Source organism: Micromonospora sp. NPDC003241, assembly GCF_053589795.1.
The window spans coordinates 1-44,308 of record NZ_JBSFSO010000053.1 but is presented as its reverse complement, the minus strand read 5'-3'; the positions used below and the strand labels follow the sequence as shown (position 1 = coordinate 44,308).

At 72.3% G+C, this 44,308-nt stretch carries 37 protein-coding genes, 1 tRNA gene, 1 rRNA gene, 1 pseudogene and 1 riboswitch; of the genes and pseudogenes, 3 read left to right on the top strand and 37 right to left on the bottom strand.

Translation table 11 applies throughout. The features are described 5' to 3' along the window. Positions 1 to 488 precede the first annotated feature (488 nt). Complete coding sequence (locus tag ACWDVW_RS28655) at positions 489 to 2,273, top strand: N-acetylglutaminylglutamine amidotransferase (protein WP_449954941.1); 1,785 nt, start codon at positions 489 to 491, stop codon at positions 2,271 to 2,273. Between the two features lie 18 nt (positions 2,274 to 2,291). Here ACWDVW_RS28655 and ACWDVW_RS28650 read toward each other — a convergent pair whose 3' ends face one another. The 21 genes from ACWDVW_RS28650 to ald all read right to left on the bottom strand — a co-directional run bounded on the left by ACWDVW_RS28650 (position 2,292) and on the right by ald (position 23,560). Continuing rightward, on the bottom strand, positions 2,292 to 3,428 hold the full coding sequence (locus ACWDVW_RS28650; RefSeq protein ID WP_449954938.1) for a carboxylate-amine ligase: 1,137 nt from the start codon (positions 3,426 to 3,428) through the stop codon (positions 2,292 to 2,294). Positions 3,429 to 3,565: 137 nt separating this feature from the next. Beyond that, on the bottom strand, positions 3,566 to 4,591 hold the full coding sequence (locus tag ACWDVW_RS28645; RefSeq protein ID WP_449954934.1) for a CPBP family intramembrane glutamic endopeptidase: 1,026 nt from the start codon (positions 4,589 to 4,591) through the stop codon (positions 3,566 to 3,568). A 133-nt stretch (positions 4,592 to 4,724) separates the two neighbouring features. Next, positions 4,725 to 5,654: a GIY-YIG nuclease family protein gene (locus ACWDVW_RS28640; protein ID WP_449954931.1), complete on the bottom strand. Its 930-nt coding sequence runs from the start codon at positions 5,652 to 5,654 to the stop codon at positions 4,725 to 4,727. 146 nt (positions 5,655 to 5,800) lie between these two features. Further along, positions 5,801 to 6,901, bottom strand: coding sequence for a Gfo/Idh/MocA family protein (locus ACWDVW_RS28635; protein ID WP_449954928.1), 1,101 nt, complete (start codon positions 6,899 to 6,901; stop codon positions 5,801 to 5,803). Next, on the bottom strand, positions 6,841 to 7,581 hold the full coding sequence (locus tag ACWDVW_RS28630) for a ThuA domain-containing protein (protein WP_449954925.1): 741 nt from the start codon (positions 7,579 to 7,581) through the stop codon (positions 6,841 to 6,843). Before ACWDVW_RS28630 ends, ACWDVW_RS28635 begins: the two co-directional genes overlap by 61 nt. Positions 7,582 to 7,675: 94 nt before the next feature. After that, on the bottom strand, positions 7,676 to 8,374 hold the full coding sequence (locus ACWDVW_RS28625) for a CbiX/SirB N-terminal domain-containing protein (RefSeq protein ID WP_449954922.1): 699 nt from the start codon (positions 8,372 to 8,374) through the stop codon (positions 7,676 to 7,678). Next, positions 8,371 to 9,132, bottom strand: coding sequence for an ABC transporter ATP-binding protein (locus ACWDVW_RS28620; RefSeq protein WP_449954919.1), 762 nt, complete (start codon positions 9,130 to 9,132; stop codon positions 8,371 to 8,373). The genes ACWDVW_RS28625 and ACWDVW_RS28620 overlap by 4 nt, the downstream gene beginning before the upstream one ends. After that, the gene (locus ACWDVW_RS28615; RefSeq protein WP_449954955.1) at positions 9,132 to 10,136 is read right to left on the bottom strand and encodes an iron chelate uptake ABC transporter family permease subunit; all 1,005 of its coding nucleotides are present in this window, start codon (positions 10,134 to 10,136) and stop codon (positions 9,132 to 9,134) included. Before ACWDVW_RS28615 ends, ACWDVW_RS28620 begins: the two co-directional genes overlap by 1 nt. Positions 10,137 to 10,192: 56 nt before the next feature. Continuing rightward, complete coding sequence (locus ACWDVW_RS28610) at positions 10,193 to 11,176, bottom strand: ABC transporter substrate-binding protein (RefSeq protein ID WP_449954916.1); 984 nt, start codon at positions 11,174 to 11,176, stop codon at positions 10,193 to 10,195. 31 nt (positions 11,177 to 11,207) lie between these two features. After that, positions 11,208 to 11,400, bottom strand: a riboswitch (cobalamin riboswitch). A 502-nt stretch (positions 11,401 to 11,902) separates the two neighbouring features. Beyond that, a complete protein-coding gene (locus ACWDVW_RS28605) occupies positions 11,903 to 12,439 on the bottom strand; it encodes an alpha/beta hydrolase (protein WP_449954914.1) in 537 nt (178 codons plus the stop codon). A 967-nt stretch (positions 12,440 to 13,406) separates the two neighbouring features. Further along, positions 13,407 to 13,919, bottom strand: a complete 513-nt coding sequence (locus tag ACWDVW_RS28600) for a hypothetical protein (protein ID WP_449954952.1) — start codon at positions 13,917 to 13,919, stop codon at positions 13,407 to 13,409. Positions 13,920 to 14,302: 383 nt separating this feature from the next. Continuing rightward, positions 14,303 to 14,905: a DUF3885 domain-containing protein gene (locus ACWDVW_RS28595; RefSeq protein WP_449954911.1), complete on the bottom strand. Its 603-nt coding sequence runs from the start codon at positions 14,903 to 14,905 to the stop codon at positions 14,303 to 14,305. Positions 14,906 to 14,991: 86 nt separating this feature from the next. Continuing rightward, positions 14,992 to 15,065: transfer RNA gene (locus ACWDVW_RS28590), tRNA-Pro, on the bottom strand. 134 nt (positions 15,066 to 15,199) lie between these two features. Continuing rightward, on the bottom strand, positions 15,200 to 16,609 hold the full coding sequence (gene der / locus ACWDVW_RS28585; RefSeq protein WP_449954908.1) for a ribosome biogenesis GTPase Der: 1,410 nt from the start codon (positions 16,607 to 16,609) through the stop codon (positions 15,200 to 15,202). A 91-nt stretch (positions 16,610 to 16,700) separates the two neighbouring features. Next, the gene (gene cmk, locus ACWDVW_RS28580; RefSeq protein ID WP_449954905.1) at positions 16,701 to 17,381 is read right to left on the bottom strand and encodes a (d)CMP kinase; all 681 of its coding nucleotides are present in this window, start codon (positions 17,379 to 17,381) and stop codon (positions 16,701 to 16,703) included. A 156-nt stretch (positions 17,382 to 17,537) separates the two neighbouring features. Next, positions 17,538 to 18,308, bottom strand: coding sequence for a pseudouridine synthase (locus ACWDVW_RS28575; RefSeq protein ID WP_350700406.1), 771 nt, complete (start codon positions 18,306 to 18,308; stop codon positions 17,538 to 17,540). Further along, positions 18,295 to 19,143: an SMC-Scp complex subunit ScpB gene (gene scpB, locus ACWDVW_RS28570; RefSeq protein WP_449954902.1), complete on the bottom strand. Its 849-nt coding sequence runs from the start codon at positions 19,141 to 19,143 to the stop codon at positions 18,295 to 18,297. The genes ACWDVW_RS28575 and scpB overlap by 14 nt, the downstream gene beginning before the upstream one ends. Further along, entirely contained in the window at positions 19,140 to 20,225 is a 1,086-nt protein-coding gene (locus ACWDVW_RS28565) for a segregation and condensation protein A (RefSeq protein WP_449954899.1), read from the bottom strand. The genes scpB and ACWDVW_RS28565 overlap by 4 nt, the downstream gene beginning before the upstream one ends. 44 nt (positions 20,226 to 20,269) lie before the next feature. Further along, on the bottom strand, positions 20,270 to 21,193 hold the full coding sequence (locus ACWDVW_RS28560; protein ID WP_449954896.1) for a ParA family protein: 924 nt from the start codon (positions 21,191 to 21,193) through the stop codon (positions 20,270 to 20,272). 251 nt (positions 21,194 to 21,444) lie between these two features. Then, positions 21,445 to 22,434 (bottom strand): tyrosine recombinase, encoded by a 990-nt coding sequence (locus ACWDVW_RS28555; protein WP_449954950.1) that lies wholly within the window; start codon positions 22,432 to 22,434, stop codon positions 21,445 to 21,447. A 10-nt stretch (positions 22,435 to 22,444) separates the two neighbouring features. Further along, positions 22,445 to 23,560, bottom strand: coding sequence for an alanine dehydrogenase (gene ald, locus ACWDVW_RS28550; RefSeq protein ID WP_350700401.1), 1,116 nt, complete (start codon positions 23,558 to 23,560; stop codon positions 22,445 to 22,447). A gap of 215 nt (positions 23,561 to 23,775) precedes the next feature. On the opposite strand from ald, the gene ACWDVW_RS28545 reads away from it, so the two are divergent. Continuing rightward, the gene (locus tag ACWDVW_RS28545) at positions 23,776 to 24,108 is read left to right on the top strand and encodes a TM2 domain-containing protein (protein WP_449954947.1); all 333 of its coding nucleotides are present in this window, start codon (positions 23,776 to 23,778) and stop codon (positions 24,106 to 24,108) included. Between the two features lie 60 nt (positions 24,109 to 24,168). Here the strand turns inward: ACWDVW_RS28545 and ACWDVW_RS28540 are convergent, their stop codons facing one another. The 13 genes from ACWDVW_RS28540 to ACWDVW_RS28480 form a co-directional block, all read right to left on the bottom strand. Beyond that, on the bottom strand, positions 24,169 to 24,786 hold the full coding sequence (locus ACWDVW_RS28540) for an NUDIX domain-containing protein (protein ID WP_449954893.1): 618 nt from the start codon (positions 24,784 to 24,786) through the stop codon (positions 24,169 to 24,171). Next, entirely contained in the window at positions 24,783 to 26,516 is a 1,734-nt protein-coding gene (locus ACWDVW_RS28535) for a CTP synthase (protein ID WP_396752522.1), read from the bottom strand. The genes ACWDVW_RS28540 and ACWDVW_RS28535 overlap by 4 nt, the downstream gene beginning before the upstream one ends. Before the next feature lie 138 nt (positions 26,517 to 26,654). After that, positions 26,655 to 28,964, bottom strand: a complete 2,310-nt coding sequence (locus tag ACWDVW_RS28530) for a hypothetical protein (protein WP_449954890.1) — start codon at positions 28,962 to 28,964, stop codon at positions 26,655 to 26,657. After that, positions 28,964 to 30,127: a glycosyltransferase family 4 protein gene (locus ACWDVW_RS28525; RefSeq protein ID WP_449954887.1), complete on the bottom strand. Its 1,164-nt coding sequence runs from the start codon at positions 30,125 to 30,127 to the stop codon at positions 28,964 to 28,966. Before ACWDVW_RS28525 ends, ACWDVW_RS28530 begins: the two co-directional genes overlap by 1 nt. A 108-nt stretch (positions 30,128 to 30,235) precedes the next feature. After that, positions 30,236 to 31,888: a murein biosynthesis integral membrane protein MurJ gene (murJ, locus tag ACWDVW_RS28520; protein ID WP_449954885.1), complete on the bottom strand. Its 1,653-nt coding sequence runs from the start codon at positions 31,886 to 31,888 to the stop codon at positions 30,236 to 30,238. Position 31,889: 1 nt separating this feature from the next. Continuing rightward, the gene (locus ACWDVW_RS28515) at positions 31,890 to 32,756 is read right to left on the bottom strand and encodes a hypothetical protein (RefSeq protein WP_449954944.1); all 867 of its coding nucleotides are present in this window, start codon (positions 32,754 to 32,756) and stop codon (positions 31,890 to 31,892) included. 90 nt (positions 32,757 to 32,846) lie between these two features. Then, a complete protein-coding gene (locus ACWDVW_RS28510) occupies positions 32,847 to 33,788 on the bottom strand; it encodes a copper transporter (RefSeq protein WP_396752516.1) in 942 nt (313 codons plus the stop codon). A 27-nt stretch (positions 33,789 to 33,815) separates the two neighbouring features. Beyond that, positions 33,816 to 34,994 (bottom strand): putative cytokinetic ring protein SteA, encoded by a 1,179-nt coding sequence (gene steA, locus ACWDVW_RS28505; RefSeq protein ID WP_131054654.1) that lies wholly within the window; start codon positions 34,992 to 34,994, stop codon positions 33,816 to 33,818. Between the two features lie 119 nt (positions 34,995 to 35,113). Further along, positions 35,114 to 36,871 (bottom strand): DNA repair protein RecN, encoded by a 1,758-nt coding sequence (gene recN / locus ACWDVW_RS28500; RefSeq protein WP_449954882.1) that lies wholly within the window; start codon positions 36,869 to 36,871, stop codon positions 35,114 to 35,116. Positions 36,872 to 36,928: 57 nt separating this feature from the next. Beyond that, positions 36,929 to 37,813 (bottom strand): NAD kinase, encoded by an 885-nt coding sequence (locus ACWDVW_RS28495; protein WP_449954879.1) that lies wholly within the window; start codon positions 37,811 to 37,813, stop codon positions 36,929 to 36,931. Between the two features lie 82 nt (positions 37,814 to 37,895). Next, positions 37,896 to 38,756, bottom strand: a complete 861-nt coding sequence (locus ACWDVW_RS28490) for a TlyA family RNA methyltransferase (protein ID WP_449954876.1) — start codon at positions 38,754 to 38,756, stop codon at positions 37,896 to 37,898. Between the two features lie 15 nt (positions 38,757 to 38,771). After that, positions 38,772 to 38,996 (bottom strand): hypothetical protein, encoded by a 225-nt coding sequence (locus ACWDVW_RS28485; RefSeq protein ID WP_449954873.1) that lies wholly within the window; start codon positions 38,994 to 38,996, stop codon positions 38,772 to 38,774. Between the two features lie 103 nt (positions 38,997 to 39,099). Further along, positions 39,100 to 39,726: a phasin family protein gene (locus tag ACWDVW_RS28480; RefSeq protein ID WP_449954870.1), complete on the bottom strand. Its 627-nt coding sequence runs from the start codon at positions 39,724 to 39,726 to the stop codon at positions 39,100 to 39,102. 113 nt (positions 39,727 to 39,839) lie between these two features. Between ACWDVW_RS28480 and ACWDVW_RS28475 the strand changes: the two genes are divergently transcribed. Further along, positions 39,840 to 40,178, top strand: a complete 339-nt coding sequence (locus ACWDVW_RS28475) for an SCP2 sterol-binding domain-containing protein (protein ID WP_449954867.1) — start codon at positions 39,840 to 39,842, stop codon at positions 40,176 to 40,178. Positions 40,179 to 40,219: 41 nt separating this feature from the next. Here the strand turns inward: ACWDVW_RS28475 and ACWDVW_RS28470 are convergent, their stop codons facing one another. The 3 genes and pseudogenes from ACWDVW_RS28470 to rrf all read right to left on the bottom strand — a co-directional run. After that, positions 40,220 to 41,239: an HAD-IIA family hydrolase gene (locus ACWDVW_RS28470; protein ID WP_449954864.1), complete on the bottom strand. Its 1,020-nt coding sequence runs from the start codon at positions 41,237 to 41,239 to the stop codon at positions 40,220 to 40,222. Positions 41,240 to 41,484: 245 nt separating this feature from the next. Then, positions 41,485 to 42,330: pseudogene (locus ACWDVW_RS28465) on the bottom strand (tetratricopeptide repeat protein); the annotation flags it as partial. A 1,881-nt stretch (positions 42,331 to 44,211) separates the two neighbouring features. Continuing rightward, positions 44,212 to 44,308, bottom strand: a 5S ribosomal RNA gene (rrf, locus tag ACWDVW_RS28460); the annotation flags it as partial.

The window sequence follows — 44,308 nt, the reverse complement described above, 5'->3', positions numbered from 1 at the left end:
TGTGCTATTCACTTCCGCCCCAACGCCCAGTGGGGGTCGTTGCTTCCCCATCGGGGGGGGGTGGTTTTTTTTGTTGTCGCTGGAGCGACAACAAATCTCCCCACCTGACCCAGCACGCCGCAACGCTTCGCCGAGGCTCGGCAGCAGGTTGCGTTGGCACTACTCCCGGTGGCGGGCACAGCCACATGACGCGGCCCCGGCCGCACACCGCAGGCACGGCAGCCCGGTGGTGGGCACGGCCACACGACAAGCGGGCACGGCCAGACGACGACAGGCACGACCGCTCGGTGCGGGCGCGGCCACGGCAGCGGGCACGGCCGCACGACAGCCGGCGGGGTCGCATGGTGGCGGTTTCGGCCGCTGACCAGCGGGTATGCGGGCCGCCCACGCGACTCGGCGGCACCTCGCGGCGTACCGCCACGACCTGCCACCGAAGACAGGAGTCGTCCCGGTGCCGACCTCTCCCGCAGGAACCAGGACCCACTGACGTGTGCGGCATCGGCGGAGAGGCACGGTTCGACGGCGCGACGCCGGACTCCGACGCGGTGGCCCGGATGAGTGCGGCGATGCGGTCCCGAGGGCCGGACGGCGACGGGCTGTGGAGCGACGACTGGGTGGCCCTCGGGCACCGACGGCTCACCATCATCGACCTCTCCGACGCCGGTGCCCAACCGATGGTCCGCGAGGACCTCGGGCTGGCACTGGTCTTCAACGGCTGCGTCTACAACTATCCTGAGCTGCGCGAAAAGCTCCGCGCCGCCGGGCACCACTTTCACTCCACAAGCGACACCGAGGTCATCCTCGTCGCGTACGCGCACTGGGGTGAGGCGTTCGTCGACCACCTGGTCGGCATGTTCGCCATCGGCCTGGTCGACCGGACACGGCGGCGGCTGGTCCTGGCCCGCGACCGCCTCGGCATCAAACCGCTCTATCTCACCGAGGCGCCGGGACGGCTACGGTTCGCCTCGACCCTGCCCGCGCTGCTGCGCGGAGGCGACGTCGACACCGCCATCGACCCGGTGGCCCTGCACCACTACCTCTCCTGGCACTCCATCGTCCCGGCACCTCGCACGGTGCTACGCGGCGTCCGCAAACTGCCACCGGCGACGCTGCGGGTCATCGAGGCGGACGGGCGCAGCCGCGAACGCGTCTACTGGCAGCCCGAGTACGCCCGCGACCCCGCCCACGCCGGCATGGACGCCCGGGACTGGCAGGCGGCCCTCGGCGGGGCGCTGCGCACCGCCGTACGTCGACGGCTGGTGGCCGACGTACCGGTCGGGGTGCTGCTCTCCGGCGGACTGGACTCCAGCCTCATCGTGGCGCTGCTCGCCGAGGCCGGGCAGGAGCAGTTGCGGACCTTCAGCATCGGGTTCGACAGCCGTGGCGGCGAGTCCGGCGACGAGTTCGGCTTCTCCGACCTGGTCGCCCGCACCTTCGACACCGACCACCAGCGGATCCGGCTCGCCGACGACGACCTGGTCCCGGCGGTACGCGCCACCGTCGCCGCGATGACCGAGCCGATGGGCAGCCACGACGTGGTCGCCTTCCACCTGCTGTCAGAGCAGGTGGCCCGGCACGTCAAGGTGGCCCAGTCGGGGCAGGGCGCCGACGAGGTGTTCGCCGGGTACGGCTACCACCAGCCGCTCGCCGAGGTGCCGCGCGACGGGGCCGTGGAGACGTTCGCGTCGGCGTTCTTCGACCGCGACCACGCCGAACTGTGTCGGGTGGTCTCCCCCGCGTACGCCTGCGACCACGACGCCAGCCGCGACCTGCTCCTCGCCGAGCTGGCCGCGCCCGGTGCGCAGACCGCGCTGGACGCCGTCCTGCGGTTGGACACCCACCGGATGCTGCCCGACGACCCGGTCAAGCGGGTCGACAGCATGAGCATGGCGTGGGGACTGGAGGTCCGCACCCCGTTCCTGGACCAGGACCTGGTGGCGCTGGCGTCGGCGTGCCCGCCGGAGCACAAGGTGGCCCAGGGCGGCAAGGGCGTGCTCAAGGAGGTCGCCCGAGAGGTGCTGCCCGCCGACGTGATCGACCGGCCCAAGGGCTACTTCCCGGTCCCCGCGCTGCGCAACGTGGACGGCGCGGTGCGGGACATGGTCGTCGACGCCCTGCGGGACCCGGCCGCCCGGCAGCGGGGCCTGTTCCGACCGGAGTACGTCGCGCACCTGCTCGACGACCCCGACGCCTCGCAGGCGGCGGCCGGCAGCAACAAACTCTGGCAGCTCGGTCTGCTCGAACTCTGGCTACAGACCCACGAGCTTCGCTGACCGGCGCGCCGGACCCCGTCAGCCGGTGGTGGTCTGGGCGGCGAGGTGGTGCAGCAACGCGGGGATGTCGCCGCCGGTGTCACCGAGCAGGTGCCGCTGCCGGGCGGCGCCCGTGCCGGTGCGACGCAGACGGTCGAGCTGTCGGCGCACGTAGTCGAGGTCGCCGTGGCCGGCCAACGCGGGGCTGACCGTGGTCAGCAGGTCGCCGACCAGGTCCCAGGCGGGCCGGGATCGGGTGGTACGCAGGTCGAGGAGGTCACCGTCGAGACCGTGGTGGGCGGCCCGCCAGTGGGCGGCGGCGACCAGGCAGCTACGCAGGCGGGGTGCGGGTGTGCCGTGCCGGATGTCGTCGACCATGGTGGCGACCAGGGCACGGACCAGCGCCGCGTGCAGCACGGTGTCGTCCACGCTCGGACAGACGTCACCGACCCGGATCTCGATCGTCGGGTAGTTCGCCGAGGGACGGGCGTACCAGTAGACCATCGCGGGATCGAGCATGATCCCGGCTTCCACGAGGTCGGCGACGGTGGCGTCGTACTCGGCGGCGGAGGCGAAGTAGGGGGTGGGCCCGAGGCTCGGCCAGCGTTCCAACTGCATGGAACGCCAGCTCGCGTGCCCGGTGTCGGACCCGTCGTGCAGGGGTGAATTGACCGTGGTGGCGTGGACGACCGGAAGCCACACCCGTAGGTGGTTGCCGACCTGGACGGCCAGTTCCCGGTCGGGCAGACCCACGTGCACGTGACAGCCGCAGACGGCGGGATCGTGCGCGACCGGGCCGAACCGGCGGGACATCGCGTGGTAGCGCGGTTCCTCCGGTACCGACCGGTGCTCCTCCCGCACCGGGGTGGCGCCCAGGGCGACCAGGCTGGCGCCGGCCGCGCGGGCGGCGTCGGCGGCGGCGCGGCGCAGCGTCAGCAGGTGCTCCCGCAGCTCGGTCAGCTCGGTGCAGACCGGGGTGACCATCTCCACCATGCTGTGCCGGAACTCCTGCCGGCTCTGCCGACGGGCGTCAGCGGGCAACGCGGCCCGCACCTGCTCGGCCACCGGCAGGCTCTCCCCGGTCGCCGGGTCCAGCAGCAGGAACTCCTCCTCGACCCCCAACGTCAGGGGCGGGGCCACCGCGAACTCCGGCGCCGACACCCCGTGGTCACCCATCCTCGACGTCCCATCCGCCGTTGGCGGCGATGCTCGCCGCCCGGGACCCCGCTTTCCCGGGCACGACACCGGCAAACGACGTCCCGCCACCCTGCGCCACCCCGACACCGCTGGCACAGTCCTCGTTCGGCCGCGGGTCAGGCCGCGCAACACGGCACCGGCGCGACACTCGGCGCGACCGCGACCACCGCGAGGTAGGCACCGAAGATCCAGAGCGGGATGCTGACGAGGTCGAACGCGGCGTCGTTGCCGACCGTTGCGCCGCCGGTGCCGTTCTCGACGCGGCGGCGACGGGCCAGCCACAGCACCACTCCGCCGTACAGCCCGGTCACGCACATGCTGATCATCGCGGCCCTTGCCGACACGTCGGCCTGCTGCGCCTCCAGCGTGCCGGTGACGACCGCCAACCCGATCCCGGCCACGTTGTTCACCACGTGCAACGCGATGGCGGCCTCCAGCCCACCGGTCCGGATCGTCACGACCGCCGTCACCGCGCCGAAGAACACCAGGTCGGCCATGCCCCAGCCGGTCCCCCAGCCGTGGGCCAGCCCGAACAGCACCGACGACACCGCGATCCCCGGCCAGGGCGACCGGATCCAGGACCCGAACGCCTGGATCAGCCAGCCCCGGAACAGGTACTCCTCACCGGCCGCCTGCAACGGCACCAGCAGCACCACGACGGCCAGGCCGGCGGCGACCCGCTCCCACCCGGCCCCGTTGCTCTGCGGGCCCTCACCGGGCAGCAGACTCAGCGCCCCGAGATGAACCACCAAAGCCGGTACGGCGATCAGGAGACACGTCGCCAGCCACCGCCATCGCAACCGGCCCACCACCGACGACACCGTCCCGGCCGGGCGACGCTGCACCCACCGGGCGGCCAGCAACGTCAGCGGAATCAGCAGCCCCAGCGCGACCATGCTGAGGGCCAACTCGCCCTCCGGACCGCCGTCCAGCAGGAAGTCCTCCGGGCCGTCCAAAAGCCACACCACGAAGCTGGCGGCCCCGAACCCGCCCATCAGCACCACCGGCAACCCCACCATGATCAGCACGGTGCCGAGCAGGGGCCGCCACCAGCGGTGCCGGTCGGTACGGGCGAGCCGGTGATACGGGACCGGGGCGAGCGCCGGAGTGGGGCTGTCCGACTCGGAGAGCGTGATCGTCATGCGCTACAGCCTGTCCGGACGCGCCCTCCGGATCGTCTGTCGTCTGCATGAACCCCGACTGCGACTTTCGTAGGAATTCGCGCCCGTGCCAGGTCCGTCGTGCCACCGACAGGGGCTACGGGTACGGCCCCGCTCAGGCGGTCAGCACGTGCTCCACAAGGTCCGGACAGTGGGTCTTCCAGTTGAGCGCCGACCCCTTCCGCATGAGATCCAGGTTGAGCCGGCGGGCCGCCCGGACGACCTGTGGTCGGGCCAATGCGTCGCAGGCGGCAGGCACCGACGTGAACCGCAACCCGAGTACGCCGGGACGGATCCGATAGTGCGCTCGGGCGGCCCGCATCGACCGCAGCCGCCACCGGGTACGCAGGTCCGACCGCGCCACCGTCTCGTCGACGTTCACGCAGATCTCCAGGTCCTGCGGGAAGCGCCTGTCGTGGCAGACGTAGAGCGTCTCCAGTGCGTACACGGAGAGGGTCAGCAGACGCGGATAGCTGCCCGCACCGGTGGACGGCAGCGCACTCAGCGACCAGTAGCTCAACTCCGTCAACTCCGGAGCGGGCATCGTCCGCCGGAGATAGGTGCCGACCAACCGGGCCAGCTCGGCGGTGAAGCGCGGGTCGGCACGCAGCCGGTCGAACCGGAGGCGGGTACGGCGGCGCAGGACCGGATCGTCCGGCCGGTCGTCGAGGCGTACCCGGTGGGGCTGGTCGTCGCTCAGCCAGGATCGCTGCCGCTCGGGAGGTATCAGAGCGTCCAGGTCGCTGACGCCGGTCCGCCCGGTGGTGTGCACGACGTTGCGCAGATGCACACCGGCACCCTCACGGGCACGGATCTGTCGACGCTCCACATCGTCCAGTCGGTCGTGCGGCACCCGCTGGAAGGCGATCTCGACGATGTCGGGCCAGGTCTTCCGGTGCGCGCCGAACCTCGACACCACGTCGACGGCCTGCCCCACATACCGCTCGCCGTCGGCGAAGGTCAGCTCGTACACCCCGCACCGGCCGGCGGCCCTCGATACCAGGTGCGCGATCGAGTTGAGCCCCTCTACCCTCAGCCGGTCCACCGATTCATCCACGCGGAACGATAACAAGGCTGGAATCCATCGCCGCCGCGTCCGTCGCCGTCGCGCTGGCCACCGCCCCCCGCCGCCTCGGCGGCAACCTCTCGCTGCTGGCCCCTGCGTCACCTGATCGCAGGGCTGAGATCAGGCTACCGGGACCACTCCTGCGCCGGGGTCAACGGGACGGGCGCGGGGCGTGCCACCGTCGTCGTCAGCTCGACTCGCCGGCCCTCGGCGGCCGACCGGAGCAGGGCCGTCATGACGTCCAGGACGTGCAGCGCCACCGCACCGCTGGCCCGGGGCGGACGCGCCTCGTCGGCCCCGACGAGGTCGATCAGGCCGACCCCTCGGGAGGCGGCGACGTAACCGGCCCCCGGTTCGAGAACGCGCCACCCGGGACCGCCGAGCGCCAGATGCCGGACCTCGCCGTCGAAGTTGTTCGGATCGGGTACGGCGAGGGTGCCGCTCTCCCCCTGCACCTCGATCGGCGCGGCCGTCGTCGCGACACCATCGAAACTGGTGGTGAGGGTGGACAGGGCGCCGTCCGCGTGTTCCAGCACCCCGCTCACGTGGGTCGGCACCTCGACCGGGATGCGCTGCCCGACACGGGGGCCCGAGCCGATGGTCCGGGTATCCCGCAGCCGACTCGCCGCCCCGATCACCGCACGTACCGGCCCGAGCAGGTGGACCAGCGCCGAGACGTAGTACGGCCCCATGTCCAGCAACGGGCCTCCGCCCGGGGCGTAGTAGAAGTCGGGGTCGGGATGCCACCGCTCGTGACCCGGGGTGACCATGACGGCCGACGCGGACAGCGGGCGGCCGATCAAGCCACCGTCGATCGCCGCGCGAGCGGTCTGCGTACCGGTGCCGAGCACGGTGTCCGGCGCGCAACCCACGCGGACGCCGGCCGACGCCGCCCGGTCGATGAGTGACCGGGCCTCCGGAAACGTGACGGTGAGCGGCTTCTCGACGTAGACGTTCCTGCCGGCGTCGATCGCCGCGCCCGAGATCTCGGCGTGCGCCGCCGGGATCGTCAGGTTCAGCACCGTCGCCACCTCGGGGTGGTGGAGCAGCCGCTGGACACTCACCGCCTCGGCCCCGGGAACCGTCGCGGCGGCAGCGGCGGCCCGGGCCGCGTCCAGGTCGGCCACCGCGACGACGCGGACCCGGGGATGCTGGGCGAGCGTGTTCAGGTACGCGCGGGAGATGACCCCGAGACCGACGATGCCGACGCCGTGCGGGTCGCCCACAGCATTCCCCTCTCGATGACGGTACGGACGCTCGGGTGCTCCAGCACGTCGAGGCTGTGTCCCGGAGTCGTCACGACGATCCGCCCGGCTCCCCAGGTGCGGGTCCAGATCGCCGGCGAGGTGACCGGCCGGTGCCACGGATGCCACGCCCGAGTCGGGTGGGTGGTGGTGGCCAGGACGTCGATCAGGTCGTCGTGCAGCACCCAGTACTGCTCGGTGACCAGGTCGAAGTCCTCGATCCCGGCGGTGATCGGATGCTCCCGGCCGAGGTCGGTGATCGTGACCGAGTGCGGCAGGAAGCTGTCCTTCTCTCCGCCGCTCCGGTCACACGGCTCGATTCCGGGGTGGACGGCGAACTGGCCGCCCACCAGGTGCAGGTAGTCCGAGGAGGCCCGGAACGAGTCGACGATGCCGCCGTGCCAGCCCGTGAACCCCGTACCGTCGACGACCGCCGCCGCCAGACCCGCCACCTGCTCCCCGGTGATCTGCGACATCGTCACGCACTGCACGATCAGGTCGGTGGCGGCCAGTTCGTCGGCGTCGGCGTAGACCTCCGTCGACTCCTCCACCCGTACCGCGTATCCGCTGCGTTCGAGGAACGGGACGAAAAGCTCCGTCGCCTCGACCGGCCGGTGCCCCTCCCACCCGCCCCGGACCACGAGGGCTCTCCGCCGCACCACACCCGCTCCTCCCCCGACCCGTCGCCCCGGACCACTTCGCCCGGGCCGACGCCCGCACCGTGACGACCATCGATAACCGTACCGGGCTACGCCGTCACGAGTCGCGTGGACGTCTGCCGTCGACCGGTGTGCCGTCGCGCAGGTGGGTGTCGGCGATGAGGACGGCCAGGTCCGCGTCGACGTGTTCGTACCAGGTGTCGTCGGGATACACGACGACGAGCGGGCCGAGGTTGCAGGGGAACAGGCAGCCGGTCGCGGTGACCAGGACGTCGTCGTCGCCGAGGCCGTTCGCCTTGAGGCGGCTACCGAGGGCGGCGGCGACCTGACTGGCGCCGTACGCGGTGCAGCGCGGCCCACGGCACACCAGCACGTGGCGGCGGTGTCGGGTGATCTGCGACCAGGCCGGGCTGCGGAACGGTCCGGGGTTGCCGTCGAGCGTGGTGTGTTCGCCGGTGACGGCGTCGCTGACCGCCGTGACCAGCGCCGGCTGTTGCGCCAGCGGCGGGGCGAGCAGGACGCGTACCTGCCGGTCCCGGGTGGCGCGCCAGTGGGCGACCGCGCGGCGCAGCCAGGTGTCGAGGTACCGGTCGGGCGGTAGGTGCACGGCCACGAGCAGGACTTCGCCATGCTCCGGGACGGCGTCGAGGGCGGTGTGCAGAGACGGCTCGGCGCCGTCGAGGAAACAGGCCCGCACCGGTACGCCCATGGCCTCGGCGACCGTCGCGGCGAGGCGGTGGATCGCGTCGTGGCCGCCGTGGTGGGTCGCCCCACGCGAGACGAGCAGGACGTTCATGCCGCCGGTGCCCGGTAGGTGATGAGCGGGCGTCCATCGTGCACGGTGACGTCGGCGTCCACGGCGTACACGTCGGCGAGCAGCGCGGGCGTCAGCACGTCTGCAGGCGGTCCGGAGGCGACGACCCGGCCGTGGTGCAGCACCACCACGAGGTCACAGAACATGGCGGCCAGGTTGAGGTCGTGCAGTGCGGCGAGAGTGGTGACGGCGCTGCGACGGACCAGGCCCAGCAGTTGGAGCTGGTGGCCGATGTCGAGGTGGTTGGTGGGCTCGTCGAGCAGCAGCAGTTGCGGTTCCTGGGCCAGGGCCCGGGCGAGCTGGACCCGTTGGCGTTCCCCGCCGGAGAGCGTCTGCCAGCGGCGGTGGGCGTACCCGGTCATGTCGACGCGGTCGAGCGCGTCGGCGGCGGCGGCCCGGTCGGTGTCGGTGTCCGACCAGCGGGAACGGCGGTGCGGAGTACGGCCGAGCAACACCACGTCGAGGGCGGTCAGATCGAGGTCGGTCTCGGCGTACTGGGCGAGCAGGGCCATCCGCCGCGCCACGGTGGCACGCGGCAGCCCGGCCACGTCGTCGCCCGCGACGGTCACGGTCCCGGATCGGGGGGTGATCAACCCGGCGACGACCCGCAGCAGGGTGGTCTTGCCGGACCCGTTGGGGCCGAGCAGTCCGACCAGGGTGCCGCGCGGCGCCGAGCAGGTGACGCCGTCGAGGAGTCGCGCGGCCGGCACCGACCACGAGACGTCGTGGATGTCCAGCATCAGGTGTTCCGGTCCCCTCGGCGCAGCAGTAGCACGAACGCGGGCACCCCGAGTAGGGCGGTCAGCACGCCCACCGGTAGCTCACGGGGGTCGAACAGGGTCCTGGCCGCGGTGTCCACCCAGATCAGGAAGATCGCTCCGGCGAGGACGACGACCGGCAGCAGCCTGCGGTGGTCGGGTCCGGTGAACCGCCGCACGGCGTGCGGCAGGATCAGGCCGACGAACCCGATCGCGCCGCTTATCGAGACCAGCACGGCGGTCAGCAGCGCCGTGGTGACCAGCAGCAGCCACCGGACCCGCCGGACGTCCACGCCGAGGGCGGCGGCGGCCTCCTCACCGAACGCGAACGCGTTGAGCGCGCGGGCAAACCGGAGGATCACGGCGAACCCCACCGCGAGCAGCGGCGTCGCCCACGCCAGTGCGGTCCAGCCGACGCGGGCGAGCGAGCCGGACAGCCAGAAGGTGATGGTCTGGGTCGCGTGCGGGTGGGCCGCCCAGATGATCACGAACGTCGTCAACGCGGCGCACAGCTGCGCGACGGCGACCCCGGCCAGCACCACCCGGGTCGGTCGCAGCACCGCACGCCGACCGGCGGCGGCGACCACGACGGCGAACGCGGCGAGCGCCCCCACGAACGCGCCCCCGGTGAGCGCCGCGGCACCCGCGCCGAGGCCCAGGACCAGGACGGCCACGGCACCCAGCGACGCCCCCGAGGAGACACCCAACAGGTACGGGTCGGCGAGCGGATTGCGGGTGACGGTCTGCATGACCGCCCCGCAGGCGGCGAGGCCGGCCCCGACCACGGCGGCGCCCAGCACCCTCGGCAGCCGCAGTTCCCACACGATGTGGTCGCGTAGCAGCGGCACGTCGGCGCTCGTCAGGCCGAGATGATTGGTGATCACCAGCCACACGGTGCCCAGCGACAGATCTGCCGGCCCCACCGTCACGGCCGCCGCCACCGACAACACCAGGCCGACCGCGAGTACGACCACCACGGCCACCATGCGCACCGCTCGGACCGGCTTCGCCGGAGTCTGCGCCGGCCGGGTGGTGACGGTGGTCAGCTGCTCGCCCCGCCGACGCCCCGGGCCAGTGCCTCCACGGCGAGTACGTTCCGCACACCGGCCGAGGTGGAGGAGAAAGCCAGGGTGACGTACCGCTTGCCCTTGACGGCGGGCAGGTCCTTGAGCGCCGGGTGCTTCTCGAGGAACGCCTGCTTGTCGGCGGCGGTGTCCCAGCTCGCGTCGACGAGCACGATGACGTCCGGGTTGCGCTCGACGACCGCCTCCCAGTTGGTGTCGGCCCAACTGCCGGTCAGGTCGTCGAAGATGTTGGTGACCCCGGCCGCAGACATGATCATGGCTGGGCCGCCGCAGCAGGCGCCGGCGCTGGGCGCGTCGTTGCCGCCGTCCCACCACAGCACCCGCGTACCCTTCGCATCCGCCGACACGTCCGCGATGCGCTGCTTCTGGTCGGCGATCAGCGTCTCGGCCCGCTCCGCGACGCCGAAGATCGCGGCGATCTCCCGGATCTCGGCGAACACGTCGTCGATCGCCAGCTTCGCCGGTCGCGTCTCCTTCGGACAACCGGCGGCGGAGACGTACGTGCCCACGCCGAGCTTCTGCCACTCGGCACGGTCACCGGCCCCCTCGTCGCCGAACGCGCTCGCGAAGGAGCCGTAGACGAAGTCGGGCTCAAGTTCGAGCAACTTCTCCTTCGACGGGTACTCCTTGGCCAACACCGGCACCTTCGCGTACGCGGCGGCGTACTCGGGCAGCACCTGGTCGTCGAGGTAGGCGGTGCCGGCCATCCGGTCCTCCAGGCCGAGCGCCAGCATGATCTCGGTGGCGGGCTGGTTCATCGTGACCGCCCGCGCCGGAGGGCTCGGGACCGTGACCGGTATGCCGCAGTTGGTGACCGATACAGGCCCGGCGGCGGACGCCGTGGCAGCCGGATCACTGTCGCCGGTCGTGGCGCAGCCACCCACCAGGACGAGTACGACGGAGAGCGGCGCGGCAACGCGCCAGGACGCAGGGAACCGCATAGCGGGACCACCTTCCAGCACCTCGTGGACGGGTCGTACAGGTGCCGTGGCCGGTCTCCTGGCTGACGGGTGGTGCGCTGGCGACCGGCCTTCCCAGGCATACGCCCAGTGACCTTGCGGTGGCCTCCAGCATCCCGATCACAGTGGCGAGGGCCGCACCGGTCTCACACCGGCTTCCCGAGCACCACGGCGAAGTCACCCTAACCAAAGCAGGCAGCACCGTCAGTGGCCTAGATCATGGCGAGAGTCCACGTCGGCCCAGTGTGCCCGCTCACCCGAGGTGCCGTCGGACCAGCCAGACGCAGCACGCTCCTGCTGTTCTGCACTGCCGTAACGGCCCCGATCGCGGCAGACGAAGCACATAGACGCACTGCCTCCGCAGACGCCTAGCGCACTTGACTGGGGGTCAAGGGGTCGTCGGTTCGAATCCGGCCGTCCCGACGCAGGTCAGAAGGCTGACCCGGATATCGGGTCGGCCCTTTTCGGCGTTCTGGGGACCACACCGGTCAAGTGCGCCACTCGGTAGCCCTCCTTGACCGCTGATCAAGTCTCAAGTGTCCAGCCGGGATGACTTCCGAATCATTTGCTCTGGATCAAGGCGGCCCGGGCCAAGGTCGTTCGGTTGGTGAGGCGCTCCACCTTGTCCCCGTCCGGGGATGCTGGACGGCCTGGCGACTGCTCGACGAGGAGATCCGCTTCTAGGTACCGGTAGCCGTACAGCTACGGCTAGCTTGGCCAGCCGATCGAATCGAGGAACTCCTCGACGGCGACTACGACCCGGCCGAGGACTGCGATCGATTCGGTAAGCGGGCCGGGTACGTACATGCCGTGATCCGCACCCTCCACCTCCAGCACGTGGGGTGACAGCCGGCGGGCCAGGTCGCTGTCCCAAACTTTGTCGGCAGTGCCACCCACGAGCAGGAAGGGCGCGTTCGAAAGGCGCAACGCATCAGCGACCCATGGCAGGGTGAGCAAGGGCGTGAGCCACACGGCGGGCAAAGCTCTTTCGGCGGCAATCTTTGCCGCATTCGTGCCGAGCGACTTGCCGATCAGCAGTGGGCGGCCGCGGAGAGTGTCGATCAGTGGAGTGATCTCAGCAGTGACCCAGCCCTCGATTTCCGGCTGATCGAACTTCGGAAACTCCTGGGACCACGAGTACCGATGCACCGTTGCGCCTCGCTGTTCCGCTACATCGCCGGCATACATCAGCAGGGGAGCACTCGGTCCGAACCTACCGCCGGGAATCACGACAGCGTCAGTCACGCGGACGACCATACCTAGTGCTTTGACCACGAAGGTTCGCGGTGTTGGGGTCAGGCTGCCTGATCATGCGGATCGTGTTTATGACGTGTGTGGACGTGCGGCGAATCGTCCTGGGGGTCAAGGGGTGTCGTCGGTTCGAATCCGGCCGTCCCGACGCAGGTCACAGGTGCACATTCGATTGATGGATGCGCCCTTCCTGGTGTTCTGGGACCAAGATCAGTCAAGTTGGCTGCATCTAGCACTCCTTGACCGGTGGTCAAGTCTCAAACGTCCAGCCGGAATGCCTGCCGAATAGTTCGCACGCTGGATCAAGGCGGCGCCGGCCCGGCCCGCCAGCGAACCTCCGGCCGGCCGCACTTGGGACGACCAAGCCCTTGACGAACTCGGGGCTCCGCCCCGAACTCCGGCCCGACTGCCCGACTGCCCAACGGGGAAACTAGGACCGTTAACGTCTACCCGCCAGACCGTTCCTTCCGGAGGTACTGTCGGATTTCCGCCCCGAGGGCGCTCGCCGCGGCCAGCGTGAAGAGGCTCCGCACCACCAAGCCCACTCCGAATGATCCCCGGCTCAGGTGATCGTCGACATTGGCGGCGCCGAAGAGCATCAGTCCGGCGCGCATCAGCGTCTCGCGCCGATGACGACGGGCAGGGGCACCTTCCACCCCTACCTCGGGATCTCGCCGGACGTCCGTTCATCCATAGCGGTCAGGGTAGACCCACGCCCCTGACTGCGACGAGAGGCGACGAGGCATGGCACGGTCCCCGGCGAGAACGTCCCCCTCCCATGAAGGACCCGAACACCGACCTCGTGGCGAGATCGCCGAGAGTGTCAGCGTCCGGAAGCTAGGCGGGAACCACACGGTGTGCGCGATGGTGGTCGGCATGCCGTCGACTAACGGCCTGATCTTGGGGATAGCGAGCGTGACGTGCGTGGACGGTGCGTCCTGGGGGTCAAGGGGCGGCCTTGTTAGTCGTTGCACACCGTGTCGGCGTACCGGGCGAACTCCTCAGGCGTGTGAAGCGCGGCGACGTAGCCGCCGGGCTCCCCGCCCTTCCATCGCTTGGTGAGGATTACGGCGGAGCCCGTCTGGCCGCGCAGTTCGCCGATCCGGAACGGAAAGTCCTCCACGGCGCCACCGTCCTTGTTCCAGGCGCGCAGGTCGTAGATCTGGGTGTCGTCTAAGGTGGGCGGTGCCAGCTTCGTCTGCCATCCGGCCGCTGGGTCGAGCAGCACGACTTCCTCTGTGGTGCGGGCGCTATGGCCGGGATCCCGCTCTAGCTCGATTACCTTGTCGGTGACCCCACCGTCGTCTCTGCCGACGTAGAGAGTAATCGCGTCGGTCCCGGCCTTACCCCGGCACCAGTCGAATACCCCGACCAGTCGGCCATCGGCGTCCAGTCGCACCCCGACCGCGCCCTCGGTGACCGCGCTGCAGCCGGTCAGCCCGGCCAGCATCAACGCGCAGATCAGTACCAGCATCCCTGTCCGTCGCATCCCGTCAGCGTGAGCATCGACGGTCACCAGGTGATCACAGCAAGAGTTCGGCTTGACGACGTCGAGGCTCTTTGCGTACGGATGGGTGCTGACGATCAACGGCGGTCAGCCCGACGCGACAGCTACCGTGGCGGCGCTGTTCAAGCCAGGTCATCGCCCGCGTCCACACTCGGGTTGGGGTCAGCTCCCGGGGACCAGGAAGGGACCACACGGTGTGCGCGATGGCGGATAGCACACCGTTGACCACGCGGCCTGATCTTGGCGATGGTGTGCGTGGCGTGCGCGGACGTGTGGCGAAGCCTCCCGGGGCACGTTGAGGCTGGCTGGCGCTGCTGGACCAGCGTTCACGGGGTACGGACTGACGGCAGCTAAAGCCCGGACGGCTGCGGCGAAAGCCAATCCCGGTGCTGTGTCTTCAGGGCGTCCCGGTGCTCTCCGGTCGACAGAACGACATCAGCTCCACCGTCGTAGGGGTGATACAGCCAACGAAGATCAGTCGGCGCGAGGATCACGTTTGCCAGTTCATCGTCGGCGACAGCCCTCAACAGGACGTCAAGCACGTCCGGTCGCCAGGAGATCGTCTCGGCGTAGAGCTGGGTATAGGCGCGGCACTCAGGCTCTTCCTCGAGGTCTTCCAGCAGGGTCTGCCAGTGCCATGCCGACGGCGCGACCTCCGAACGCCTCGGCCACATCTGAGGTGTGGTCGCCTGGCCCTCTGTCCACTCGCTGGTGATTACGATGAGGACAGCACCCGGATCAAGCTTCGACAGCACCGTATTGTGCCGGTCAAGCATGATCCTGTACTCGCCCTCATTGACTGCGTACCGCGCCGATCCCGGCAGGCTGTGAAACCTCACCCACCGATCCGGGTAACGACCAGGAAGCCAGTGAGCGAAGGGAGGGCACTCGGGCCAACGCTGCTCCCACCGTTCGGTCAAGGCCGCTGGGTTCAGTTCTTGGCTCCGTGTCACGGCAACCTCAGGTGCGCGGAGAGCAGAAGAGATAGAAGAAATTCGAAGCCCTGACCGCGTTTCCGCTGGTCAGGGCTTCTCTTCTGTCGGGACGGCCGGATTCGAACCGACGACCCCTTGACCCCCAGTCAAGTGCGCTACCAAACTGCGCCACGTCCCGATGCTCCCGCGTCGTCCTGCCCGCGACAGCCGGTACAGCTTAGCGCAGCTTCCCCTCTCCGCCGCACAGCCCCCTCCCCACTGTCGTGACCACCCCCACCACCCCTAGAGCGTCCTAGGAGGGTGGGGTGTGGGTCAGCCGTGGGCCTTGCCTCGGCCGCCGGGGCCGAGCTTCTTGCGGGGGCGTACCGAGATCTCGATGGGGCTGCCCTCGAAGCCGAACTCCTCGCGGAGCTTGCGTTCCACGAAGCGCTGGTAGCCGGCGTCGAGCGGGCCGGTGGTGAAGAGCACGAAGCGCGGCGGGGCGACCCCGGCCTGGGTGGCGAACAGGATGCGGGGGGCCCGTCCCCCGCGTACCGGGTGCGGGGTGGCCTGCACCAGGGCGGTGAGCCACGCGTTGAGCTGCGCGGTGGGGATCCGGGTCTCCCAGCTCGCCAGCGCCCGGTGCAGGGAGGCGGCGAGCTTGTCGACTGCCCGTCCGGTCATCGCGGACAGGTTCAGCCGGATCGCCCACGGGATGCGGCGCAGTTCCCGGTCGATCTCCTTGTCCAGGTAGTACCGGCGGTCGGCGTCGACCAGGTCCCACTTGTTGAAGGCGATCACGAGTGCCCGACCGGCCTCGGTGACCATGGTCAGGATGCGCTGGTCCTGCTCGCTGATCGGCTCGCTGGAGTCGAGCAGCACCACCGCCACCTCGGCCGCCTCGATCGCCGAGGCGGTCCGCAGGCTGGCGTAGTACTCGGTGCCGCTGGCCTTGCCGACCCGCTTGCGCAGGCCGGCGGTGTCCACCAGGTGCCAGGTGTCGCCGCCGATGGTGACCAGGCTGTCGACCGGGTCGACGGTGGTGCCGGCGACGGCGTCGACCACCGCGCGTTCCTCGCCGGAGAAGCGGTTCAGCAGGCTGGACTTGCCGACGTTGGGCCGACCGACCAGGGCGACCCGACGCGGGCCGCGCGGGCGGTTCTCCACGATCTTCGGCGCTTCGGGCAGCGCGTCCATGATGGCGTCGAGCAGGTCACCGGAGCCTCGGCCGTGCAGGGCCGAGACCGGGTGCGGCTCGCCGAGGCCGAGCGACCACAGCGAGGTGGCCTCCAGCTCGATGTTGCTGTTGTCGGCCTTGTTGGCCACCAGGATGACCGGCTTGGCGCTGCGCCGCAGCATCTTCACCGCCGCCTCGTCGACGTCGGTGGAGCCCACCGTCGCGTCGACCACGAAGACCACCACGTCGGCGGTGAACACGGCCGTCTCGGCCTGCGCGGCGATGGCCGCCGCCCGGTCCTTCGCGTCCGGTTCCCAGCCGCCGGTGTCCACCACGGTGAAGGTGCGACCGGACCACTGCGCGTCGTACGGGACGCGGTCGCGGGTCACGCCGGGTACGTCCTCGACGACCGCCTGTCGGCGACCGATGATCCGGTTGACCAGGGTGGACTTGCCGACGTTGGGGCGGCCCACCACGGCCACCACCGGCTGCGGACCGGTCGGCTCCTCGATGTCGAGGTCCGGCTCCCGCAGCTCCACCCAACCGTCGTTGTCAGTCACGCCCATGCCTCGTTTCGTTGGCCGGTGGCGGGAAACACCCACACCACCGTGCCGGATGGTCCGGTCGCCGGCAGAGCCGGCAGGTCGTCGCGCCCGGTCACGCCACGTTCCGCTCGGCGAGCAGCGCCCGCAGCTTCGCCACGACCTCGTCGATGCCCAGCTCGGTGGTGTCCAGCACCACGGCGTCGGGGGCCTGCGCGAGCGGGTCGGCCTTGCGGGTCGAGTCGATGTTGTCCCGCCGGGCCAGGTCGGCGGCGGTCGCCGCCACGTCGGAGGCGTCCTCGGCACTGCGACGCGCGGCACGGGCCGCCGCCGAGGCGGTGAGGTAGACCTTGAGGTCGGCGTCGGGGGCGACCACGGAACCGATGTCACGGCCCTCGACCACGATCCGGCCCGCCTTGGCGATCATCTCGCGCTGCCGGGCCACCAGCAGCGCCCGGACCGCCGGCACGGAGGCCACGGCGGACACGGCGGCGGTCACCTCGGGACCCCGGATCTCGGCCTCGACGCCGACGCCGTCGGCGGTCACGCCGTAGCCGGTGGGGTCGGTGCCGATCCGCAGGTCGACCTCGGCGGCGACCTTGCCGACCGCCTCGGCGTCGGTCAGGTCGACGCCGGAGCGCAGCACGGCCCAGGTGATCGCCCGGTACATCGCGCCGGTGTCGAGGTAGCGGGCGGTGAGGCTCGCCGCCAGCCGCCGGGAGACGGTGGACTTACCCGAACCGGACGGCCCGTCCACAGCGACCACACAGCGCCCGGTCGGTACGTTTTCCTCCACCGTCGTCCTCCTCAGCCCGTACCCCGCGATCCGCCGCATCGGCGGACGCGAGCGGTTGCCCACACAGCTTCCATCATGCCCGGCGCCGTGGCGCACGGCCCGCCGGCCCTGCCGGCCGCCAGGAGCCTACCGTCAGCGGTACCCGCGAGCGCGGGGTCAGTCACCCACACCCTTGAACAGGGCGGCGACCTCCGCGTTGGTCAGGCGCCGCGTGCGCCCGGGACGCAGGTCGCCGAGCCGGATCGGCCCGATGGAGGTACGCACCAGCCGGCTGACCGGGTGTCCGACCTCGTCGAGCAGGCGCCGCACGATGTGTTTGCGGCCTTCGTGCAGGGTCAGCTCCACCTGGGCGGTACGTCCCAGACTGCCCACCACCCGGAACGAGTCCACGGTGACCGGGCCGTCCTCCAGCTCGATACCGGCGGCCAGGCGCTTGCCGAGGTTGCGCGGGATCGGCCCGGCCACCTCACACAGGTACGTCTTGGCCACCCCGTAGGAAGGGTGCATCAGCCGGTGCGCCAGGGTCCCGTCGTTGGTGAGCAGCAGCAGGCCCTCGCTGTCCGCATCGAGCCGCCCGACGTGATAGACGCGCTGCTCGACCCGGTTGCCGACGAAGTCGGCGAGCGCGGTGCGCCCCTTCTCGTCGGCCATCGTGGAGACCACGCCGCGGGGCTTGTTCAACGCCAGGTACACCAGCCGGGTGTCGGCCACCAGCCGCTCACCGTCGACGTGGATGACGGCCTTGGTCGGGTCGACCTTGTCGCCGAGCTGGGCCACCCGCCCGTCGACCGTCACCCGCCGACGGAAGATCAGGTCTTCGCAGGCGCGTCGGGAACCGACCCCCGCCGCGGCGAGCACCTTCTGCAGGCGTTCCGGGCCGGTGTAGACGGGGGCGTCGGGGCGGGGGGTGCGGTCATCGCGCGGCATCAGCAAGCTCTTCTACGTCGTCGGGGAGGAACGGGGCCAGGGGCGGCAGGTCGTCGAGGCTGTTCAGGCCGAGCTTCTCCAGGAACATCGTGCTCGTCCGGTACAGATAGGCCCCGCTGTCCGACTCGATGCCGCACTCCTCGATCAGCCCACGGGTCACCAGGGTACGGATCACCCCGTCGCAGTTGACGCCCCGGATGGCCGATATCCGCGACCGGGTCACCGGCTGCCGGTACGCCACCACCGCGAGGGTCTCCAGCGCGGCCTGGGTCAGCCGGACCGACTGCCCGTCGAGCACGAACCGTTCCACGTAGGTGGCGTATTCCGGCCGGGTGTAGAGCCGCCACCCGCCGGCCGCCCGGCGCAGCTCGAACCCGTGCCCGGCGGCGGTGTAGCTCGCGGCGATCTCGTCCAGCATCGGCCCGACCCGCTCGGCGGGCTGTTCGAGGATCTGGGCCAGCATCAGCTCGCTGACCGGTTCGTCCACCACCAGCAGGATCGCCTCCAGCGCCCCGCGCAGTTCGGCGTCGTCGAGCACCGGCGGCGGCTCCGGCACCACCCGCGTCCGCCCGCCCCGCGGCCTCCGTCCCGCCCCCTCCTCCGCGATCTTGGTACGCGACCGCCCCTCCTGGGGCACTTCCGCACCAAGATCCGGAGCTGCCCCGGGTTCGGCGGTGAGTTCGGCGACAGCGGGTTCCGCGCGATCGGGTTCGGACTCGACGGGATCGGGAGTGGCCGGATCCGGGACGATGGATTCGGGGGCAGGGCGCTGCCAGGGCGGGATCCAGGCGGCGGCCTGGTCGGCCAGCGAGTCCCGGCGTTCCTCGTTGCTCATCCGGCGCGCTCCTCCGTCGTTACCGCCTCGTCCACCGGCGCACCCGACCCAGCCGGCGGCGCATCCGACCCGGCGGACGCCCCACCCAATGCGGGCGTCGGTGCACCGGGCCCGGGCCCGGTCGGTGTTCCGTCGGGGGCCGTCTCATCCGGGTTGCCGGCGTACTCGTCGATGGTCAGGGTCGGGCTGCCGTCGATGGGGCCGGTCCAGCGTACGGTCAGCTCCTCCAGCGCCTGTTCCTGCACGAAGGCCACCACGCCCTGCCGGTACAGCTCCAGCAGCGCCAGGAACCGGGCGACCACCTCGAGGGTGGCCTCGCAGTCGGCGCAGAGCAGCGAGAAGGTGGCGGTGCCGACGCGGCGCAGCCGCTCGCTGATGATCGCGGCGTGTTCCCGGACGCTGACCCGCACCATGTGCACGTGGGCGATGGAGACCTCGGGTATCGGCTTCGGGGTCATCGCCTTGACGGCGAGCTTGAGCAGTCGCTGCGGGCCGATGCCGAGCACCAGGTCGGGCAGGGCCTCGGCGTACCGGGCCTCCAGGGTGACCGCGCGCGGGTAGCGGCGTCCGCCGACCTCCTCCAGCACCGCGATGTGCGCCGCCGCCTCCTTGTACGCCTTGTACTGCAACAGTCGGGCGAAGAGCAGGTCCCGCGCCTCCAGCAGGGCGAGGTCCTCCTCGTTCTCCACCTCGGCCGAGGGCAGCAGCCGGGCCGCCTTGAGGTCGAGCAGGGTGGCGGCGATCAGCAGGAACTCGCTCGCCTCGTCCAGGTCCCAATCGTCACCCATGGCCCGGATGTACGCGATGAACTCGTCGGTCACCTGGTGCAGCGCGACCTCGGTGACGTCGAGCTTGTGCTTGCCGATCAGTTGCAGCAGCAGGTCGAACGGGCCGGTGAAGTTGTCCAGCCGGACCGTGAACTTGCCGGTGTCCGCAGCGTCGTCCGACACGACAGCCAGGTCCGCCACGACCGGCTCCGACACGACAGGCTCCGACACGACAGGGGACGCCTCCGGCGCGCCGAGGTCAGCCGCGGGCGGATGCTCCGGTGCGGCGGTCGGGTCGGCGGGCGGCGCGCTCACGCCGACGACCGTAGTCCACGGCCTGGACACCGATGGTTACCGGCCTACCGCTCCGCCTGCGCGGCGATCACCTCGCGGGCCAACTGACGGTAGTTGCGGGCCCCCGAGGAGGCCGGGTCGAGCGTGGTGATCGGAGCACCCGCGACCGTCGACTCGGGGAACTTCACCGTCTTGGTGATGACCGTCTGGTAGACCTTGTCGCCGAACGCCTCCACCACGCGCTGGAGCACCTGGCGGCAGTGCGTGGTGCGGCTGTCGTACATGGTGGCGAGGATGCCTTCGAGCTCCAGGTCGAAGTTGAGCCGCTCGCGCACCTTGTCGATGGTGTCCAGCAGCAGGGCGACACCGCGCAGGCTGAAGAACTCGCATTCCAGCGGGATGAGCACGCCGTGCGCCACGGTCAACGCGTTGATCGCCAGCAGGCCGAGTGACGGCTGGCAGTCGATCAGGATGTAGTCGTACTCCTTGCGGACGGTCCTGAGCACCCGGGCCAGGGCCATCTCGCGGGCGACCTCGTTGACGAGCTGTATCTCGGCGGCGGAGAGGTCGATGTTGGCGGGCAGCAGGTGCAGCCCGGCCACGTCGGTCTTGATCAGGACGTCCTCGGCGATGACGTCGTCCTGCATGAGCAGGTTGTAGACCGACAGGTCGAGGTTGTGCGGGTTGACGCCCAGCCCGACCGAGAGGGCGCCCTGCGGGTCGAAGTCGACCAGGAGCACCTTGCGGCCGTACTCGGCGAGCGCGGCGCCGAGGTTGATGGTGGTCGTGGTCTTGCCGACGCCACCCTTCTGGTTGGCCATCGCGATGATCCGCGCCGGGCCGTGCCGGTCGGTGGGCATCGGCTCGGGGATGGGCTTGCGCATCGTGTAGGCGGCCGGGTCGGCCGGACCCAGGTCCGAGCCGAGCGCGTTCTGCTGTTCGCGGAGCTCCGACGTCCAGGTCTCGGCACGGTCACCGTTGCCAGCCATGTCCTCAGTGCCCCCTCCCGACGACCATCTGGCGTCGGAGCCGCCCGACGTCCTTCGCGGCGCCGCTGCGCACCCCGGTCATCCCGCCGCCAGGCCGCGCCGATCCCGACTGTACGCCACCGACCAGCAGGGCGTTCACTACCCGCTCGGCGTGTCGGACGGTGGTACCGACCAGCGCCGTCCCGGCCCACGTCGACCAGCCAGGCCGGTGCCGTCCCGGCCCACGTCGACCAGCGTTGCGCGCTTCGACGTCAGTGCCGGGCGCGCGGGTGTGCGGTGGCGTAGACCTCACGCAGCCGGTCCACGGTCACCAGCGTGTAGACCTGGGTGGTGGTGACCGAGGCGTGACCGAGGAGTTCCTGCACCACCCGCACGTCGGCGCCGCCGTCGAGCAGATGGGTCGCGTACGAGTGTCGCAGGGTGTGCGGGGAGACCGCCTCCGGCCCGTCCACTGGCAGCCCGGCCCGGGCGGCGGCCCGGCGCAGCACGGTCCAGGCGCCCTGTCGGGTCAGCGGGCCGCCCCGGGCGTTCAGGAACACCTTCGGGGTGCCCCGGCCGGCGGTGACCAGTCCGGGCCGGGCGCGGACCAGGTAGGCGCCCAGCGCCCGTAGCGCGTGCCCGCCGACCGGCACCAGTCGGCTGCGTCCGCCCTTGCCGTGCAGCAGCACCACCCCGTCGTCGAGGTCCACGTCGTCCACGGCCGCGCCGATCGCCTCGGAGATGCGGGCGCCGGTGCCGTACAGGAACTCCAGCAGCGCCCGGTCGCGCAGCGCCAGCGGTGCCTGCTCCCCCGCCGCGTCCACCGGGCCGGCGGTCTCCAGCAGCCGGACCACCGCGTCGACCGGCAGGGCGCGGGGCAGTCGACGGGGTGGGGTGGGTGGGCGTACGTCACGGCTCGGGTCGGCCCCGGCCAGGCCCTCGCGCAGCGCGAAGCGGTGCAGGCCGCGCACGGCGCTGGCGGCGCGGGCGGCCGACGAGACCGCCAGCGGTGGACGGCCGTCGTCGCCGGTGCGCAGCCGGGCCAGGTGCCGTTCGATCTCGGCGGCCGAGACCCCGGCGAGGTCGTCCACCCCGGCGGCGGCCAGCGAGTCCAGGTAGCGGTCCAGGTCGCGGCGGTACGAGGCGAGGGTGTTCGCGGCCAGTCCGCGTTCGACGGTGAGGTGGTCGAGGTAGCCGCGCAGCGCACGACGCAGGGCCGGCGCCGGCTCGGGGCCGGCCCGTTCGTCGGTCGCTGTGCTCAGCGTTACCCCCTCAGGCCAGCGCCTCGGTGAGCGCGAGGGTGGGCAGGCCGTGCGCCTCGGCCACCGGGCCGTAGACGACCTGACCGGCGTGGGTGTTCAGGCCCAGGGCCAGTGCCGGGTCGCGCCGCGACGCCTCCCGCCAGCCGTGGTTGGCCAGTTCGAGGGCGTACGGCAGGGTGACGTTGGTCAGCGCGTAGGTGCTGGTGTTCGGCACCGCGCCGGGCATGTTCGCCACGCAGTAGAAGATCGATTCGTGCACCCGGTAGACCGGTTCGGCGTGCGTGGTCGGCCGCGAGTCCTCGAAGCAGCCGCCCTGGTCGATGGCGATGTCCACCAGCACGCTGCCGGGCTTCATCCGGGAGACCAACTCGTTGGAGATCAGCTTCGGTGCCTTGGCGCCGGGCACCAGCACCGCGCCGATGACCAGGTCCGCGTCGAGCACGGCCCGTTCGATCTCGTACGCGTTGGAGGCGACGGTCTGCAGGTGTCCACGGTAGATCGCGTCGGCCTGCCGCAACCGGCCGACGTTCTTGTCCAGCAGCAGCACCTCGGATTGCAGGCCCAGCGCGATCGCGGCGGCGTTCATGCCGGAGACCCCGGCACCGATGACCACGGTCTTCGCCGCGTACACGCCGGAGACGCCGCCGGGCAGCACGCCCCGACCGCCACCGGTCCGCATCAGATAGAACGCGCCGACCTGCGGGGCGAGCCGGCCGGCCACCTCGGACATCGGGGCGAGCAGCGGCAGGGAGCGGTCCGGCAGCTCGACCGTCTCGTACGCGATGCCGGTGACCTTGCGGTCGAGCAGCGCCTGGGTGCAGTCCCGCGAGGCGGCCAGGTGCAGGTAGGTGAAGAGGACCTGCCCCTCGCGCATCCGGTGGTACTCCTCGGCGACCGGCTCCTTCACCTTGAGCACCAGGTCCGCGGCGTCCCACACCTCGTCGGCGGTGTCCAGGATCTTGGCGCCGGCGGCGGTGAACTCCTCGTCGGTGATGCTGGACCCGACCCCGGCACCGGCCTCGACGAAGACCTGGTGGCCGCCGCGGGTGAACTCGTTGACGCCCGCGGGCGTGATCGCCACCCGGTACTCGTGGTTCTTGACCTCGCGTGGGATGCCGACCTTCACGATGCAGACCCTCTCTCCGGGGACCGCTCTCCCCCGACTGGGCGGTGCCGCGGCGGCCCCTTTGCCGCTACGGTCGACCGGTCCCGTGGGCGGCAGTTTAGGCGTACCCGTCCGTCGAGGGAGCCTGCACCATGACATCCGGTGGCCGCGAACCCTGACGATGTGTCAGGTGTACGGGCAGCCCACCGGCTGGTTCCTCCTCAGCCGACAGGACAATATTGGTCGTCATCGTCCCACGTGGTGCCTACCGGTGCGGACAGCGTCGGTGTGGATCACTATCGTGTCGCCTCATGACTACTCCCCCCTATCAGCCCGGGTACCCCCAGGGCGTTTCCGACAAGAGCAAGGTCATCGCCGGTGTCCTGCAGATCCTGCTGGGCGGCTTCGGCGTCGGCCGGTTCTACATGGGTGACACCAAGACCGGTGTCATCCAGCTCATCGTCACGCTGGTGACCTGCGGTATCGGCAGCCTCTGGGGTCTGATCGACGGCATCCTGATCCTGGTCAACGGTGGCGTCGACGGACAGGGTCGCCCGCTGCGCGACTGATCCGGCATGCGAACAGGGGCCGCGCGGTGATCCGCGCGGCCCCTGTCGTCGTGGTCCGGGTCAGCCCGGCAGCGGGGTGTCCGCCCGGCGCAGCACCGACCAGCCGGCGTCGCGGGCGCGGGCGGCGGCCAGCAGCCCGGCCACGCACGGTCCGTTGGTGATCTCTCCGGCCAGCACCATGCCGACCGCCTCGTCCAGGTCGATCCGGACGATCTGGAGGTCGGCCTCCTCGTCGTGCCGGTCGTGTCGCTGCTCCACCGGCACCTCGCCGAGGTCCCGGGCCAGGAAGACCCGGACCAGCTCGTCGGTGAACCCGGGCGAGCTGTGCACGTCGACCAGCACGTCGAGCCGACCGGCGGTCAGGTCGACCTCCTCGGCCAGTTCCCGCGCCGCGGTCACCGCCGGGTCCTCGCCGGTGACGTCGGTCAGCCCGGCCGGCAGCTCCCACAGCCGCCGACCGACCGGCTGGCGGTACTGCCGGATCAGCACCACCTGGCCGGCGTCGTCCAACGCCACCACGGCCACCGCACCGACGTGCCGGACCAGGTCACGCGGGGCCGTCCCGCCGCCGGGCATGCTCACCTGCTCGGTGACCACGTCGAAGATCCGACCGCGATACTGCACCTCGCGGGAGAGCACCTCGTAACGGTGCTCGACCGCCCTGCCGGCGTCGCTCACGACGCCGAGGGCACCGTCGGGGCGGTGCCGTTGCGCGCGGCCCGCTCGGCACCGTCCAGGTCGACCGGAAGCTGGTCGGCCTGCGAGTACGCCACCGCCGCCTGGACGAACGCGGCGAACAGCGGGTGCGGCCGGGTGGGGCGGCTCTTCAGCTCCGGGTGGGCCTGGGTGGCCACGAAGAACGGGTGCAGCTCGCGGTCCAGCTCGACGAACTCGACCAGCCGCCCGTCCGGCGAGGTGCCCGAGATCCGCAGTCCGGCCTTGGCGAGCTGGTCCCGGTAGGCGTTGTTCACCTCGTACCGGTGCCGGTGCCGCTCGCTGACCTCGGTGCTGCCGTACGCCTCGGCGACGATCGAGCCCTCGGCGAGCGCCGCCGGGTACGCGCCCAGCCGCATGGTGCCGCCCAGGTCGCCCTTGCCGGCCACGATGTCCTCCTGGTCGGCCATGGTGGCGATGACCGGGTGCACGGCCTCGGAGTCGAACTCCACGGAGTTGGCGCCGTCCAGCCCGGCCAGGTGCCGGGCCACCTCGATGGTCATGCACTGCAGACCGAGGCAGAGCCCGAGCAGCGGGACGCCGTTCTCCCGCGCGTACCGGGCGGTGCCGATCTTGCCCTCGATCCCCCGGACGCCGAACCCGCCGGGGATGACGATGCCGTCGACGCCGGCCAGGGCCGCCGCCGCGCCCGCCGGAGTGACGCAGTCGTCGCTGGGCACCCAGCGCAACTGCACCCGGGCCCGGTTGCCGAAGCCCGCCGCCCGGATCGCCTCGCTGACCGACAGGTACGCGTCCGGCAGGTCGACGTACTTGCCGACCAGCGCCACGGTGACCGTGCGTCGGGGCTGGTGCACTCGCTCCAGCAGGTCGTCCCAGCCCTCCCAGTCCACGTCCCGGAAGGAGAGCCCGAGCCGGCGCACCACGTACGCGTCGAGCCCCTCCCGGTGCAGCACCTTGGGGATGTCGTAGATGCTGGGCGCGTCCGGGGCCGCGATGACCGCCTCGGCGTCGACGTCGCAGTAGAGCGACAGCTTGTGCTTGAGCTTGTCCGGGATCTCCCGGTCCGAGCGGCAGACGATGGCGTCGGGCTGGATACCGATGTTGCGCAGTTGCGCCACCGAGTGCTGGGTCGGCTTGGTCTTCAGCTCGCCCGAGGGCGCCAGGTACGGCACCAGCGAGACGTGCAGATAGAAGCAGTTGTCCCGGCCCAGGTCGTGACGCACCTGCCGGATCGCCTCCAGGAACGGCAGCGACTCGATGTCGCCGACCGTGCCGCCCACCTCGGTGATCACCACGTCCGGGGTACGGCCGTCGTCGTCCGGGTCGGCCATCGCCAGGATCCGCGACTTGATCTCGTTGGTGATGTGCGGGATCACCTGGACGGTGTCGCCCAGGTACTCCCCGCGCCGCTCCTTGGCGATCACGTCCGAGTAGATCTGGCCGGTGGTGACGTTCGCCTTGCCGGACAGGGCCCGGTCCAGGAAGCGCTCGTAGTGACCGACGTCCAGGTCGGTCTCGGCGCCGTCCTCGGTCACGAACACCTCGCCGTGCTGGAACGGGTTCATGGTGCCGGGGTCGACGTTCAGGTACGGGTCGAGCTTCTGCATCACCACGCGCAGTCCCCGCGCGGTGAGCAGATTGCCGAGGCTGGAGGCGGTCAGCCCCTTACCCAGCGAGGAGGCGACGCCCCCGGTGACGAAAATGTGCCTGGTCGTCCGTGCTGAAGGGGCCAAGGCCTGCTCCCGTGTCGTCCGTCGCGGTCGTGCAGACCGCCGAGCCGATCAGCGAAGTGATCACGCGATCCACGGGATTCCACGGTAACACCTCGCCTGAGGCACTCCCGGGCCGCACCCGAGGTACGGCCCCCGGGGTCACCCGGTCGCGACCTCGGTCGACGACCGTACCGCCCGGCCACGCCCGCGTTCACCCTCGGTACCGGCCCCGGCGGTGTCCTCGGCGGGAGCACGCGTGGCCCCCGCATCGCCCGAGGCCGCCGTACCGCCCGGGGTGCCCGCGTCGCCTGCGGTGCCCGCGTCGCCCACGCGGTCGTCGGACCGGATGACGTCGGACGGCCGGTCGGTGGCCGGCCGCGTACGGTCCGCCGCGTGGTCGAGCACCCGCAGCGCGGACAGCGCCGCCATGGGCACCACCACGGCCGCCGCGGCCCCGGCCACGTCCAGCGCCGCCGCGCTCAGCACCCCGCCGATGCCGACCGCCACGCCGGTGCCCGCCATCGCCGCCCGGATCGCCGGATAGATGCCGAACAGCCGCATCAGCCCGCCCCACGGCTGGAGCAGCGCGAACCAGACCAGCAACGCGCCGGCCAGTGCCAGCACGGTCAGCGGGCTGTTCAGCAGGGTGTCGATGTTCGAGGCGCTGGACCGCTGTACGGTCAGCCCGCCGGTGCCGTCGCCGAGCGCCGCGAGGAACCGGCCCAGGCTGCCGCGATCGGCCGCTGGACGGCCCAGGTCCACCACCGCGAACCCGACCATCACCGCCAGCCCGGCCATCGTCGCCCAGGCCAACCGGGTCAGCGTCAGCCAGCCGCCCGCGCTGATCGCCGCCGCGACGCTCACCCCGGCGGTCAACGCGATCGCACCGATCGAGTCGGCACCCAGGTACGCGCTGCCGACCACCACCACGGCGGCGCCGCCCACCACCACCATCACCATCGGGCGCCACGCCCGGCGTACCTGCTGGGCGAGCCAGCCACCGGTCAGCAGCGCACCGGCCACGAACACCCCGAGTCCCACGGTGCCCAGCCCGGCGTACCGGCCGCCCTCCAGCGCGGAGTACCCGATCACGCCGTTGAGCTGGAGCCGGGCCCCGGTGACCACGTCCAGGCCGACGGCCAGCGTGGTGAGTCCGGCCACCGCGCCGAGCGGCCCCAACGTGGTGCCGTACCCCGGCGTCAGCCGCACCAGCAACGTCGCCGCCGCCAGCAACACCACGGTCAGCCCGGCGAACGAGGCCGCCGGGTACACGTTGCGCCACCACGGCACCGCCTCGGCGAGCAGGGCCGCCGGGATGGCCAGCGCCGCCGCCACCAGCAGCAGCTCCACCACCGCCACCACCCGCCGGGACACCGGCTTCGGTCCGTACGGCCCGGCGTGCCGACGGGCCCGACGCAGCAGCGGCAACACCGCCAGGGCGAGCGCCACCTGCACGGCGGCCAGCAGCGTGAAGAACCCACCCGCCACCTGCCGCTGCGCGGCGGACTCCCGGTCCGCGTCGGCGGGCTCGGCGATCGCCGCCGCCAGATCGGCCGGACGGCCACCGACCGACTCGGCGGGCCGACCGAGGAACGGCCGGTCCGGCATCGGTCGGCCCAGGGCCGCCAACGCGGTCGGCGCCAGGTCGATCAGTTGCAGGTAGCCCTGCCGCCCGGTGCTGGGCGAGGTCAGCCAGCCCTCCTCCCAGCCGGGACCGTCGGCGACGGCCACGTGCAGCCGGGAGGGCCGCTCGGTGTCGGAGACCCCGGCCACGATCACCAGGGACCGCGGCGGCCGGCCGGCCAGCACCCGGGCCAACTGCGCGTCGGCCGCACGGGCCGCCGCCGACCGGGACGCCTCGTCCTCGCCCTCGACGGTGCCGAGGTCGACGATGCTGAGCACGCAGGAACCGAGCAGCTCGGCCGGGTCCTCCGGCAGCGTCGGCGCGTACCGGTCGACCCGGCCGAACGGCCGCGCGGCGGCCACCGCCGCACCCGGGCCGACCGCCACCGAGCAGCGCACCGACTCCGACAGCGCGCCGGGCACCGTGCCCCACGGCAGCCGCTCCTGGTTACGCAGCACCACGCTCTCCTGCTGCGGCAGGTTCGCGCCGATGCCGTCGGGCTGGTCCACCGTCACGTCCACGGGCGGACACAGGCCGTCGGTCGGGCCCCCGCCCCAGGCGGCGAAGCCGCCCGCGCCGAGCGTCAGCCATCCGTCCACCGGGCAGGTCGGCCGGTACACCGACCGCACCGACAACGAACCGATCGAGCCGTCCTGCGCCATCCGCCACAGCGTCGGCGTGCGCTGCGCGTCCACGTCCTCCCACCGCAGCCCGGCCACCCCGACCAACACCACGTAGTCGGCGCTCTGCCGGGGCGGCGGGCTCTCCGGACGGGCCGCCAGCACGGTCACGCCGAGCGCCACCACGACCAGGGTCAGCAGGATCGGTGCGATTCGGCGCAGCATCACCGGCGTCCCGTCGACGGCGTGTCGGCGTCGGGCGTCGCCGGCCCCGCCGGGCCCGGCCTCAGCTCGGCGTAGAGCGCGACCAACTGGGCCACGGTCTGCGCCTCGGTGGGCCACGTCTCGGCCCGCACGGCACCCTGACGGCCCAGTTCGGCCCGGCGCTGCGCATCGTCGAGCAGATCACCGACCGCCGCGTCGACCGCGTCGACGTCGCCCGGCGGCACCAGCACCGCAGCGTCCCCGACCAGATCCGGCAGGCCACCCACCGCGGTCGCCACCAGCGGTACGCCGGCCCGCAGCGCCTCCTGCGCGAACAGTTGGCGGGCCTCCCAGTCGCTGGTCACCACCGCCAGGTCCGCCCCGGCCAGCAGGTCGCCCACGTCGGTGCGGTGCCCGAGCAACGTCACCGGAGCCCGCGCGGCACTGATCCGGGCGGCCAACGGCAGGTACGCCGGACCACTCCCGGCGATCACCACGACCGGCGGCGGAACCCGCTCCCGCCACCGAGCGGCGGCGTCCACCAGCACGTCGTACCGCTTCTGCGGATGCAGCCGACCGACCGAGAGGATCAACGGCTGGTCGGCGGACACCCCGAACTCGGCCCGGACGGCGGCCCGGCCCCGGCGCGGCGCGGGCAACTCGGGAGCGGCCACCGGGGCGAGCCGGGCATCCCCGGCGCCGAGCCCGACGGCCCGGGCCACCAGGTCGGCGGAGGCCCCGAGCGTCACCCGGGCCCCCCGGGCCACCATCTTCTCGGCCCACCGGGACAGACTGCCCCGCAACCCACCGGCGAGCACCGCGTTGTGCCAGGTGACCACCAGCGGGGCGGCCGGGCGGGCGATCACCGCGACCAACCCGGCACGCAGCCCGTGCGCGTGCACCACGGCGACCTGCTCGCCGGCCAGCGCCCGACGCAACGCGGTGATCGCGCGGACGTCACCCGGCGTCGGACTGGCCGGGATCTCCACCGGCGCGAACCGGGCCCCGGCCCCGACGAAGTCGAACTGGTCCTGGGTCGCCGCCGGCCCGCAGACCAGCACCGACTCACCGGCCGCCGTCAGCCCACGGGCCACGGCCCGGACATGCTGCCCGACCCCACCGGTGCTGGAGGCGAGTACCAGCACCACCGTGCCCCACCGGGCATCCGCACCCCTCGCGCTCACCGGTTACGCCCTCCGTTCGCGACTGCGGGGCTCGCAAGCTCACTCCTCGCGCTCACCGGACCAGCCTTCCGTTCGCGACTGCGGGGCTCGCAAGCTCACTCCTCGCGCTCACCGGTCACGCCCTCCGTTCGCGCCGCTTGCCTTTCCGTCCGCTGGCCCGCCCCTGCTCCGGGTCCGGCGGAGGCGTCGACGCAATCCGGTCAGCAGTGGCCGCAGGTCCCGCCGGTCGACCAGCCAGACCACGCCGAGGAAGACGACGACGACCAGGACTCCGGACAGCATGCCCTGCACGAGTGCCGCCGACCCCGTCGGGGTCCCGCCCAGCCAGCCGAGCAGCACCAGCGCCGCGAGGGCCGCCGTCACACCCGCCGACACCCCGGCCACACCGGCGCGTACGGCACCGGCCAGCGCCGCCCGACCGGCCGCGCGCCGCACGGCCACCAGCAGCAGCCCACCCAGCAGCAACATGCCGGCCGAGTTGGCCAGGGCGACGGCGAGCACCCGGTCGGCCGTCGGGAGCAGTGCCGCCAACGGCAGCGTACCGAGCGTGACCGCCAGCCAACCGGCACTGATGGCGACGGTGGCCTCCCGGGTCGCGCCGCGCGCATACAGGGCCCGGGACAGGACCGCGAACAGCCCGTACCCGAGCAGTCCCGGCGCGAACCCGGCCACCGCCGTGGCGGTGGCGGAGGCGTCCAACGGGAAGAACCGGCCGATCGGACCGGCCACCCCGACCAGCGCCGCCGCGCCGAGGCAACTGGAGAGCAGCACCGCGCGCACCGTCCCGGACAGGGTGTCGCGGTAACCGTCCTCGTCGCCGCCGGCCGCCGTCTCGGCCAACGTCGGGTACGCGGCCGTGGCCAGCGGCACCGCCAACACCGCCCAGGGCAGCAGGTAGAACGTCTGCGCCAGGTTGAACACCTGCGGGGCCTCGGTCCGGCCGCCGGAGATCTGATAGAGGATCACCAGCGTGGCCACCTGCTGGGCGGTGACGGTGACCACGCCGGCGGTGACCAGACCACCCACCCGCGCCCGCGCGTCGGCCGGGAAGCCGTACCCGGGACGCAACCGCAGGCGTAGCCGCCGCAACGGGATCAGCAGCGACAGCGACAGCACCACCACACCGAGCGTGGTGCCGCCGGACAGGATCAGCTCGGCGCCTCGGCCCGCCTGCGCCACGCTCGCCCCGGTACCGGCCACGGCGGCGAAGACGAGGTACGCCACGATCACCGTCAGGCTGGACAGCAGCGGCGCGATCACCGGCCAGGCGAAGCGGCGGTGCGCCTGGAGCACACCGGTCAGCACGATGCCGATGCCGTACAGCGGCACCTGCGGCGCGAAGACCCGCAACATCCGGGCCCCGGCCGCCAACTCCTCCGGGCTACGGCTGTGGAACACCGACACGATCTGCTCGGCGCCCAGGGCCACCAGCACCGCCAACGGCACCAGCAGCGTCACCGTCCAGGTGAGCAACGCGCTCGTGGTCGCCGCCACGGCCCGCCGGTCCCCCGCCGCGACCGCACCGGCCAGCAGCGGTACGACCAGGCTGGCCAGCGCCCCACCAGCCACGATCTCGAAGATGATGTTGGGGACGGTGTTCGCGATCACGTACATCGCGCCCAGGTCGCTGTCCTGCACCACCCAGGTGAAGACGGCGGTACGGCCGAACCCGGCCAGCCGACTGACCACGGTGAGTACGGCGATCAGCGCGGCTGCCCCGGCCACCCGGCCGGCGCCGGCGAGGGGTGCCGGTCTGGTCACGTCAGTCGTCGCGACGGCCCAGCGCGTCGAGTTCCCGCAGGCCCGGGGTACGCGCGATGACGGCGGTGAAGCTGACCTTCTCGCTGGCCGCCGTCAGTCCGGCCAGCACCGCCAGGATCCCGGCCCGGCCGACCGGGCCGGTGCGGGCGGCCAGCGCCACGCCGAGCACGGCACCGAGGGCGTTCGCGCCACTGTCGCCGACCATCACGTCCTCGTCGAGGTCGGCGGGGAGCAGCCCGGCGGCGGCGCCCACCGCACCGGCGGCGATCCCACCGGTCGCGCCACCGGCCAGCGGCGTGCCGAGCAGCAGGCCCGACTTCAGCGCCCGCCCGGGGCGCAGGTCGAGCAGGTTGAGCAGGTTGGCGGTGCCGGCCACCACACCGGCGCCGAGCAGCACGTCCACGGTCCGGCCCAGCCCGCCCTGGCGACGCCGGCCACGGTGCCCGGCCACCCGGGGGTCGGCGGCGAGCAGCGCGGCGGCGCCCAGACCGGCCGCACCCACCCCGACGACCTTGACCAGACCGGCGCTGACCCGCCCCTGCCGCAGGGCGGCGAGGTGTCCCGCGAAACCCTTGTCCGCCTTCTGCTCGGGCCGGGCACCGACCACGTCGTCGTAGAGCCCGACGGCACCGGCCCCGAGCCCGGCCACCAGCGCCGCCGCGCCCGCCGGCACGCTGGGCGCACCGCAGGCCGCCGCGCCGGAGGCAGCCGTCGCGAGAGCCGGCCCGGCCGCCAGCGTCACCGTACGGCCGCGGAAGTTGGTCCGCGCCAGGGTCGGCCCGGCCGGAGAGGTACGGATCTCACGCAGCGCGTAGCGGGCGGCAGCCACGCCGACCCCCGCCGCCAACAGTCGACCGAGCACGCCCACGCCCCAGCTCACCTCGCTCGTTCACGCCGCCCGCTCCGCCGGTCGGCGGCCGGACATCGTCGAATCGGACACCCGGGGTGTTCCGTCGACTCACTGGGGCAGTTTAGGCAGCAGCCCGTCGACGTTGTCGCCCACGCCGTACTGGCCGGCCTTGCGCTCGGTGAGCTGCTGCACGACGGCCAGCGAGGTGACCAGCTGTCCCTGGACGGTGTTGGCGTTGTCGACGGTGGAGATGGTCTGCGCCAGCACCGCGTCGCCCCGGACGAAGGAGACCAGGTTGCCGCCGGTGAAGCCGTTGCCGGCGACGACGATGCCACCGGTGCGGTCGAACTGCTCGGCGATCTTCACCACCGACTCGTCCTTCTTGGCGGAGTCCTTGTCCACGTACGGCTGGCCGCTGACCACCACGACCGCCTCGGCGGAGTTGGTGATCCGGTCGGCGGCGGTCAGGTAGTTCGCGTTGCCGTACGCGGTCACCACCGCCCGCCGGTCGGCCTCGGTGACCGGCTCGGCACCGGCCGGCTGGTCCAGCAGCACGGTGGCCAGCAGGGCGCTGGAGGTCTCCACGCCGTGCCCGTTGCCGGGCAGTCCACTGGTCGGCGCGCTGGTGGGCCGGGCCGCGGTGACCGCCAGCTCCAGCAGGTTGTTGTTGTTCTCCGGGTTGATGAACTTGTCCTGCAGGTCGATCCGCCCGATGACGTCGGCGTTCGCCAGTTCCAGCATGTTCACCACGCCCTCGGTGTGGTCCCGGCCGGTGGGCAGGCTGAGCACCAGCACCCGCTTGCCGGTCAGCTTGCCCGGCAGCATCACCTGGGCCATCTCGGCCGCGAACTCCTCCTCCAGCTCCAGCTCCCGCTGCATGTTCTGGACCGTCTGGCGCATCTGCTGGTTGTCCTTGCGCAGCGAGTTGACGGTCTCCTTGAGCGAATCCGCGACCGGGCCGTTGAGGGCGGCTGTGCCGACGACCAGGCCGATCGCCAACGCGAGGAAGACCGCGGTCAGGGACACCACGTGGTACCGGAAGTTGATCACGCTTACAGCCTCTTGATCGGTCGGGAGCTAGAAGAGCTGGCCGAGCTGGAACACAAAATTGTCCCACCATTCGGAGACCACGCCCAAATACGCCTTGCCGACGGTGGACACCGCCACCGCCGAGGCCATCGCCGCCACCGCCGACAGCACCAGCAGCAACAGCGACGAACCCGAGATGCTCTGCCGGTAGAGCCGGCTCACACCCTTGGCGTCGACCAGCTTGCCACCGACCTTGAGCCGGGTGAGGAACGTCGACGCCATGCCGCCGCGCCCCTTGTCCAGGAACTCGACCAGGGTGGCGTGGGTGCCCACCGCGACGATCAGCGAGGCGCCCTTCTCGTCGGCCAGCAGCATGGCGAGGTCCTCGCTGGTGGCGGCGGCGGGAAAGGTCACCGCCGGCACCCCCAGGCCGTTGACCCGGGGCAGACCGGGAGCCCGGCCGTCCGGGTACGCGTGCACGATCACCTCGGCGCCACAGCGCAGCACGTCGTCGGTGACCGAGTCCATGTCACCGATGATCATGTCCGGCGTGTAGCCCGCCTCGACCAGCGCGTCCGCCCCGCCGTCGACGCCGATCAGCACCGGCTTGAACTCCCGGATGTACGGGCGCAGCACGTCCAGGTCGGCCTTGTAGTCGTAGCCCCGCACCACGATCAGGCAGTGCCGGCCCTGGATCTCGGTGGCGATGTCCGGCACGCCGACACCGTCGAGCAGCAGGTCACGTTCCTGCTTGAGGTAGTCCATGGTGTTGGCGGCGAACGCCTCCAACTGCACCGACAGGCCCTCCCGGGCGTCGCTCATCGCCTTGGCCACGCTCTCGGCGTCCTGCAGGCTGCCGTGCGCCAACGGCTCGTCGCCGAGATAGACGGTGTTGCCCTCGATCCGCACGGTGTCGCCCTCGCGGATCCGCTCGAAGACGCCCTCACCGAGATCGTCCAGGAGCGGGATGCCCGCCGCGACGAGCACCTCGGGACCGAGGTTGGGATAGCGGCCGGAGACCGACGGCTTGGCGTTGAGGACCGCGCCGACGCCCACGGCGACCAGCGAGTCGGCGGCGACCCGGTCCAGATCGACATGGTCGATCACCGCGATGTCACCGGGGCGGAGCCGACCGACCAGGCGTTTCGTCCGGCGATCGAGGCGAGCGGTGCCGAGGATTCGTCCCGGTTCCGCGTTCCGGGTCCGGCGCAACGTGGGTAGACGCATCGTGACCATCCTGGCATGTGAGGCAGGCGAATCTGTCGCGACATGCCTGAGCAGGGCCGCCTACCCAGGGAAGCACAGATGGGCGAAGGCCGGTGTGCCTCCGCTCACAATGACGGTCGTCACGACCGCCGTTCTCGGGCCGCGACGGCCAACAACTCCTCCGCGTGGGCGATACCCAGATCCGAGTCCGGCAAACCCGCCAGCATCCGGGCCAGCTCCCGGGCCCGCTCGGTGTCCTCCACCACGCGCACCCCGCTGGTGGTCACCGCGCCGCCGGTGTCCTTCGCCACCACCAGATGCCGGTCGGCGAACGCGGCCACCTGCGGCAGGTGCGTCACCACCAGCACCTGGTGGCTGCGGGCCAGCCGGGCCAGCCGACGCCCGATCTCCACCGCCGCCTGACCGCCGACTCCCGCGTCGACCTCGTCGAAGACCAACGTGGGCGGGCCACCCGAGCCGGCGAAGACGACCTCGATGGCGAGCATCACCCGGGACAACTCGCCGCCGGAGGCGCCCCGCTGCAACGGCAACGACGGCGCACCGGGATGGGCCAGCAGCCGCAGCTCGACCTCGTCACCGCCGTCCGGCCCGACACCGACCTCCACCCCGTTGACCGGCAACGTGGGCTCGGCCCGTCCGGCCGGTCGGGGCAGCACCGCCACCTCGACGCGGGCGTGCGGCATGGCCAGCCCGGCCAGCTCGACGGTCACCTGCTCGGCGAAGCGCACCGCCGCCTCCTGGCGGGACGCCGACAACCGGCCGGCCAACTCGGCCACCTCACCGGCCAGCCGGGACGACTCCCGATCCAGCTCCTCGAGGACCTCGTCGGAGATGTCCAGGTCGGACAGTCGGGTCCGGGCCCGCTCCGCCCAGGCGATCACCCCGTCGACGTCGTCGGCGTACTTGCGGGTCAGCGCCCGCAGCGCGGCCCGGCGCTCGTAGATGCTCTGCAACCGGGCCGGGTCGGCGTCCAGCCCGGTGAGGTACGTCGACAACTCCACCGACACGTCGGCGACCAGGGTCGCCGCCTCCTCCAACCGGGCCGCCAACTCACCCAGGGCGGGATCGGTGCCGGCCTGCGCCTCCAACGTCCGCCGGGCGGTGCCGAGCAACGCCGAGGCGTCCGTGGTGTCGTCGGTGGCCTCCAACCCGCCGGCCACGCACTGGTGGGCCACCTGCGCGGCGGTCCGCAACCCCTCGGCGTGCTCCAGCCGCTGCGCCTCGGTCTTGAGCTCGTCGTCCTCACCGGCCTGCGGGTCGACCCGGGTGATCTCGTCGAGCCCCAGGCGCAGCAGATCCGCCTCCTGGTGGCGTTCCCGCGCGTTGCGCCGCCGGTCCGCCAGGTCGTCCACCACCCGCCGCCACTGCGTGTACGCCTCGCGCGTGGCCTCCAGCAGCTTCTCGTGCTCCGGCCCGGCGAAGCGGTCCAACGCGGCCCGCTGCTCGGCGGGACGCAGCAGGCGCAACTGGTCGGACTGGCCGTGCACGGCCACCACCTGCTCGCCCACCTCGCCGAGCGTCGACACCGGCATGCTCCGCCCGCCCAGGTGCGCCCGGGATCGACCCTCCACGGTGACCGTACGGCTCAGCAGCATCGCGCCGTCGTCGTCGGGCTCGCCACCGGCGTCGGTGATCCGGGCGTGCACCGATTCGGCGACCCGACCGGTGAGACGCAGGCGCCCCTCGACGATGGCCCGACCGGGCTGGGCACGCACCCGCCCGGCGTCGGCCCGGCCCCCGAAGAGCAGGCCCAGGCCGGTGACCACCATCGTCTTGCCGGCACCGGTCTCGCCGGTGATGACGTTCATGCCACCGGCAAGCGGCAGCGTGGTGTCCTCGATGACGCCCAGTCCGGTGATGCGTAGCTCCTCCAGCACAGCACCCGACAGTAGACGCGTGGCCCGACACTTGACCAGCCGGCGCGGCGACCCGGGTCAGCGGCGATTGCCCCGCCAACCGTGCACCGGCAGGTCGAACTTGGCCACCAGGCGGTCGGTGAACGACCGGTCCCGCAGCCGGACGATCCGCACCGGCAGGGCACCGCGACGCACCGTGACCCGGGCGCCCGGCGGCAGGTCGTAGACCCGCCGCCCGTCGCAGCAGAGCACCGCCAACGTGGTGAACGGGTCCACGGTGATCGAGAAGGTGGAGGTGGGCGCGGTCACCAGCGGGCGGCTGAACAGGGCGTGCGCGCTGATCGGCACCAGCAGCAGTGCCTCCACCTCGGGCCAGACCACCGGTCCGCCGCCGGAGAAGGCGTACGCCGTCGAGCCGGTCGGCGTGGCGCAGACCACCCCGTCGCACCCGTACCGGGACAGCGGCCGACCGTCCACGTCGACCAGCAGCTCCAGCATCTGGGCCCGCTCGCCCTTCTCGACGCTGATCTCGTTGAGCGCCCACGACTCGATCGTCGGCCCACCGTCGAACTCGGCGGTGACGTCCAGGGTCAACCGTTCGTCGACGCTGTAGTTGCGGCCCACCACGTCGCGGACCGCGAGGTCCAGGTCGTCGATCTCCGCCTCGGCCAGGAAACCGACCTTGCCCAGGTTGATGCCGAGCAGCGGCACCTTCGCCGGCCGGGCCAACTCGGCGGCGCGCAGGAACGTGCCGTCCCCACCGAGTGCGAAGACGATCTCGGCGCCCTCGGCCGCCTCCGGCCCGGTCACCGGCACCGCGCCCGGCAGGTCGAGATCCTCGGCCTCCTCGGCCACCACCCGTACCCCGAATCCGGCGGCGATCAGGTCGGCGGCGACCGTACGCGCGTGTTCCGTGCTGCGCCGGCGACCCGTGTGGGTCACCAACAGTGCGGTACGGGTCACCGGAAGTCCCGCCCACCGTGGGTCGGCCGTCGCGTCGAACCACCCGGCGGACGCACCCCCGCCGTGGCGGAGTTGCCCTCGTTCACCCGGCCACCTCCTTCGTCGCCTCGTCACGCGCGTCACCGGCGGCGGCCGGAGCACCGGGCCCGGCCGCCACCACGGCCCGTACCCGTTCCGGATCGGCCGGTGGCGCGTCCCGGCGTAACCATACGAAGAACTCGACGTTGCCGCTCGGCCCGGGCAGCGGGCTGGCCGCCAGCTCCGCCAACCCCAGTCCCAGCGTCGCGGCGGACGCGGCGACGTCGAGCACCGCCTCGGCGCGCAGCGCCGGGTCCCGCACCACGCCACCGGCGCCCACCCGCTCCCGGCCGACCTCGAACTGCGGCTTGACCATCAACGCCAGGTCGCCGTCGGCGGCCGTGCAGGCGGTCAACGCCGGCAGCACCAGCCGCAGCGAGATGAACGACAGGTCGGCCACGGTCAGGTCGACCTGCCCACCGATCGCCTCGGCGGTCAGCGTCCGGACGTTCGTCCGTTCCAGGACCCGGACCCGCTCGTCGGTCCGCAACGACCAGGCGAGCTGGCCGTAGCCGACGTCGACCGCGACCACCTCGGCCGCCCCCGCCCGCAGCAGCACGTCGGTGAAGCCGCCGGTGGACGCCCCGGCGTCCAGGCACCGCCGGCCGGTCACGGTCAGCCCACCGGGGGCGAACGCGGCGAGCGCGCCGGCCAGCTTGTGTCCGCCCCGGGACACGTACTCGGAGGCGGGATCGGCGCCGGTGACCAGAAGCGGGTCGGCGGGGTCGACCATCGCGGCGGCCTTGCGGGCCACCACCCCGCGAAGCTGTACCCGACCGGCCTCCACCAGATCGGCGGCCTGCTCCCGCGAGCGGGCCAGACCACGGCGGACGAGTTCGGCGTCCAACCGGTTACGACGTGCCATGGGTGGACGGCCTCCTCAGGCCTGGTCGATGGTGGCGAGCGTTTCCCGTAACGTCTGGTACGCGGCCTCGTACTGGGCGATCTGGTCGGCCGGGGCAAGGTTCGCGGCGTTCGCCATCGCCTGCACGACGGCGTCCACCGCCGGGTGTCCCACGTCGTCGGCGCCGTCACCGGACCACGACTGCGGCGACGGACCCGGACGGGGCCCCGGCGGCGGCCCGGGCCGCGGCGAGACGCTCACCGCCGCGCTCCGGCTCGCGTCGCGCGGGTCACCGCACCCGACCCGACGTCGCGCCGCCCTCCGGCCGTCTGAGGCGGCCCGGGGCGACGCGAGCGAACGCCGGTCACGGCGCGGTGTCCGGGCGAGGGCGGGTGGCCTTCGCCGGTCGGGCCGGCGCGTCGCCGTCGGCGGGACGCGCCACCGAGCCCGGCGTCTTCTTCGCCACCGCCTTCTTCGCGACCTTCGCCACCGCCTTCTTCGCCACCGGCTGATCCTCCGGCGACGGCAGCGCACCGGCCTTCTTCGCCACGGCCTTCTTGGCGACCGCCTTCTTCGCCGCAACCGGCCCGGTCGGCGGGGCCGCCGCCGCGGTCTCGGCGGCCTCGGCCGCCACGTCGGCGGGCGTGCCGGCCCCCGGGCCGCCGGAGACCGGGGAGCGTACGGCGGTGTCGGCCATCGCACGAAGCCGACGTTCCAGCTCGCGTACCCGCCGCTCCAACTCCTCGACCTCGTCGGCGGTGGCCAGTCCCACCGCGCCGAGCGCGCGTTCGACCTCGAACCGCACCAGCTTGGTCAGCGCCTCCCGGTTCTCCGCGCCGGTCGAGCGCAACTCCTCGGCCAACGTCTGGAGCTGCGCGGCGGTCGCACCGGTCGAGCCGGCCAACCGGCGTACCGCGTCCTGCGCCTTCTTCCGGGGCGCCTCCGTCAGGCCCATGGCCAGTTCGAGGTAGGCGCGCCACGCGTCCTGCATGCCTGAGTCCTTTCACCCGCGGTTCCGGCAGGTGTCACGCTACCGGGCCGCGGTCGGCGTCCCGTGCGGTACGGTGCCCGGAGTACGACGTGGTGTGAGACGAGGAGGCGACGGTGGCCACCGTGGACGAGTGTCGGCAGGCGTTGCAGGATCTGGCCGCGCGGCTGGACCGCAACGCGGAGACCGTCCGCGAGCACGTCGACCTGGACCGCACCCTGGCCTGCCGGATCAGCGACCTGGAGACCGCCTTCCACGGTCGGCTCACCGGTGGACGGCTGGTCGGGCTGACCGACGGCGACGACCCCAAGGCGAAGATCGCCATGACCACCACCAGCGACGACCTGATCGCCCTGGTAGGCGGCGACCTCGACGTGACCCGTGCGGTGGCCAGCCGACGCGTCTCGATCAAGGCCAACCCGTTCGACCTGATGAAACTGCGCAAGCTGCTCTGACGAGCCCGCGCGCTGCGCCGGGATGTAGTGCGGTACGCAGGTCAGCCGGTCAGGCCGAGGGCCTCCAGCGCCGTCGCCGCCTCCGGCGAACCCGCGCGCGGCACACCGTCCGGCCGACGCTCCCACGCCACGGCGCAGAGCGCCGCGAGCGCGTCCAGCGGTCGACCCGCGCCGGTCAGCTCCCAGCCGTCCGGCCCTGTCGTGACGCGCCAACCACCGTGCTCCGCACCGGCCGCCGGTACCCGCACCATCGCGGTCGGCTCGAAGAGCCCCGCCAGGTTCCAGGCCACGGCCGTCGGGCGGCGGTCCTGCGGTGCGGCGAGCAACTCGGGTACGTCGCTGACGCCGGTGAGCACCAGCAGGCTGTCCAACCCCGCCCGGTTGGCGCCCTCGATGTCGGTGTCCAGCCGGTCACCGACCACCAGGGAGCGGCCCTCGCCCGCCCGCCGCGCGGCGGTGGCGAACAACTCCGGCGACGGTTTGCCCACCACCTCGTCGGGCTGTCGGTTCAACGCGGTCGCCAGCGCGGCGACCAACGAACCGTTGCCCGGCAGCGGTCCCCGTCCACTGGGCAGCGTCCGGTCGGTGTTGGTGGCGATCCACGCGGCCCCGCCGCGTACCGCCACCGCCGCCTCGGCCAGGTCGGTCCAGCCGACCTGCGGGCCGTACCCCTGGATCACCGCGACCGGCGCGTCGTCGGCACCGGAGACCGGGGTCAGACCCACCTCGCGGATCTCCGCCCGCAACGCCTCGGCACCCACCACCAGCACCGGCGCGCCGGCCGGCAACCGCTCCCCCAACAACTGGGCGGCGGCGGCCGCGCTGGTCAGCACCTCCTCCGGCCGGGCCGGTACGCCCATCCCGGTGAGCAGGTCGGCCACGTCGGCCGGTCGGCGCGAGGCGTTGTTCGTCGCGTACGCCACCGCCCGGCCCTCGCCGTGCAGCCGGGCGACCGCCTCGACCGCGCCGGGGATCGGCCGGTCGATCAGATAGATCACCCCGTCCAGGTCGAAGACGACCAGGGTGTACCCGTCGACCAGCCGCTCCCCGTCACCGCTCATCGCCGCTCGGTCTCCTCGGACCGCTCGCCGTCCGTCACAGACGACTCACCGACACCGCTCGCCGCCGCAGCGCCGGACGCCTCCACGACATCCGCCTCCACGACGTCCGCATCGACGACCTCGTCACCGCGCGACTTCGCCTCGACGGCCACGACCCGGTCGTCCCCGACCTCGTCGTCCGCCGTCCGGTCCGTCCCGACCCGGTCCGCCGCGGCCTCGTCTGCCACCGCCTGGTCGGCGACTCGATCCGCCGGCCCCTCGGCCGAGGTCTCGTCCCCGGTCAGGGCCTCGGCGGCACCAGGGGTGTCCCCGGTGATCTCGGCACCGTCGTCGTCCGCGTCCTCGTCCTCGATCGCGTAGTCCTCGGCACGATCGCCGCTGACCTCGCCCTCGGCCGCGTCGACCTCTTCGGGGCGCTCGTCCTCGGTCAGCTCGCTGTCCGGCCGGGCCGGTACCGCACCCGGGGCACCGGGACCGGCGACCAGTTCCTCGGTGGCCTCGTCCTCGTCGTCGCCCTCGATGACCACGCCGTCGAGTTCGAGCAGCCGCTCCGCAGCGTCGGTCTCCGCCTCGGCGTCGACCTCCGCCGCACGGGAGAACCACTCCCGGGCCTCGGCCCGACGGTCGACCGCCAACAGCGCGTCCGCGTACGCGTACCGCAGCCGGGCCGTCCACGGCTGGGCCGTGTCGGTGGTGAGTTCAGGCACCTGGAGCATGGCCACTGCCGCGTCCCGCTGCCCGAGGTCGCCTCGTGCACCGGCGGCCACGATCAGCAGCTCGATGGCGACGGCGGCCTCCAGCTTCTCCTGCTCGGCACCACGGAACAGGTCGATGGCCCGTTCGGGCCGGCCCAGCGCCCGCTCACAGTCCGCGAGGACCGCGAGGTGACTCTGCACACCACTCATCCGGTGGTACGTCCGCAGTTCCGCGATCGCCGTCTGCCATTCGCCCGAGTGGTACGCGGCCAGACCGACCGCCTCGCGAACAGCCGCGATCCGGGACGCCAGCCGACGGGCGGCCATCGCGTGGGCCAGCGCCTCGGCGGGGTCCTCGTCGATCAGTTGCCCGGTCGCCACGAGGTGCCGGGCCACGGTGTCCGCGACCCCCTTCGACAGCGACAGCAGCTCGGCGCGTACGTCCTTGTCCAGGTCGGTCGCGACGATCTCGTCCGGCAGCACCGGCGCCGGCGTACGCCCCTCGGACTGGTCGGACCCGTCACGCCGATCCCGGTCGTCACGGAAGCCACGGTCCCGGCGCTCGTCGCCGCGCTCGTCCGCCCCACGGCGGAACCCGCCGTCGCGGCGCTCGCCGTCCCGGAAGCCCGAGCCGCCTTCACGGCGGTCGTTGCCCCGGAACCCACCTTCGCGACGGTCACCGGAGCGGAAACCACCCTCACGACGCTCGCTCTGGGAGCCACCTTCGCGACGGTCGCCGCCCCGGAAGCCGCCCTCACGACGCTCACCGCCACGGAAACCACCTTCCGAACGGTCACCGCTCCGGAAACCGCCCTCACGACGGTCACCGTCCCGGCGGTCCGGCCGGAAGCCGCCCTCACGGCGATCGTTGCCACGGAAACCGCCCTCACGACGGTCACCGTCGCGTGCGCTGCCCTCCCGGCGTGCACCGCCGCCGAAGCCGCCCTCGGTACGCCGATAGCCACCGCCGTCGCCCTGACGGCGGTCGTCGCCAACCCGGCGAGAGCCCTCGTCCCGTCGATCGGCCCGGTACCCGCCCTCACGACGATCACCGGAGCCGTAGTCACGTGCCGGACCGCGCGAGGCGCCGTCCCGGTCCCGCGAACCGCCGTCCCGGAAGCCACCCTCGCGACGCTCACCACGGAACCCGCCCTCGCGGCGGTCACCGTCCCGGCGGTCGCTGCGGAAACCACCCCGGTCCTCGGAACCCCGGCTGAAACCGCCCTCGCGACGCTCACCGTCGCGGCGCTCGCCCCGGAATCCACTGTCACGGCGGTCGCCGCGGAAGCCGCTGTCCCGGCTGTCGCCGTCCCGGCGGTCGCTGCGGAAGCCACCCTCACGACGGTCACCACCGTCACGACGCTCCGGCCGGAAACCGCCCTCACGACGGTCACCGCCACGGAACCCGCCCTCGCGACGCTCACCGTCACGGAAGCCACCCTCACGACGGTCGCCACCGTCGCGACGCTCCGGCCGGAAGCCACCCTCACGACGGTCGTTGCCGCGGAATCCGCCTTCACGACGCTCACCGCCACGGAAGCCGCCTTCACGGCGGTCACCGCCACCGTCCCGGCGGTCGCCGCGGAAGCCGCTGTCCCGGCGGTCGCTGCGGAAGCCACCCTCACGACGGTCACCACCGTCACGACGCTCCGGCCGGAAACCGCCTTCCCGGCGATCGCCGCCACGGAAGCCGCCTTCACGACGGTCCCCCCGGTAGCCGCCGGAGCCACGGTCGCTGTCGCGGAAGCCACCGGTAGGCCGGTCACCTCGGGCGCCCGTGCCACGCTGATCGTTGTCGCGGCGGTAGCCCGGCCGGTCGTCGCCCTGGCGACGCTCGCCGAACCCGCCCTCACGCCGCTCCCCACGGAAGCCGCCGGAGCCGCGTTCGCCACGGAACCCGTCCCGGTCAGCACCGGAGCCACGTCGGTCGCCACCGAAGCCGCCGCCGGTACCCCGGTCGCCGCCTCGGTAACCGCCCTCACGACGGTCGCCGTCCCGACGGAAGCCACCGGACCGGGAACGGTCAGCACCGTAACCGCCGGCGCCACGTCCACCGTCGCGGGAGTCACGCTCCCGACCGCGCTCGTCGCGGTGCGACGGACGGTCGCCACGGCGGTTGTCGCCGTCACGGTCGCCGGGCCGGCCCTCGTAGCCCCGGGGACGGTCTCCGCCCTGAGGTCCAGAACTCACTGGTACATCCTTCCTGAATACGTCGTTCCACGACGCAACGCAGTCGAGGGCCGTCCCGATTCCGGGAGGCCCTCGACTGTAACGTGTGCCCGGCGGTGTCCTACTCTCCCACACCCTCCCGGGTGCAGTACCATCGGCGCTGGAGGGCTTAGCTTCCGGGTTCGGAATGTGACCGGGCGTTTCC

Excerpts from the sequence above, each read along its gene's own strand:
- ACWDVW_RS28650 (WP_449954938.1), bottom strand. The coding sequence starts at position 3,428 with ATGGGTGACCACGGGGTGTCGGCGCCGGAGTTCGCGGTGGCCCCGCCC.
- ACWDVW_RS28645 (WP_449954934.1), bottom strand. The coding sequence starts at position 4,591 with ATGACGATCACGCTCTCCGAGTCGGACAGCCCCACTCCGGCGCTCGCC.
- ACWDVW_RS28625 (WP_449954922.1), bottom strand. The coding sequence starts at position 8,374 with ATGAACGTCCTGCTCGTCTCGCGTGGGGCGACCCACCACGGCGGCCAC.
- ACWDVW_RS28620 (WP_449954919.1), bottom strand. The coding sequence starts at position 9,132 with ATGCTGGACATCCACGACGTCTCGTGGTCGGTGCCGGCCGCGCGACTC.
- ACWDVW_RS28615 (WP_449954955.1), bottom strand. The coding sequence starts at position 10,136 with ATGGTGGCCGTGGTGGTCGTACTCGCGGTCGGCCTGGTGTTGTCGGTG.
- ACWDVW_RS28610 (WP_449954916.1), bottom strand. The coding sequence starts at position 11,176 with ATGCGGTTCCCTGCGTCCTGGCGCGTTGCCGCGCCGCTCTCCGTCGTA.
- ACWDVW_RS28600 (WP_449954952.1), bottom strand. The coding sequence starts at position 13,919 with ATGCTGGTACTGATCTGCGCGTTGATGCTGGCCGGGCTGACCGGCTGC.
- der (WP_449954908.1), bottom strand. The coding sequence starts at position 16,609 with ATGGGCGTGACTGACAACGACGGTTGGGTGGAGCTGCGGGAGCCGGAC.
- ACWDVW_RS28575 (WP_350700406.1), bottom strand. The coding sequence starts at position 18,308 with ATGCCGCGCGATGACCGCACCCCCCGCCCCGACGCCCCCGTCTACACC.
- scpB (WP_449954902.1), bottom strand. The coding sequence starts at position 19,143 with ATGAGCAACGAGGAACGCCGGGACTCGCTGGCCGACCAGGCCGCCGCC.
- ACWDVW_RS28560 (WP_449954896.1), bottom strand. The coding sequence starts at position 21,193 with ATGGCTGGCAACGGTGACCGTGCCGAGACCTGGACGTCGGAGCTCCGC.
- ACWDVW_RS28530 (WP_449954890.1), bottom strand. The coding sequence starts at position 28,964 with ATGCTGCGCCGAATCGCACCGATCCTGCTGACCCTGGTCGTGGTGGCG.
- steA (WP_131054654.1), bottom strand. The coding sequence starts at position 34,994 with ATGCGTCTACCCACGTTGCGCCGGACCCGGAACGCGGAACCGGGACGA.
- ACWDVW_RS28490 (WP_449954876.1), bottom strand. The coding sequence starts at position 38,756 with ATGGCACGTCGTAACCGGTTGGACGCCGAACTCGTCCGCCGTGGTCTG.
- ACWDVW_RS28480 (WP_449954870.1), bottom strand. The coding sequence starts at position 39,726 with ATGCAGGACGCGTGGCGCGCCTACCTCGAACTGGCCATGGGCCTGACG.
- ACWDVW_RS28470 (WP_449954864.1), bottom strand. The coding sequence starts at position 41,239 with ATGAGCGGTGACGGGGAGCGGCTGGTCGACGGGTACACCCTGGTCGTC.